Source organism: Shinella granuli (assembly GCF_004341885.1).
GTDB classification, from domain to species: domain Bacteria; phylum Pseudomonadota; class Alphaproteobacteria; order Rhizobiales; family Rhizobiaceae; genus Shinella; species Shinella granuli.
Genome location: NZ_SLVX01000002.1, coordinates 333,547 through 388,156, shown reverse-complemented (window position 1 = coordinate 388,156; position 54,610 = coordinate 333,547). Strand labels below are relative to the sequence as shown.

The 54,610-nt window shown below is 65.3% G+C and carries 60 protein-coding genes and 1 tRNA gene (1 of these 61 cut by a window edge); 25 read left to right on the top strand and 36 right to left on the bottom strand.

The genetic code is table 11. The features are described from left to right. Positions 1 to 56: 56 nt before the first annotated feature. Complete coding sequence (locus EV665_RS05105; protein ID WP_064329739.1) at positions 57 to 485, bottom strand: CoA-binding protein; 429 nt, start codon at positions 483 to 485, stop codon at positions 57 to 59. Positions 486 to 550: 65 nt separating this feature from the next. Continuing rightward, positions 551 to 988 (bottom strand): CoA-binding protein, encoded by a 438-nt coding sequence (locus EV665_RS05100; RefSeq protein ID WP_064329738.1) that lies wholly within the window; start codon positions 986 to 988, stop codon positions 551 to 553. A gap of 240 nt (positions 989 to 1,228) precedes the next feature. On the opposite strand from EV665_RS05100, the gene EV665_RS05095 reads away from it, so the two are divergent. Genes EV665_RS05095 through EV665_RS05085 form a run of 3 tightly spaced genes read left to right on the top strand, consistent with a single transcriptional unit; the run spans position 1,229 to position 2,659 of the window. After that, positions 1,229 to 2,065 (top strand): EamA family transporter, encoded by an 837-nt coding sequence (locus EV665_RS05095; protein WP_064329737.1) that lies wholly within the window; start codon positions 1,229 to 1,231, stop codon positions 2,063 to 2,065. Between the two features lie 58 nt (positions 2,066 to 2,123). Further along, positions 2,124 to 2,393, top strand: a complete 270-nt coding sequence (locus EV665_RS05090; RefSeq protein WP_133033306.1) for a type II toxin-antitoxin system Phd/YefM family antitoxin — start codon at positions 2,124 to 2,126, stop codon at positions 2,391 to 2,393. Beyond that, positions 2,390 to 2,659, top strand: coding sequence for a Txe/YoeB family addiction module toxin (locus tag EV665_RS05085; protein ID WP_133033305.1), 270 nt, complete (start codon positions 2,390 to 2,392; stop codon positions 2,657 to 2,659). Before EV665_RS05090 ends, EV665_RS05085 begins: the two co-directional genes overlap by 4 nt. Before the next feature lie 4 nt (positions 2,660 to 2,663). Here the strand turns inward: EV665_RS05085 and EV665_RS05080 are convergent, their stop codons facing one another. Beyond that, positions 2,664 to 3,479 (bottom strand): enoyl-CoA hydratase, encoded by an 816-nt coding sequence (locus tag EV665_RS05080; RefSeq protein ID WP_133033304.1) that lies wholly within the window; start codon positions 3,477 to 3,479, stop codon positions 2,664 to 2,666. A 138-nt stretch (positions 3,480 to 3,617) separates the two neighbouring features. On the opposite strand from EV665_RS05080, the gene EV665_RS05075 reads away from it, so the two are divergent. The 5 genes from EV665_RS05075 (at position 3,618) to argC (ending at position 7,372) form a co-directional block, all read left to right on the top strand. Further along, positions 3,618 to 4,049, top strand: coding sequence for a PaaI family thioesterase (locus tag EV665_RS05075; RefSeq protein WP_133033303.1), 432 nt, complete (start codon positions 3,618 to 3,620; stop codon positions 4,047 to 4,049). 229 nt (positions 4,050 to 4,278) lie between these two features. Further along, the gene (gene rplM / locus EV665_RS05070; protein ID WP_064329732.1) at positions 4,279 to 4,743 is read left to right on the top strand and encodes a 50S ribosomal protein L13; all 465 of its coding nucleotides are present in this window, start codon (positions 4,279 to 4,281) and stop codon (positions 4,741 to 4,743) included. Positions 4,744 to 4,745: 2 nt separating this feature from the next. After that, positions 4,746 to 5,222 (top strand): 30S ribosomal protein S9, encoded by a 477-nt coding sequence (gene rpsI, locus EV665_RS05065; protein WP_064329731.1) that lies wholly within the window; start codon positions 4,746 to 4,748, stop codon positions 5,220 to 5,222. Between the two features lie 130 nt (positions 5,223 to 5,352). After that, entirely contained in the window at positions 5,353 to 6,306 is a 954-nt protein-coding gene (gene speB / locus EV665_RS05060) for an agmatinase (RefSeq protein ID WP_064329730.1), read from the top strand. A 133-nt stretch (positions 6,307 to 6,439) separates the two neighbouring features. Continuing rightward, on the top strand, positions 6,440 to 7,372 hold the full coding sequence (gene argC, locus EV665_RS05055; protein WP_133033302.1) for an N-acetyl-gamma-glutamyl-phosphate reductase: 933 nt from the start codon (positions 6,440 to 6,442) through the stop codon (positions 7,370 to 7,372). 7 nt (positions 7,373 to 7,379) lie between these two features. Here argC and EV665_RS05050 read toward each other — a convergent pair whose 3' ends face one another. From EV665_RS05050 to EV665_RS05040, 3 genes are read right to left on the bottom strand one after another with little or no spacing between them, the layout of a single operon-like run. Then, on the bottom strand, positions 7,380 to 7,772 hold the full coding sequence (locus EV665_RS05050) for a type II toxin-antitoxin system VapC family toxin (RefSeq protein WP_133033301.1): 393 nt from the start codon (positions 7,770 to 7,772) through the stop codon (positions 7,380 to 7,382). Beyond that, a complete protein-coding gene (locus EV665_RS05045; RefSeq protein ID WP_133033300.1) occupies positions 7,772 to 8,026 on the bottom strand; it encodes a type II toxin-antitoxin system VapB family antitoxin in 255 nt (84 codons plus the stop codon). Before EV665_RS05045 ends, EV665_RS05050 begins: the two co-directional genes overlap by 1 nt. A gap of 53 nt (positions 8,027 to 8,079) precedes the next feature. Then, positions 8,080 to 9,159, bottom strand: a complete 1,080-nt coding sequence (locus EV665_RS05040) for a COX15/CtaA family protein (protein WP_133033299.1) — start codon at positions 9,157 to 9,159, stop codon at positions 8,080 to 8,082. A gap of 200 nt (positions 9,160 to 9,359) precedes the next feature. Here EV665_RS05040 and EV665_RS05035 point away from each other — a divergent pair, with 200 nt between their 5' ends. Continuing rightward, positions 9,360 to 9,578: a DUF2842 domain-containing protein gene (locus EV665_RS05035; protein WP_133033298.1), complete on the top strand. Its 219-nt coding sequence runs from the start codon at positions 9,360 to 9,362 to the stop codon at positions 9,576 to 9,578. Position 9,579: 1 nt separating this feature from the next. On the opposite strand, the gene EV665_RS05030 is transcribed toward EV665_RS05035, so the two are convergent. Continuing rightward, positions 9,580 to 10,023: an NUDIX hydrolase gene (locus tag EV665_RS05030; RefSeq protein ID WP_133033297.1), complete on the bottom strand. Its 444-nt coding sequence runs from the start codon at positions 10,021 to 10,023 to the stop codon at positions 9,580 to 9,582. A 169-nt stretch (positions 10,024 to 10,192) separates the two neighbouring features. Between EV665_RS05030 and EV665_RS05025 the strand changes: the two genes are divergently transcribed. Further along, positions 10,193 to 11,446, top strand: a complete 1,254-nt coding sequence (locus EV665_RS05025; protein WP_245507644.1) for a GNAT family N-acetyltransferase — start codon at positions 10,193 to 10,195, stop codon at positions 11,444 to 11,446. 2 nt (positions 11,447 to 11,448) lie between these two features. On the opposite strand, the gene EV665_RS05020 is transcribed toward EV665_RS05025, so the two are convergent. Next, complete coding sequence (locus tag EV665_RS05020) at positions 11,449 to 13,734, bottom strand: GumC family protein (protein WP_133033296.1); 2,286 nt, start codon at positions 13,732 to 13,734, stop codon at positions 11,449 to 11,451. A 214-nt stretch (positions 13,735 to 13,948) separates the two neighbouring features. Between EV665_RS05020 and EV665_RS05015 the strand changes: the two genes are divergently transcribed. From EV665_RS05015 to EV665_RS04995, 5 genes are all read left to right on the top strand, one after another. Beyond that, the gene (locus EV665_RS05015; protein WP_064329722.1) at positions 13,949 to 14,524 is read left to right on the top strand and encodes a polysaccharide biosynthesis/export family protein; all 576 of its coding nucleotides are present in this window, start codon (positions 13,949 to 13,951) and stop codon (positions 14,522 to 14,524) included. Between the two features lie 5 nt (positions 14,525 to 14,529). Next, complete coding sequence (locus EV665_RS05010) at positions 14,530 to 15,696, top strand: glycosyltransferase family 4 protein (protein WP_133033295.1); 1,167 nt, start codon at positions 14,530 to 14,532, stop codon at positions 15,694 to 15,696. Between the two features lie 78 nt (positions 15,697 to 15,774). After that, a complete protein-coding gene (locus EV665_RS05005; RefSeq protein WP_133033294.1) occupies positions 15,775 to 17,334 on the top strand; it encodes an undecaprenyl-phosphate glucose phosphotransferase in 1,560 nt (519 codons plus the stop codon). Beyond that, positions 17,331 to 18,566 (top strand): O-antigen ligase family protein, encoded by a 1,236-nt coding sequence (locus tag EV665_RS05000; protein WP_133033293.1) that lies wholly within the window; start codon positions 17,331 to 17,333, stop codon positions 18,564 to 18,566. Before EV665_RS05005 ends, EV665_RS05000 begins: the two co-directional genes overlap by 4 nt. A gap of 7 nt (positions 18,567 to 18,573) precedes the next feature. After that, the gene (locus EV665_RS04995) at positions 18,574 to 19,734 is read left to right on the top strand and encodes a glycosyltransferase family 4 protein (protein ID WP_133033292.1); all 1,161 of its coding nucleotides are present in this window, start codon (positions 18,574 to 18,576) and stop codon (positions 19,732 to 19,734) included. Positions 19,735 to 19,806: 72 nt separating this feature from the next. Here EV665_RS04995 and EV665_RS04990 read toward each other — a convergent pair whose 3' ends face one another. Further along, positions 19,807 to 20,058, bottom strand: a complete 252-nt coding sequence (locus EV665_RS04990; RefSeq protein WP_064329717.1) for a GlsB/YeaQ/YmgE family stress response membrane protein — start codon at positions 20,056 to 20,058, stop codon at positions 19,807 to 19,809. A gap of 114 nt (positions 20,059 to 20,172) precedes the next feature. Further along, positions 20,173 to 20,249 (bottom strand) — tRNA-Pro (locus EV665_RS04985). Between the two features lie 524 nt (positions 20,250 to 20,773). On the opposite strand from EV665_RS04985, the gene EV665_RS04980 reads away from it, so the two are divergent. Then, a complete protein-coding gene (locus tag EV665_RS04980) occupies positions 20,774 to 20,986 on the top strand; it encodes a hypothetical protein (RefSeq protein ID WP_133033291.1) in 213 nt (70 codons plus the stop codon). Between the two features lie 145 nt (positions 20,987 to 21,131). On the opposite strand, the gene EV665_RS04975 is transcribed toward EV665_RS04980, so the two are convergent. The 6 genes from EV665_RS04975 to EV665_RS04950 all read right to left on the bottom strand — a co-directional run bounded on the left by EV665_RS04975 (position 21,132) and on the right by EV665_RS04950 (position 25,631). Then, a complete protein-coding gene (locus EV665_RS04975) occupies positions 21,132 to 21,662 on the bottom strand; it encodes a MerR family transcriptional regulator (protein WP_064329715.1) in 531 nt (176 codons plus the stop codon). A 127-nt stretch (positions 21,663 to 21,789) separates the two neighbouring features. Beyond that, complete coding sequence (locus EV665_RS04970; protein WP_064329714.1) at positions 21,790 to 22,128, bottom strand: integration host factor subunit alpha; 339 nt, start codon at positions 22,126 to 22,128, stop codon at positions 21,790 to 21,792. Positions 22,129 to 22,351: 223 nt separating this feature from the next. Beyond that, positions 22,352 to 23,323, bottom strand: coding sequence for a beta-ketoacyl-ACP synthase III (locus EV665_RS04965; RefSeq protein WP_064329713.1), 972 nt, complete (start codon positions 23,321 to 23,323; stop codon positions 22,352 to 22,354). Position 23,324: 1 nt separating this feature from the next. Beyond that, positions 23,325 to 24,383, bottom strand: a complete 1,059-nt coding sequence (plsX, locus tag EV665_RS04960; RefSeq protein ID WP_133033290.1) for a phosphate acyltransferase PlsX — start codon at positions 24,381 to 24,383, stop codon at positions 23,325 to 23,327. Positions 24,384 to 24,500: 117 nt separating this feature from the next. Beyond that, on the bottom strand, positions 24,501 to 25,055 hold the full coding sequence (locus EV665_RS04955; protein ID WP_064329711.1) for a YceD family protein: 555 nt from the start codon (positions 25,053 to 25,055) through the stop codon (positions 24,501 to 24,503). Between the two features lie 21 nt (positions 25,056 to 25,076). Beyond that, positions 25,077 to 25,631, bottom strand: coding sequence for a ubiquinol-cytochrome C chaperone family protein (locus tag EV665_RS04950; protein WP_133033433.1), 555 nt, complete (start codon positions 25,629 to 25,631; stop codon positions 25,077 to 25,079). Positions 25,632 to 25,784: 153 nt separating this feature from the next. On the opposite strand from EV665_RS04950, the gene EV665_RS04945 reads away from it, so the two are divergent. Next, positions 25,785 to 26,264, top strand: coding sequence for an outer membrane protein assembly factor BamE (locus EV665_RS04945; protein ID WP_133033289.1), 480 nt, complete (start codon positions 25,785 to 25,787; stop codon positions 26,262 to 26,264). A gap of 84 nt (positions 26,265 to 26,348) precedes the next feature. Here EV665_RS04945 and EV665_RS04940 read toward each other — a convergent pair whose 3' ends face one another. From EV665_RS04940 to ribH, 4 genes are all read right to left on the bottom strand, one after another. After that, the gene (locus EV665_RS04940; RefSeq protein ID WP_133033288.1) at positions 26,349 to 28,484 is read right to left on the bottom strand and encodes a sodium-translocating pyrophosphatase; all 2,136 of its coding nucleotides are present in this window, start codon (positions 28,482 to 28,484) and stop codon (positions 26,349 to 26,351) included. Positions 28,485 to 28,676: 192 nt separating this feature from the next. Then, a complete protein-coding gene (locus EV665_RS04935; protein ID WP_133033287.1) occupies positions 28,677 to 29,903 on the bottom strand; it encodes an MFS transporter in 1,227 nt (408 codons plus the stop codon). Positions 29,904 to 29,917: 14 nt separating this feature from the next. After that, on the bottom strand, positions 29,918 to 30,400 hold the full coding sequence (gene nusB / locus EV665_RS04930; protein ID WP_064329708.1) for a transcription antitermination factor NusB: 483 nt from the start codon (positions 30,398 to 30,400) through the stop codon (positions 29,918 to 29,920). Next, positions 30,397 to 30,858, bottom strand: coding sequence for a 6,7-dimethyl-8-ribityllumazine synthase (gene ribH, locus EV665_RS04925; RefSeq protein WP_064329707.1), 462 nt, complete (start codon positions 30,856 to 30,858; stop codon positions 30,397 to 30,399). Before ribH ends, nusB begins: the two co-directional genes overlap by 4 nt. A 197-nt stretch (positions 30,859 to 31,055) precedes the next feature. Between ribH and EV665_RS04920 the strand changes: the two genes are divergently transcribed. Further along, complete coding sequence (locus tag EV665_RS04920; protein WP_133033286.1) at positions 31,056 to 31,559, top strand: cupin domain-containing protein; 504 nt, start codon at positions 31,056 to 31,058, stop codon at positions 31,557 to 31,559. Between the two features lie 6 nt (positions 31,560 to 31,565). On the opposite strand, the gene EV665_RS04915 is transcribed toward EV665_RS04920, so the two are convergent. From EV665_RS04915 to EV665_RS04870, 10 genes are all read right to left on the bottom strand, one after another. Further along, positions 31,566 to 32,702 carry a GGDEF domain-containing protein gene (locus EV665_RS04915; RefSeq protein ID WP_133033285.1) on the bottom strand — a complete coding sequence of 379 codons (1,137 nt, stop codon included), beginning with the start codon at positions 32,700 to 32,702 and terminating at the stop codon, positions 31,566 to 31,568. A gap of 133 nt (positions 32,703 to 32,835) precedes the next feature. Further along, positions 32,836 to 33,453, bottom strand: a complete 618-nt coding sequence (locus EV665_RS04910) for a riboflavin synthase (RefSeq protein WP_133033284.1) — start codon at positions 33,451 to 33,453, stop codon at positions 32,836 to 32,838. Beyond that, positions 33,453 to 34,742, bottom strand: coding sequence for a bifunctional diaminohydroxyphosphoribosylaminopyrimidine deaminase/5-amino-6-(5-phosphoribosylamino)uracil reductase RibD (gene ribD, locus EV665_RS04905; RefSeq protein WP_133033283.1), 1,290 nt, complete (start codon positions 34,740 to 34,742; stop codon positions 33,453 to 33,455). The genes EV665_RS04910 and ribD overlap by 1 nt, the downstream gene beginning before the upstream one ends. Continuing rightward, entirely contained in the window at positions 34,743 to 35,222 is a 480-nt protein-coding gene (gene nrdR, locus EV665_RS04900; protein ID WP_133033282.1) for a transcriptional regulator NrdR, read from the bottom strand. A gap of 9 nt (positions 35,223 to 35,231) precedes the next feature. Then, positions 35,232 to 36,530 carry a serine hydroxymethyltransferase gene (gene glyA / locus EV665_RS04895; protein WP_064329701.1) on the bottom strand — a complete coding sequence of 433 codons (1,299 nt, stop codon included), beginning with the start codon at positions 36,528 to 36,530 and terminating at the stop codon, positions 35,232 to 35,234. 139 nt (positions 36,531 to 36,669) lie between these two features. Continuing rightward, positions 36,670 to 36,978, bottom strand: a complete 309-nt coding sequence (locus tag EV665_RS04890; protein WP_380685881.1) for an addiction module antidote protein — start codon at positions 36,976 to 36,978, stop codon at positions 36,670 to 36,672. Positions 36,979 to 36,980: 2 nt separating this feature from the next. Beyond that, on the bottom strand, positions 36,981 to 37,277 hold the full coding sequence (locus EV665_RS04885; protein WP_133033280.1) for a type II toxin-antitoxin system RelE/ParE family toxin: 297 nt from the start codon (positions 37,275 to 37,277) through the stop codon (positions 36,981 to 36,983). Between the two features lie 111 nt (positions 37,278 to 37,388). Beyond that, on the bottom strand, positions 37,389 to 38,711 hold the full coding sequence (locus tag EV665_RS04880) for a L,D-transpeptidase family protein (RefSeq protein ID WP_133033279.1): 1,323 nt from the start codon (positions 38,709 to 38,711) through the stop codon (positions 37,389 to 37,391). A 285-nt stretch (positions 38,712 to 38,996) separates the two neighbouring features. Beyond that, positions 38,997 to 39,509 carry a transcriptional regulator LdtR gene (ldtR, locus tag EV665_RS04875; RefSeq protein WP_024270688.1) on the bottom strand — a complete coding sequence of 171 codons (513 nt, stop codon included), beginning with the start codon at positions 39,507 to 39,509 and terminating at the stop codon, positions 38,997 to 38,999. A gap of 130 nt (positions 39,510 to 39,639) precedes the next feature. After that, positions 39,640 to 40,077, bottom strand: coding sequence for a DUF6163 family protein (locus tag EV665_RS04870; protein WP_064332475.1), 438 nt, complete (start codon positions 40,075 to 40,077; stop codon positions 39,640 to 39,642). 155 nt (positions 40,078 to 40,232) lie between these two features. Here EV665_RS04870 and hemB point away from each other — a divergent pair, with 155 nt between their 5' ends. From hemB to EV665_RS04835, 6 genes are all read left to right on the top strand, one after another. Further along, on the top strand, positions 40,233 to 41,249 hold the full coding sequence (gene hemB / locus EV665_RS04865; RefSeq protein ID WP_133033278.1) for a porphobilinogen synthase: 1,017 nt from the start codon (positions 40,233 to 40,235) through the stop codon (positions 41,247 to 41,249). A gap of 235 nt (positions 41,250 to 41,484) precedes the next feature. Next, the gene (locus EV665_RS04855; RefSeq protein WP_064329698.1) at positions 41,485 to 41,949 is read left to right on the top strand and encodes an RDD family protein; all 465 of its coding nucleotides are present in this window, start codon (positions 41,485 to 41,487) and stop codon (positions 41,947 to 41,949) included. Positions 41,950 to 42,095: 146 nt separating this feature from the next. Beyond that, positions 42,096 to 42,860, top strand: a complete 765-nt coding sequence (locus EV665_RS04850; RefSeq protein ID WP_064329697.1) for an arginyltransferase — start codon at positions 42,096 to 42,098, stop codon at positions 42,858 to 42,860. A 79-nt stretch (positions 42,861 to 42,939) separates the two neighbouring features. Next, entirely contained in the window at positions 42,940 to 43,854 is a 915-nt protein-coding gene (locus EV665_RS04845) for a DMT family transporter (protein WP_133033277.1), read from the top strand. Between the two features lie 62 nt (positions 43,855 to 43,916). Next, entirely contained in the window at positions 43,917 to 44,138 is a 222-nt protein-coding gene (locus EV665_RS04840) for an AbrB/MazE/SpoVT family DNA-binding domain-containing protein (RefSeq protein ID WP_133033276.1), read from the top strand. Continuing rightward, a complete protein-coding gene (locus EV665_RS04835) occupies positions 44,135 to 44,524 on the top strand; it encodes a type II toxin-antitoxin system death-on-curing family toxin (RefSeq protein ID WP_133033275.1) in 390 nt (129 codons plus the stop codon). Before EV665_RS04840 ends, EV665_RS04835 begins: the two co-directional genes overlap by 4 nt. Here the strand turns inward: EV665_RS04835 and parC are convergent, their stop codons facing one another. Beyond that, positions 44,525 to 46,777 (bottom strand): DNA topoisomerase IV subunit A, encoded by a 2,253-nt coding sequence (parC, locus tag EV665_RS04830; RefSeq protein WP_064329693.1) that lies wholly within the window; start codon positions 46,775 to 46,777, stop codon positions 44,525 to 44,527. It abuts the gene before it with no gap. Between the two features lie 209 nt (positions 46,778 to 46,986). Between parC and EV665_RS04825 the strand changes: the two genes are divergently transcribed. Continuing rightward, complete coding sequence (locus tag EV665_RS04825; RefSeq protein WP_064329692.1) at positions 46,987 to 48,183, top strand: YdgA family protein; 1,197 nt, start codon at positions 46,987 to 46,989, stop codon at positions 48,181 to 48,183. A gap of 242 nt (positions 48,184 to 48,425) precedes the next feature. Here EV665_RS04825 and creD read toward each other — a convergent pair whose 3' ends face one another. The 5 genes from creD to EV665_RS04800 all read right to left on the bottom strand — a co-directional run. Next, a complete protein-coding gene (gene creD, locus EV665_RS04820; protein WP_133033274.1) occupies positions 48,426 to 49,856 on the bottom strand; it encodes a cell envelope integrity protein CreD in 1,431 nt (476 codons plus the stop codon). A 177-nt stretch (positions 49,857 to 50,033) separates the two neighbouring features. Continuing rightward, a complete protein-coding gene (locus tag EV665_RS04815; RefSeq protein WP_133033273.1) occupies positions 50,034 to 50,363 on the bottom strand; it encodes a DUF1236 domain-containing protein in 330 nt (109 codons plus the stop codon). Between the two features lie 95 nt (positions 50,364 to 50,458). Then, positions 50,459 to 52,246 carry an aspartate--tRNA ligase gene (gene aspS / locus EV665_RS04810; RefSeq protein WP_133033272.1) on the bottom strand — a complete coding sequence of 596 codons (1,788 nt, stop codon included), beginning with the start codon at positions 52,244 to 52,246 and terminating at the stop codon, positions 50,459 to 50,461. A 376-nt stretch (positions 52,247 to 52,622) separates the two neighbouring features. After that, entirely contained in the window at positions 52,623 to 53,219 is a 597-nt protein-coding gene (locus EV665_RS04805) for an NUDIX domain-containing protein (RefSeq protein WP_133033271.1), read from the bottom strand. Between the two features lie 21 nt (positions 53,220 to 53,240). After that, on the bottom strand, positions 53,241 to 54,610 hold the 3' portion of the coding sequence (locus tag EV665_RS04800) for a molybdopterin-containing oxidoreductase family protein (RefSeq protein ID WP_162852973.1). It continues 811 nt past the right edge of the window; 1,370 of the gene's 2,181 nt are visible here — the last part of the coding sequence; its start codon lies off the right edge, out of view — the gene reads right to left on this strand; it ends in the stop codon at positions 53,241 to 53,243.

Genomic DNA, 54,610 nt, shown 5'->3' with positions numbered 1-54,610 from the left:
AAAGATTTTCCGGAAAAGCGCGGGCGCGACAATCCGCGATGCGCCGATGGCGGACCTTACGCGACGAGGCGGGGATATTCGATCGCCGGGCAGCGATCCATGACCACCTTGATGCCGGCCGCCTCCGCCCTTGCCGCCGCCGCGTCATGGCGCACCGAGAGCTGGCCCCAGATGACCCTCGGCAGCGGATTCAGCGCTAGCACCTCCTCCACGACCGAGGGGAGCGCATCCGCCGCGCGGAAAACGTCGACCATGTCGATGGGTTCGACGATATCGGCAAGACGGGCGACGACCGGCTGGCCGAGGATTTCCTTGCCGGCCTGGCCGGGATTGACCGGGATGACGCGATAGCCCTTGCGCAGCAGGAACGCCATCACCCGATGGCTGGGGCGCTCCGGATTGGGCGAGGCGCCGACGAGCGCGATCAGCCTGGTCGAACGCAGGATGTCGGCGATGTAATAGTCCGGATAGGAATCGTGGTTCATGCGGCTACCCCGTTTTGCTGCCGGAGAATTGGGGTAACGCTGCGTGAAGTCAATATGCGCGGCGCTCAGGAGGCCTTGAGCATCAGCACCGGATATTCCGTCACCGGGCAGCGATCCATGACCACCTGGATGCCGGCGGCCTCCGCCCGCGCGGCGGCGGCATCGTCGCGCACCGTGAACTGGCCCCAGAGCACGGAGGGAAGCGGATCGAGCGCCAGCACCTCGTCGACGACGGCTGAGAACTGGCTTGCCGCGCGAAAGACGTCGACCATGTCGATCGGCTCCGCGATATCGGCAAGATGCGCATAGACCTTCTGGCCGAGGATGGTCTTTCCGGCATGGCCGGGATTGACGGGGATGACATGATAGCCCTTGCCGAGCAGGAAGCCCATGACGCCATGGCTCGGCCGCGCGTCGTTCGGCGAGGCGCCGAGCACGGCGATCGTGTGCACGGATTTGAGGATGTGGCGAATATAGCTGTCGGGATAGTGATCGTGGTTCATCGCTGCCTCCTCCGGCGTTCGCGACCGTCTCTCACATGTCTTCCTGCCCTCCAGGCTAACGCAGAACCTTAAAGAAGACGACCACACCGGGACCGGCATTCGCGCGCCGATTGTGCCATTGTGGATCAGCTTCGGCCATTTTGCCGCAAAACCCGCCAGAATCCCGATTGCAAATCGGTGAAATTGCGCAGATGAAGGGCCGAGCCCCTCCCCCAATGGCTTGCCCCTCGAGGTCCCAGATTGCCGTTAGACGTTCTCTTTCTCGTGCTGTTCGGCGCGGCTCTTCATGCCGTCTGGAATGCCCTCGTCAAATCCGGCACGGACAAGTCGCTCGATGCGGCCATGGTGTCGCTCGGCGGCGGCATGGTCGGCCTTGCCTTCCTGCCGTTCGTCCCCATGCCCGATCCGGCGGCCTGGCCCTTCGTGCTCACCTCCGCCGTCCTGCAATTCGCCTATTTCCAGCTCGTGGCCGCCGCCTACCGGGCCGGCGATATCGGCCTCGTCTATCCGCTGATGCGCGGCGCCGCCCCCCTTCTTGTCGCCACGACGAGCGGCGTCGTCCTCGGCGAACACCTGACGCCGGGGGCGATGGCGGGCGTTCTCGTCATCTCCGTCGGCGTGCTGACGCTCGCCTTCGAATCGCGCCATGGCAGCCGCCGGGCCATCGCCTATGCGCTGGCGAACGCCGCCGTCATCGCCACCTATACCTTCGTCGACGGCGCCGGGGCGCGCGTTTCCGGCAATGCCGTCTCCTACACGCTGTGGATGTCGCTGCTGCCGCCGGTCCTGCTCTTCGGCTGGGCGGTCGTGCGGCGCGGCAGCAGGCCGGTCTGGACGCATGTGCGCCGCAACTGGGTGCGTGGCCTCCTCGGCGGCGCCGGCTCCATCGCCTCCTACGGCCTCGCCCTCTGGGCCATGACCAAGGCGCCGGTCGCCACCGTCGCGGCGCTGCGCGAAACCGCCATCCTCTTCGCCCTCCTCATCTCGGTCTTCATCCTCAAGGAGAAGGCCAGCATCTGGCGCTACATCGCCGGTGCAGTGATCGCGGCGGGCGTGCTGGTGCTGAAGCTGGCTTGAGGATTGAAATCTCCGATCACAGTGTTTATGTACATATTATCGTACAGAGGACATCGACATGAAGGTCGTCAGCCTTTCCGAACTGCGCGCGAACATTGCCAAGCACTTCGACAGCGTCGAGGCCGATCGGGACGAACTGATCGTCACGCGGCAGAATCGCGAGCCGATGGTCGTCATGTCGCTCGCCGATTTCGAGAGCTGGAAAGAGACGATGTACCTTACCGCCGGCCCGGCCAACCGCGCGCATCTGCTGCGCTCCATGCAGTCGCTGGATGCGGGCAAGGGCGAAACAAGAACGCTCGATGAGCTGACCGTCACCGGCGAATGAAAATCTGCTTCTCTCCCGAAGCCTGGGCCGATTTCACCTATTGGATCGAAACGGACCGCAAGACCGCGGAGAAGATCGTCGGCCTGATCAAGGAATGCCGGCGGGAACCGTTTTCCGGCCTCGGCAAGCCCGAGGCGTTGCGCGGGGAGCTGAAGGGCTTCTGGTCACGCAGGATCACGCGCGAGCACCGACTGGTCTACCGCGTGACCGGCAGCGGCACGGCCCAGATTCTGGAAATCGCTGCCTGCCGCTACCACTACGGCTGAGACGCTATTTCCACTCCGGCATGCGCTTGCCGAGGAACGACCCGATCCCCTCCTTCGCATCGTCGACGAGCATGTTGTCGACCATCGTCGCGACGGCGATGTCATAGGCTTCGGCAAGCGGCAGGCCGGCCTGGGCGCGGAAGGCGGCCTTGCCGATGCGCAGGGCCTGCGGCGACTTGGAGGCGATGACGGCGGCATATTTGTCGACGACCTGGCGCAGATACTGCTGCGGCACGATGCGGTTGACGAGGCCGAAATCCTTGGCGGTGGAGGCGTCGATCGTCTCGCCCGTCAGCAGCATCTCCATCGCCTGCTTGGGATGGGCGGCGCGGGTGACGGCGACCATCGGCGTCGAGCAGAACAGGCCGATATTGACGCCCGGCGTGCAGAAGGCGGAGGTGTCGGTGCAGATGGCAAGGTCGCAGCTCGCGACGAGCTGGCAGCCGGCGGCCGTGGCGAGCCCGTCGATCTCGGCCACGACCGGCTGCGGCAGCGCGGCGATCTTCAGCATGATATCCGCCGCCATGCGCATGGTCTTCTCGAAGAAGGCGCGCCCGCCGTCCGCGTCGTCGCGACGGGCGGTCATCTCCTTGAGGTCATGGCCGGCGGAAAACACCTTTCCGGTCGAGGCGAGCACGACGACGCGGATGGCCTCGTCGCCTGCGGCCGCATCCAGCGCCTCGCCGAGCGCCTCCATGACGGCGATGGAGAGAACATTGGCCGGCGGGTTGTTGAGCGTGATTCTGAGGATCGGCGCATGCCGTTCGACGCGCACCAGCCCGGCCGGTTCCTCTTTCCTGAACGACACCACATCCGCCATGATCGCCTCCCTTGTGAGCTTTCCCAGCGTCCTACGCTTCACCGCACCCCGTTTCAAGTTGGGTGACATAGACTTTGAGAGGGCTTGCCGACAGGCGCAAATCGGTCTGTAAACGCCAGGCAGGCGGAGGAGGAAACCATGACCCTGACCCCCATCATGGACCGGGACGCCCTGAACCGGTTCCTCGAAACCGATTTTCCGCAGATCCATACGGATGGAAAGGTTTTCGACGTGACCGATGTGGGGCCTGGCACGGTCGTCATGCGGCTCGCCCCGAACGAGCGGCATCTGCGCCCCGGCGGCACGGTCTCCGGCCCCACCCTGTTCGCGCTGGCCGATGTCGCGGCCTATTGCGTGGTGCTGGCGCATATCGGCCCCGTAGCGCTCGCCGTCACCACCAATCTCAACATCAACTTCCTGCGGAGGCCCGAACCCGGCCCCCTCACCTGCACCTGCCGGCTGCTCAAGCTCGGCAAGCGGCTGGCGGTGATCGAGGCGTCGATTTTCGGCGCGGATGGCGAGGATCTGGTGGCGCATGCGACCGCGACCTATTCAATTCCGCCGCGATAATTTGTGGTATTAAAATACCTCTTCAATAACACATTGTTTTTGCTATATTATCTTTAACACCCTTCGGATCGCGTCGCTTGACGTCCCATCGGCTCTCGCTTATAAGCCGCTCCAGATCGCGGTCCCCACGGGCCGCGTTCGATTTTTGGCATCCGCAAGGGGCCAAACCAAGCAACAAGAAACGCCCGTCGCCCCAAAGCTTCGGGATCGCAAAAGAAAGACATCTCCCATGGCAACCTTCGTACAGAAGCCCGCCGAGGTAGAAAAGAAGTGGATCCTCATCGACGCCGAAGGCCTCGTTGTCGGTCGCCTCGCTACCCTCATCGCCAACCGCCTGCGCGGCAAGCACAAGGCAACCTTCACGCCCCACGTCGATGACGGCGACAACGTCATCGTCATCAACGCCGAGAAGGTCGTCTTCACCGGCAAGAAGTACTCCGACAAGAAGTACTACTGGCACACCGGTTACCCGGGCGGCATCAAGGAGCGCACGGCTCGCCAGATCATCGAAGGCCGCTTCCCGGAGCGCGTCCTCGAGAAGGCCGTCGAACGCATGGTTCCGCGTGGCCCGCTCGGCCGTCGCCAGATGAAGAACCTGCGCGTCTACGCCGGCGCCAACCACCCGCATGAAGCCCAGCAGCCCGTCGCCCTCGACGTCGCCAAGCTGAACAGCAAGAACACAAGGAGCGCCTGATAATGGCCGACCTCTCCTCGCTCAAGGACCTCGGCGTCGCTGCTGCAGCTCCGGCCGCTTCCGCCCCGGTTCACGTCAAGAAGGTTGACGCCCAGGGCCGTTCCTACGCCACCGGCAAGCGCAAGGACGCTGTCGCCCGCGTGTGGGTCAAGCCGGGCTCCGGCAAGATCACCGTCAACGGCAAGTCGTTCGAAGCCTATTTCGCACGCCCGGTCCTGCAGATGATCCTGCAGCAGCCGATCGTCGCGGCGGCCCGTGACGGCCAGTTCGACATCGACGCCACCGTCGCCGGCGGCGGCCTTTCCGGCCAGGCCGGTGCCGTTCGTCACGGCATCTCCAAGGCGCTGACCTACTTCGAGCCGGGCCTGCGCTCGATCCTCAAGAAGGGCGGCTTCCTGACCCGCGACTCGCGCGTCGTCGAACGCAAGAAGTACGGCAAGGCCAAGGCCCGCCGTTCGTTCCAGTTCTCCAAGCGTTGATCGCTCGGACGACATGCTCTTCAGGAAAGGCCGGGGTTCGCCCCGGCCTTTTCGTTTTCTGGGCCTCAAAAATCCCTTGCCTTGCGGCTCATGATTGGCGAACGTCCCGCCACATTCGGAGGGATCTTTCATGGCCAACAAGACGATCGACCACGCCATCACGGCGAAGACGCTGAAGAGCGCCGCCTCGGACCCGACCCATGCAGGCATCCTCTCCTTCATGCGCCGGCGCTACACGAAAATCCTGAAGGATGTCGACGCCGTCGTCTGGGGCATTCCCTTCGATGCCGCGACCTCCAACCGGCCCGGCACGCGCTTCGGGCCGCAGGCCATCCGACGCGCCTCGGCGATCATGGACAACGACCCGCAATATCCCTTCGAGCGCGACCTCTTCGCGGACATGGCCGTCATCGACTACGGCGACTGCCTGCTCGACTACGGCAACCACCAGAAGACGCCCGGCACCATCGAGCGCGAGGCGAAGAAGATCCTGAAATCCGGCGCCTACATGCTGACGCTCGGCGGCGACCATTTCATCACGCTGCCGCTCCTGCGCGCCCATGCGGAAAAATACGGCCCCCTCTCCCTCGTGCAGTTCGATGCCCACCAGGATACCTGGGCAGACGAGAAGGGCCGCATCGACCACGGCTCCTTCGTCGGCACGGCGGTGCGCGAGGGGCTGATCGATCCCGAGACCTCGATCCAGATCGGCATCCGCACCCATGCGCCGGAGGATTGCGGCATCCGCATCCTCTACGGCTATGACGTCGAGGAGATGAGCGCCGGCGAGATCGCCGATGCGATCGTCCACCATGTCGGGGACGGGGCGACATACCTCACCTTCGATATCGACTGCCTCGACCCGGCCTTCGCGCCCGGCACCGGCACGCCCGTCTCCGGCGGCCCGTCGAGCGCGAAAATCCTGTCGGTCCTGCGCAAGCTCGGTGCGCTCAACATCGTCGGGTCCGACGTGGTCGAGGTCGCGCCGGCCTATGACCATGCGGACATCACGGCCATCGCCGGTTCCAACATCGCCATGTACATGCTGGGGCTTCACGCCGCAAAACTGGCCGAACGACGCTGACGACGCCACATTGAATGCGACGGGCCGAGGGGTTATATCGGGCCGGAAATTCTCTTATCCGCACGTTCGGACGCAAACCCGCAAACGGGGTTTGCTGGAATTGCGGCAGGCTTCTCACAGGATTGGATTGCAGATGAAACCGAAGATCTTCATCGATGGCGAACACGGCACGACGGGCCTGCAGATCCGCACACGCATGGCCGGCCGCGATGATGTCGAGCTCCTCTCGATCCCCGAGGCCGAGCGCCGCAATGCCAGGCTGCGCGAGGACCTCCTGAACAGCGCCGACGTCGCCATCCTCTGCCTGCCCGACGATGCGGCGAAGGAAGCCGTCGCCATGGTCGCCGGCAACAATTCCGTCCGCATCATCGACACCTCGACGGCGCACCGCGTCAACCCGGACTGGGCCTATGGCTTTGCCGAGATGGATCGGGAACAGCCGAAGAAGATCGCTGGTGCCCGTTACGTCGCCAATCCCGGCTGCTATCCGACGGGCGCGATCGGGCTACTGCGCCCGCTCCGCCTTGCCGGCCTGCTGCCGGAGGACTATCCGGTCACGGTCAACGCCGTTTCGGGCTACACCGGCGGCGGCAAGCAGATGATCGCGCAGATGGAGGATGCAGGCCATCCGGAACACATCGATGCGCCGCACTTCCTCTACGGCCTCACGCTCAAGCACAAGCATGTGCCGGAGATGCAGGTGCACGGCCTGCTTTCCCGCGCGCCCCTCTTCTCGCCCTCCGTCGGAAAGTTCCCGCAGGGCATGATCGTGCAGGTGCCGCTCTACCTTGCCGACCTCAACGACCACGCCTCGCTCGGCTCGATCCACGAGGCGCTGGCCGCGCATTATGCCGGCCAGGACATCGTCGAGGTGGTGGACCTCAAGGAAAGCGCCAACCTCGCCCGGGTCAACGCCGTTGAGCTGGCCGATACGGACCGCATGAAGCTCTACGTCTTCGGCACCGCCGGCGCACCGCATGTCAACCTCGTCGCCCTGCTCGACAATCTCGGCAAGGGCGCATCGGGCGCTGCCGTGCAGAACATGGACCTGATGCTGAAGGGGTGAGTTCGCCTCAGGCAAGCGCGGAGCGTATATCCGTCAGGGCGAAATCGTTGCCCTTGAACAGCAAGGGCTCGTCGATAGCCTTTGCGAGCGCGTAGGAAAAGCAGTCGCCGATATTCAGACCTGCCGGATGCCTTCCCTTGCCATAGGCACGAAAGCCGGAAATAGCGAGATTGACCTGAGCGCCATCGACCGAGACGGTCTCGGCGCTCACCGCATCCAGCAGCGCCTCCAGCGCGGCGCGCCCTTCTTCGCCCTTTCTTCCTTCGATCACACAGGTGACTTCGACGCGTGTGACGGCGGAAATCAGGCATCGCCCGCCAGTTGCCAGCATCTCCTCGAAGATTGCCGCGTCATCTTCCTGAAACAGCACGGCCGCGAGCGCCGAGGTGTCGATGATCATCACCAGAGCCCGTCGCCATCATAGCCGACGATGTCGTCCGCGGAGCGGCCGTCCCTGTCGGGCAGCGCCGCGCAGGCGGCACCGATCGCGTGCAGGCGGCGTTTCAGATCGGACGGCTGGCCGCGGCGGCGGCGTTCCCGTTCGAGACGCTCGGCAAGCGCCTTGCGGATCGCCGTCGTCAGGCTCTCACCGGTCAAGGCGGCCACTTCGCGGGCGAGCCGATCCGTTTCGGCATCCTTCAGGCTGAGTGCCATGGCACACCTCTTCTATAAAATCCTCGGGATTATATAAGAGAGGACGCTTCAAGTCACGACCGTTCCATTTCCCCGTAGAACCCGCGCCAATGGGCGACCGCGAAGCCGAGCACGACCAGCGCCCCGCCCTGGTGCGCCAGTGCCCAGCCGAGCGGGACCTGCCAGAGGAGCGTGAGGATGCCGATCGTCGCCTGGAGACAGACGAGGCCGAACAGCACGAGGGCGCGGCGGGCATGCGTCGTTTCGGGGGCGGCGCGCAGCGAGGCGATCATGTGGACGGCGACGAGCGCGAAGAGCACGTAGGCGCCGATGCGGTGGACGAACTGCACCGTCTTCGGGTTCTCGAAGAGGTTGATCCACCAGGGCTGCTGCACGAAGAGGCCGCCGGGGACGACGGCGCCGTCCATCAGCGGCCAGGTGTTGTAGGTGAGGCCCGCGTCGAGGCCGGCGACGAGGGCGCCGAGATAGATCTGGAAGATCGCCATGCAGGCGATGATGCCGGCCATCCGGCGGGAACCGTCCGTCGGCGCGGCATCGTCGCTGTGCGGCGAAAGCGCCCGCATCAGCCATGTCGTCCAGGCGAAGATCAGACAGGCGATGGTGAGGTGCGTGGCGAGCCGGTACTGGCTGACGGAAACCCGCTCGGCAAGGCCGGATGTGACCATCCACCAGCCGATGAACCCCTGGAAACCGCCGAGCGCCAGAAGGCCGACGAGCGGCCAGCGCAGCTTCTTCTCGATCCGGCCGGTCAGCCAGAAGAAGGCGAGCGGCACGGCGAAGACGAAGCCGATGGAGCGGGCGATCAGCCGGTGGGCCCATTCCCACCAGAAAATCGTCTTGAACTCCTCGACGGTCATGTCCTTGTTGATCTGCTGATATTGCGGAATGCGCTTGTAAAGGTCGAACTCCTCCTGCCACTCCTTGTCGCCGATCGGCGGGATGACGCCGTGGATCGGCTTCCATTCGGTGATGGAAAGGCCGGAATCGGTGAGCCGCGTCGCGCCGCCCACCAGCACCAGCACGAACAGCGTGAACAGCACGAAGCCGAGCCACCGGCGCACCTGGCGGCGGTTGCGGTCGGTCCTGTCCGTGTCACTGTGGCTGCGGTATGCGGTCGCGGTCGTGGCGCTCATCGTCTCGGCTCCTTTTCCGGAGCGGCGGGCAGCCCGCCATTCCGGTTGCTTTCTCGCGTCCTTCCGGCAAAACCGCGCGCGCGGCTTCAGCCGCAAGGACTGTGGCGTTGATTTGCCTGACCGGCCCGTGCAAAACAAGGCCCGAACCTTTGCGGCACGCCGTCGCGCCATTTTGCCGCTACCGAAGTGAAAGACTGCCCATGCCCCCTCGCCTCAGAAAACTGATCGGCACGGTCCTGATCATCATCCTCGTGCTCGTCTATGCGCTGGTCGCGACCACCATCGCCGCCGCCACGCTCGGGCAATCGCCCTGGTACATCCATCTTCTCTACTTCACCGTGACCGGCCTTTTGTGGATCCTGCCGGCCATGCTGATCATCAAGTGGATGGAAAAGCCGGGCAAGCCGCGCGACGAATAGGCTATGTCTGAAGATGGGCGGCAAGGCCGGCGGGGTAGAGCTCCACGCCGGCCGGCAGCGCAAGCGGGTAGAACCAGCGCGCCGTCCAGACCGAGCGGTCATGCTCGGCGAGCGTGATCTCGGGCCGGCGGTAGAGGCTTTCGTCGAGCAGGTAGATGTTCACGGCGAAAATGAACTCGTGGCCCTGCGCGCCCTCATGCCAGAAGAGGTTCTCGAAGGTCGTCCACGGGCCGTCGATCGCGATCTCGCAGCCGAGTTCCTCGCGGAACTCGCGGGCGAGCGCCTCTTCCCGCGTTTCGCCGAACTCGATGGAGCCGCCGGGCGGGCGCACGCCCTTGACCGTGCCGTCGTCGCGCGTCACTTCCGCCGCCAGCAGCCGGCCGCCGTGCCAGGCAAGGCCCAGTACCTTCACGTGGATCTTCTGCGGCGGCCGCCAGGTCTGCATGGGTCCCTCCCGCCGGCAGGCCGCCCGCCCGCCGCGCTCGTTATCGACTTGCTAACCGCGCTGGCCGATTTCCCGGGGCATACGCGCCGGCGCCAGCGGATTTAAACCAATTGCGCAAGCCTAACGCCTATGGTGACGCTGCGGCAACCGAATGCACGAAGGCCAGACCATGGGAGCGATGCAACTCCATTTCCAGATCATGCCGTCCGAACGCGACCTTGCACGCGGCGATCCGGCACCTGCGGCCGAAAGGGACCATAAGCGCCCGCCGATGCCGCTGTCGATCCGCCTGCACGAGCGGATGGAACCGGTCGAGGCCTGCTGGCGGGCACTGGAAACGGACAATACGCTTTCGCTCCACCAGAGCTACGACTGGTGCCGCGCCTGGGTGGAAAGCCGTGCCTGCAGGCTGCTGATCATCGAGGGTTGCTCCGGCGGGCGCACGCATCTCCTGCTGCCGTTCGAAATCGTGCGCCGCGGGCCGATCCGCATCGCCCGCTTCCTCGCCGCCCCGTTCAGCAACATCAATACGGGCCTCTATTCGCGGGATTTCCGCGCCCTCGCCGCCCCGCCGCGTCTCAGGCAGGCGCTTGAAACGGTGCGCAGCCAGCTTGCCCGCCACTGCGATATCTTCCTTCTGGAAAACATGCCGCTCGACTGGCGCGGCGAGACCAGCCCCTTTTCCGATCTTTCCGCGGTGCTGAACCAGAATGCCGCCTTCCAGATCGAACTCTTCGCCGATTTCGAACGCACGCTGCAACAGGTCAACGCCCGCCGCCGCCGCAAGAAGTTCCGCGCCTCCGAACGCCGCCTGATGGCGCTTGGCGGCTACGAGCACATCATCGCCGAGGCCGGCGCGGAAAGCCGGGCATTGCTGGAAACCTTCTTCCAGCAGAAGGCCGCGCGTTTCGACGCCATGGGCCTGCCGGACGTTTTCCGCAACGAGGACACCCGGGATTTCTTCCGCCGGCTGGTGTCGGTGCCCGAGGCGGACGGCAGCTATCCGCTGCAACTCCATGCGGTGCGCCTCAAGGGTGAAAATGAGGGCCGCATCGCTGCCATTGCCGGCCTGTCACGCAAGGGCGACCATGTGATCTGCCAGTTCGGCTCGATCGAGGACACGATCGCCGCGGATGCCAGCCCCGGTGAATTCCTGTTCTACCTTGCGATCCGGAAACTGTGCGGCGAGGGCGTGCGCCTCTTCGATTTCGGCATCGGCGACCAGCCCTACAAGCGTTCCTGGTGCACGATGGAAACGCGGCAGCACGACCTGCTCTGGCCGACGACGATGGCCGGCGCGACGGTGGCCGCGCTGCACCGGGCCAAGACCGGCGCGAAACGCCTGATCAAGCAGAACCCGCAGATCTACGCCTTCCTGCAACGCCTGCGCTCCGGCAGGGCGGCGCCCGCGCCCACGGACTGACCTTACGCCGCGCGGCGGCCCGGATATTGCGGCGGTTCGCCCCCCTCGCCCGTCATCAGCATGACCTCGCTGTAGCCGGCCTCGCCGAAGGCGTCGATCATCTCGACGATCTCGTCCTCGTCGGCGCCCGGAAGGGAGAGGATGATATCCGTCTCCTGGTCGCGCGTCAGGCGCCGCACGGCCTCCACTTCGGCCGGGCCGCATTCGACGATCACCGCGTCATAGGCATCGGCAAGCGAGGAGATGACCATCGCCAGCCGATCGATGCCGCGCATGGCGCGCTTGATGTTGGCATTGCCGCGCGGAATGATATGCGCGCCGGACAGCCGGTCGCCGTGGATGATGTCGCCGAAGGCGGCATCGCCGACGAGAAGGTCGGTGATGCCGGGCATATGGGCAGACTGGGCCATCAGGCGCGTCGGGCAGGCCGAACCGGTGAGGTCGATGATGAGCGTCTTGCGATGCTCTTCCGCGATGCGGCGGGCCAGCATGACGGTGGCCGTGGACCCGCGATCGCCGGAGGGCGAGACGGAGACCGCGACCGAAATATTGTTCTCGATCATATAGCGGGCAACAGCGGCGATGGAGAATTCGTCCTCCTCCTCCTCAAGGTCGAATGTATCGAGCAGCGACGCACTCTCGCCCTGCCCGGCCACCTTTTCCTTTTCTTCCTCTTCCTCGTCCTCATCGGGCGTGATGTCGGCCAGCAGCGACTTCACCGGCGCGCGGACATCGCGGATCGGGGCCGGGTCGAAGCGTGCGACCGGGTCACGGCGAACGACGGGGGTCTTGTGGACGACCGGCGCCTCAGCCGTGACATCCGCCGCGACCTCGTCCTCGAAAACCTCTTCCTCGCGCCGCGCCGGCACCGATGCGACGGCGCCGACCGGCTTCAGCGCCCGACCGCTGAACAATTCGGCCAGCAGGATCGCGATCGCGCTCAGCATGAAGCCGGCGACGCCGCCGACGATGGTGATCGGCACGACCTTCGGGAAGGCCACCTCCGTCGGCTCGACGGCGGCCGAGATGATGCGGGCATCGGCGGGCGTCGAGCCGCTGCCGGTGCGCGAGGTCGCCTCGCGGTAGCGGGCAAGATAGGTTTCGAGCAGCTGGCGCTGGGCGGTCGCCTCGCGCTCCAGCGCCTTGAGGCCGACCTCGTCCTCGCCGGCGCGCGCGCTGTTCGCCTTCACCGTGTTGAGCTGCTGCAGGAGCTGGGTTTCACGCATCTGGGCGGTCTTGGCCTCGTTTTCGAGGCTCGACAGGATCTTCTGTGTCTCCGCCGTGATCTGCCCGCGGATGCCGGTGAGCTGCGAGCGCAGGCCCTTCAGGCGCGGATGGCCTTCGAGCAGCGAGGTGGAGAGATCGGAGATCTGGCCCTGGATCTGCGCCTCGCTTTCCTTCAGCCGCTGGATCATCTGCGAACCGACGACATCGGTCAGCGTGTCCGGCGCGCCGCCGGTCTTGAGCACGGTGCGCACGCTCTCGGCCCGCGCTTCCGCATTGGCGCGCTCGCCGCGCACGCGGGCGAGTTCCGTCGAGATGTCGGTGAGCTGGCGTGCGGCGAAGTTGGAGTTCTCGCCGGTCGGCAGCAGATCGGACTGCGAGCGATACTCGGCGACCTTCTGCTCGGCCTCGCGCACCTTCTCGCGCAGATTGGCGATTTCCGGCTCCAGCCAGCGCGTCGCCTCTGAATTGGTGTCGAGTTTCGCCCCGCTCTGCAGCGAGAGATAGACCTTCGCCATCTCGTTGGGGATCTCGGCGGCAAGGCGCGGGTCCTTCGAGGAGAACTCGATGCCGATGACGCGCGAGCGCTCCACCTGGTAGACGACGAGCTTGTCGACGAATTCCTTCAGCACGCGCTCTTCCGGTTCGAGGTCGAGCGGGCTCTTCTTCAGGCCGAAAAGGACGAGCATGTCGGAAATGGCCGAGGGTTTTGCCGCCGGATCGAACTCCTCCAGTTCATAGAGCTTCATGTTGCGCGCGACCTGCTTGATGAGGTCGGCGGACCTCAGGAGCTGGACCTGGCTGGCGATGCCGAGTTCGTCGAGGGCCGGCTGCTGCTCGCGACCCTGCGTGCGGTCGGTGCCCGTCGTGAAGGCCGGCTCGCGCGTTTCGATGAGCAGGCGGGCCTCGCCCTTGTAGCGCGGCGTGACGAGGCTGGCGCCGGCAAAGGCAACGCCCGCACAGGCGACGGTGGCAAGCAGCACGCGCATGCGGTTGCGCCAGATCGCGCCGAAAAGGCCGCCAAGATCGATATCGACATCCTGCTGGCTGTGTGCGCCCGACATATCTCAACTCCAAACACGACGATTTCCGCGCACGGTAAACAAACATGGTAACGCAAGGGTTAATCATCGGCGGTTGTCTTACCCCTTCCCGCGCACCACCCTTGCGAAAAAATCCGCATCATCCCGCCCATCCCCGCCGCGCCTTTACCAGCCATTAACCCTAACGGATCGATAACGGGCTCCACACTTCTGATTCCGGGATTGGGTAAAGCGAATGGCATTCGCAACGATCAACAAGGGCGCGCTGCTTGCGCTGGCACTTATCGTGCCGGCCGTTGCCGGCTGCAGCGGCTACCGCCCCGCCCCAAAGGCGTTCCACGAGGCAACCATCCAGCCTTATCGCCTGGATAGCGGCGACCGGTTGCGCATCACCGTCTTCGAACAGGCCGGCCTCAGCAACACCTATTCGATCGACCAGGCCGGCTACGTGGCCTTCCCGCTCATCGGCGCCGTGCCGGCGCGCGGCCAGACGATCCAGGAACTGGAACGCATCATCGCGACGAAGCTCAGGCAGGGATATCTGCGCGATCCGGACGTCTCCATCGAGGTCGACCGCTACCGCGCGATCTACGTGATGGGCGAAGTGGGCCAGGCCGGGCAATACAGCTATGTCGCCGGCATGACGATCCAGAACGCCATCGCGTTGGCCGGCGGTTTCTCGCCGCGCGCCAACCAGGGCGATGTCGACGTCACCCGCAAGATCAACGGCAAGATCCTCACGGGCCGTGTGTCCATCTCCGATCCGGTGCTGGCCGGCGACACGATCTATGTCCGCGAACGGCTGTTCTAAGCAAGATGGCGGACGATGGGCCTCTGCGCATCATTCACTGCTTCCGCTCCCCCATCGGCGGGATCTTCCGCCATGTGCGCGATCTTGCCGAGTTCCATGCGAAGGCGGGCCACGAGGTCGGCATCGTCTGCGACAGTCTCACCGGCAGCTCCTATGAGGACGGCCTCTTCGACGAAATCCGCCCCTATCTCTCGCTCGGCCTCGTGCGCCTGCCGATCAGCCGGTCGATCAGCCCGCGCGACGTCGGCGCATTCTGGAACAGCTATCACGAAATAAAAGGTTTGCAGCCGGATGTCCTGCACGGGCACGGCGCCAAGGGTGGCGCCATTGCCCGGCTCATCGGCTCAGCCCTGCGGGTCAACAGGTATCGCGTAGCCCGCCTCTATTCGCCGCATGGCGGCAGCCTGCACTACAATCGCCGCACCGCGACGGGCATGGCGATCCTCACCGCCGAGCGCCTGCTGGAAAGGCTCGGCGATGCGCTCGTCTTCGTCTGCGACTACGAGCGCGAGACCTATGCCGCCCGCGTCGGCCGGCCGCGCGTCAGGGCCGAGCGCATCTACAACGGCATCCACGACCGCGACTTCGCGCCCGTCTATTCCCGCGAGGATGCCGTCGATTTCCTTTATATCGGCATGCTGCGCGACCTGAAGGGGCCGGACGTCTTCGTCGAGGCCTTCGCCCGCACGGAACGCCGGATCGGCCGCCCGCTTTCCGCCCTGATGATCGGCGACGGGCCGGACAAGGCGAAATACGAGGACATGATGCTGCGCATGGGCCTCGGCCGGCGCATCGGCATGCTGCCGGCCATGAAGGCGCACGATGCCTTCGCGCTGACGCGCAACGTCATCGTGCCCTCGCGCGCCGAGGCCATGCCCTATATCGTGCTGGAGGCGCTCGCGGCGCGAAAACCGGTCATCGCCACCCGCGTCGGCGGCATTCCGGAAGTGCTCGGCCGAACGAGCATCGCGCTTACCGAACCGGGCGACCCGGACGGGCTCGCCGCCCTGATGGCCCAGGCGATCACCGATGCCGACTGGCCGCGCAAGGTGATGCCGGAACCGGTCGGCTTCAAGGCGTCCTTCTCCGCCTCCGTCATGTCCAGCGCCCTGCTCGACCTCTATCGCGACATTCTCGCCCGGCAGGCTGGCGGAAATCGGCACAGCGCCTGACGTTACGGCAGGCGCAACGTAAACGTTTCTTAGGGGCTTCGTGCTATTTCCGGGACGAAGCCCCTACAGGTGCGTGCCATGAACCATGTCGACAAACCCGTCTCCTTCGATCCGGAAGCGCTGCGGCGCAAGGTGTCCGAAATATCGGTCGCCGCGCCCGGCGAAAGCCAGGACGCCGGCCAGACCGTCGAGCTCAATCCGCTCGCCCGGAAGATCGCGGCGCAGTTCCGCGCCGACACCTATTCGCCGAGCATGATCATCGGCCTGCTGCGCCTGCTCGAATTCGGCGCGCTGCTGGCGCTCGGCTACGGCATTCATGCGCTCTATGTCAGCAGCATGGGCCTGTCCGTCTTCTACCTCTGCGTGCTCGTCGGCGGCGCGGCGATCGGCGTCCTGATGCTCCAGTTCGCCGATGCCTACCAGGTTCCGGCCTTGCGCTCGCCCTGGCGCATGACGCCGCGCATCCTCGCCGCCTGGGCGCTCGCCTTCGGCGCGATGGCGCTCATCGTCTTCTTCTTCAAGTCCGGCGAGCAGTATTCCCGCGTCTGGTTCGCCTCCTGGTTCGTGGCCGGCGCCCTCTATCTCGTCATCGAGCGGCAGGTGATCGCCTATTCGATCCGCCGCTGGGCGCGCAACGGCACCATGGAGCGCCGCGCCGTCATCGTCGGCGGCGGCGAGCCGGCCAAGGAGCTCATCCGCACGCTCGAACACCAGCCGGAGAACGACATCCGCATCTGCGGCATCTTCGACGACCGCGACGAGCGCCGCTCGCCCGCGATCATCGCCGGCTACCCGAAGCTCGGCAATGTCGCCGAACTGGTCGAATTCGCCCGCCTCGCCCGCATCGACATGCTGATCATCTCGCTGCCGCTCTCGGCCGAGGCGCGTATCCTCGCCCTCCTCAAGAAGCTCTGGGTGCTGCCGGTCGACATCCGCCTTGCCGCCCATTCCAAGGGCCTGCGCTTCCGCCCGCGCAGCTATTCGCAGGTCGGCAGCCTGCCGATGCTCGACATCTTCGACAAGCCGATCGCCGACTGGGACAATGTCGCCAAGCGCCTCTTCGACGTCTTCTTCAGCGTCGTCGCGCTGCTGCTGCTCTGGCCGGTGATGCTCGGCGCGGCCATCGCGGTCAAGCTCTCCTCGCCCGGGCCGATCATCTTCAAGCAGAAGCGGCACGGCTTCAACAACGAGATCATCGAGGTCTACAAGTTCCGCTCGATGTACACGCACCTTGCCGACCCGACGGCGAAGGCCGCCGTGACGAAGGGCGATCCGCGCGTCACCCGCGTTGGCCGGTTCCTGCGCAAATCCTCGATCGACGAGCTGCCGCAGTTCTTCAATGTCCTGAAAGGCGACCTTTCCCTCGTCGGTCCGCGCCCGCATGCCATCCAGGCACAGTCGAACGACCGCAAATATGTCGATGTCGTCGAGAGCTACTTCGCCCGCCACCGGGTAAAGCCCGGCGTCACCGGCTGGGCGCAGATCAACGGCTGGCGCGGCGAGATCGACCATGACGACAAGATCCGCTTCCGCACCGAATTCGACCTCTACTACATCGAGAACTGGTCGCTCTGGCTGGACCTGAAGATCCTCTTCCTGACGCCCTTGCGCCTGCTCAACACGGAAAATGCGTATTGAGCGACGCGGCCCTCCCCTACGCCCCGCCGTTCCGGCCGCAACTGGCGGCCCTCGGCGTCATCGGCTCGCTGCTGGTGGCCGTCGGGGTCTTCCTCTCCGGCTTCGTCATCAGCGAGCCGGCGCCCTATGAGCTCTTCATGGCCGGGCTCATCGGCCTGTGGGCCATCGTTGGCCTGCGCATCTCGCGGGGCATCGCGCCGCTGCTCGCGCTGCTCATCCTGTTCAACATCGGCGGCATGCTCTCGCTGACGGTACTCGACGACCTGTCGGTCGGGCCGATGTATATCGCCGTCTCACTGTTCCTGGCACTCTCCAGCGTGTTCTTCGCCGCCATCATCGAGGCGAAGCCGGCGCGGCTGGAGCTGATCTTCCGCGCCTGGGTCGCCGGCGCGCTCATCACCGCCTCGCTCGGCATCCTCGGCTATTTCCACGCCTTTCCCGGCGCGGAGGCCTTCACGCTCTACGACCGCGCCAAAGGCGCCTTCCAGGATCCGAACGTCTTCGGTCCCTTCCTCGTCGGCCCTTCGCTCTACCTGATGTACGGCCTGCTCGCCGGCCGCATCCTCGGCGCGCCGCTGAAGGTCATCGGCGTGCTGATCCTGGCGCTCGGCATCTTCCTCTCCTTCTCGCGCGCCGCCTGGGGGCTCTATCTCGTCTGCGTGGCGGCGCTCGTCTTCGTCATGCTGCTGAAGGAGCGCACGGGGGCGTTCCGGCTGAAGATCCTCATCCTCAGCCTCTCGGCCGTCGGCCTGATGGTCGTGGCGCTCGTCGTCGCGCTGCAATTCGACAAGGTGGCGAACCTCTTTTCCAGCCGCACCCAGCTCGTGCAGGAGTATGACGGCGGCCATCTCGGCCGTTTCGAGCGCCACCGCATCGGCTTCCTCATGGCCATGGAAAAGCCGCTCGGCATCGGCCCGATGGAATTCAGCAAGATGTTCCCCGAGGACGAGCACAATATCTGGCTGAAATCGCTGACCACCTACGGCTGGCTCGGCTTCGTCTCCTACCTCGCCCTGATCCTCTGGACGTTCTCCGCCGGCTTCAAGGCGCTCTTGCGCAACCGGCCCTGGCAACCCTTCCTGATGATCTCCTACATCACCATCGCCGGCCACACCGCGATCGGCTTCGTCATCGACACGGATCACTGGCGGCATTTCTACCTGCTGCTCGGGATCGTGTGGGGATGCCTTGCCCTCGAGAAGCGGCACAACAGGCAGATCGCCCCGGACTGACCGCACCATGAGCAGAAAACAGGACAGGGCCTTGCGCCAGATGCGCCTCCTGGAGGTGCTGGAGACCGGCGGCGGCGGCTCCGGCCGGCATTTCATCGACCTGTGCCGCGGCCTCACGGCCCGCGGGCATGCCGTGCACGCCATCTATTCGCCGCTGCGGGCGGAAGCGCGCTTCGTCGAGGAGCTGCAGGCGCTCGGCCTTGCCGGCCTGCACGCCGTCGCCATGACGCGCGCGCCCGGCCCGTCCGACATCGGCGCCTGGCGCGCGATCCGCGCCGTCATGCACAGCGCCGGCCCCTTCGACGTCGTCCATGCCCACAGCTCGAAGGCCGGCGCGCTGACGCGCCTGCGCCTGCCCGGCCGCCACATCCCGCGGGTCTACACGCCGCACGCCTTCTACACCATGGATCCCGGCCTCGGCACGCTCGGCCGCAGGGTCTACGGCTCGATCGAAAAGCTGCTCGCCCGCACCCTTACCGATCGCATCATCTGCGTCTCCGCCGATGAATATGCCCATGCCCGCGCACTCGGCATGCCGCGCAAAAAGCTTTCGATCGTCGTCAACGGCGTCGAAACGCCGCCCGCCAATTCCCGCACCGCCGTGCGGCAGGCCCTCGGCATTCCCATGGAGGCCCTGCTCTTCGGCTTCGTCGGCCGGCTCTGCCACCAGAAGGCGCCCGAGCGCCTGGTGGCGGCCTTCGCGCAGGTCGCCGAACGCGTGCCGCACGCCCATCTCCTGATGATCGGCAGCGGCGACATGGAAGCGGACGTGCGGCGGCAGGTCGAGGCGAGCGGCCAGAAGGCGCGCATCCACCTCACCACGGGCTTTACCGGCGTCGAGGCGATGGCGGCCATCGACGTGCTCACGATGCCGAGCCGCTACGAGGCCATGTCCTATGTCATGCTGGAAGGCGCCGCGGCCGGCAGGCCCCTGATCCTCACCGATGTCGGCGGCGTCTCCACGGTGCTGAAGGACGGCGAGAACGGCATTCTCCTGAAGAACGCCGACGACCCGAGGCCCCTGGCCGACGCCATGCTGCGCCTCAGCGATCCCGGCCACCTCGCCCGCCACACCGCCGCCGCCCTCACCCGCGCCCGCAGCCCCGAATACCGCCTCGACCGCATGGTCAGCGAAACGGAAGCGATCTATCGCGGGCTGATCGCCTGAAACGAAAGAACCGCCGTTCTTTCGGAACGACGGTCCTCGATCGATGAAACGATTTGTCTTCAGCGCGGCGTGTTAGCGCCTGATCGCCCGCGCCAGCGCGATGAGAACGCAGGCGCCGATGAAGCCCGCGATCAGATAGCCGATCCAGCCGCCGAGCGAGACGCCGATCAGGCCGAGCAGAAGGTTCGCCACCGCCGCGCCGACAATGCCGAGCACGATGTTCATCAGCACGCCCATATTGCTCTTCATGAACATCTCGGCGAGCCAGCCCGCAACACCGCCGATAATGATGGCCGCAATCCAGCCCACGCCTGCATCTTCCATTTCCGTCTCCTCAACTGCCGATATCACCGGCGAACGAGGCCGGCCGTCGAGAACGCAGGAAAACGCACAAGGTTCCCGGAGGAACCACGCAGAGTGTGGAAAATAAAAGGAAAATGGTCGGAATGGCGGGATTCGAACCCACGACCCCTTGACCCCCAGTCAAGTGCGCTACCGGGCTGCGCTACATTCCGGACCGCGCAAACCCCTATAGTCTCGGGCATTTGGATGCAAGCCCAAAAATAGGTGGCAGGGACGAAAGTGGAGAATTGTCCGCCACGCAAACGCCACGGCGGGACATTTCACGGAAAACCTTGCGGATTTCCGGCCTGCCCCGGGCGGAGCTTGTATGGACACGAACCCTCCGCGCGACCGCGCCCTCTCCTCATGAATGGATGCGCCGCCGGTCTGGGCACCGAAAAGTGCAATTTTTTTCACAACCGTACCGGAAACGCCGAATCAGACCTTCCCGGGCATTAGACGAAAGTCGTAGGATGTCCCTGCTCGCTTGTCATTTGCGAGCACTCCCCCGCGTCACTGAGAGCCAAGCGTGACGCTTGTTTGCCCCGCCACCGTGCGGGGCCTTTTCCTTCTGTCGGTCCGTTTCGAGCGCTTGACTCTGCAGCGCAACGGAACATAATAAGAACAAAGGCGAAGGCCTGCTTATCTCGATCCCGGAAATCCCCGATTTTCTGTGTCACCACAGGAGAATGCCGACGTGCGACCGCTTCCCGAGTACGAAGCACAGACTGAACCGAAGGAGGACGACGCCGTATGCGCCGCCCTTGCCTGGCATGACGGCGATGCGCGCGCAACGATCGCGACGCTGCTGGCCGATTGCGCGCATCTGCGGCGCCAGCTCGAACTGACCCGCTCGGCGATGGGGCGCGGCTTCGTGCGCGGCTGGGAGCCGATGCAGCAGCGGGATTGACGCGGCCCCCTTCGCTGCACGGATGCAGATGGAGCGGACCGAACCTGCGGCATGACGGCGCCGGCGGATGGGTGGATCGCTTGGGCCGGGTGAACCGGCCTGGCGGCCGACGACCAGGACGTACCCGGGGGCGACCGGGAAAAGCTCAGCGCACCTGGTCGAGCAGGCGCTTGCATTCCAGGAGGTCGTAGAGCGCCTCCTGCAGGAGCGCGCGGTCTTCCTTGCCGACGCTGGTCTTGCCGATCGAGATTTCCGGCGTTTCGTCACCGCCGCCGACGAAGGAGAAGAAGCGGCGGCTGGCCGGCGCCTTGGCGCGGCCGACGATCTGGTCCTCGTCGCTGCCGGCCTTGGGCGGGGGCGGCTCCTCGTGGCTCGCCGCAGCCAGCGCCTCGACGGTGGCGAGGTCCCCGCTGGCAATGGCGGCGACGAAGCGGTTGCCGTTGACCTTCAGGAGCTTCTGCACGCCCTTGATCGTATAGCCGTGGTCGTAGAGGAGATGACGGATGCCCTTCAGGAGGTCCACGTCCTCGGGCCGATAGTAGCGGCGCCCGCCGCCGCGCTTCATCGGCTTGATCTGCGTGAAACGCGTCTCCCAGAAGCGCAGCACATGCTGCGGCAGGTCGAGATCGTCGGCAACCTCGCTGATGGTGCGGAACGCGTCCGGACTCTTGTCCATTCTACCCTCGATGAAAGCGCGTGGCACGGCAAACGGAGACGTTGCCGAATCGTATTCATTTCAGCGGGTTGCCGGACGATATTCAAGTTTCAAATTGCCGATCCGCCGGCAATCGGCAGAAAAACGCTCAGGAAGCGGGTGACGCCGGCTTCTGTTTCGCCTTACGCGCGAGATGCGCCTTCAGCACCCGCTGCTTGAGCACGTTGGACGCCTTGAAGGTCATCACCCGGCGCGGCGAGATCGGTACTTCCTCGCCGGTTTTCGGGTTGCGACCGATGCGCTCGTTCTTGTCGCGCACCTGGAAGGTGGCGAAGGAGGAGAGTTTCACGCTCTCACCCCGCACGATGGCATTGCAGATCTCGTCGATCACGGTTTCGACAAGCTCTGCGGATTCGGTCCTCGAAAGGCCGACCTTCCGGAAAACCGATTCGGCCAAATCTGCGCGTGTCACCGTCTTGCCGCTCATCGTTCCTCACCGATATCCCATTGAAAGCCTATGGTTAAGTGGCGGAAGAGTATTGTCCTTGCCCCCGCGGGTCAAGCGGCGCTGCGCCCTGATGCGGGAGAGGCCGTTTCACCCGCCGCCGGCAGGTGTTCCGGCATGGAAAAGGCAGGGCCGGAGCCCGCCCGTTGCCCGTGTTCCTTTTGTCGGGAAACCGCCTTGCGCGCGGCAAGGCGGCTGGAAGCGCCTACCAGCGCAGCAGCACCGCACCCCAGGTGAAACCGCCGCCCATGGCCTCCAGCAGCACGAGGTCGCCGTCCTTGATTCGCCCGTCGCTCGCAGCGGCGGCCAGCGCCAGCGGGATCGAGGCGGCGGAGGTGTTGCCGTGCAGGTCGACGGTGACGACGACCTTTTCCAAGGGGATGCCGAGCTTCTTGGCCGAGCCGTCGATGATGCGCTTGTTCGCCTGGTGCGGCACCAGCCAGTCGACGTCCTCGGCGGTGAAGCCGGTGGCATCGAAGGCCGAGACGATCACGTCGGTGATCATGCCGACCGCGTGCTTGAAGACCTCGCGGCCCTCCATGCGCAGATGGCCGACCGTGCCCGTGGTGGACGGGCCGCCATCGACATAAAGCTTTTCGCGGTGCGCGCCGTCGGAGCGCAGTTGCGCCGTCAGGACGCCGCGATCCTGGTTGGTGCCCGCCCCTTCGGCGGCCTCCAGCACGATGGCGCCGGCGCCGTCGCCGAAGAGCACGCAGGTCGTGCGGTCGGTCCAGTCGAGGATGCGCGAGAAGGTTTCCGCGCCGATGACGAGCACGCGTTTCGCAAGGCCGCCGCGGATATAGGCGTCGGCGGTCGTCACCGCATAGACGAAGCCGGAACAGACGGCCTGCACGTCGAAGGCGAAGCCGTGATGCATGCCGAGGCGGTTCTGGATGTTGACGGCGGTCGCCGGAAACGTGTTGTCCGGCGTCGAGGTGGCGACGATGATGACGTCGATATCGGCGGCCGTCAGGCCCGCCTTGTCGAGAGCGGCGCGCGCGGCGCCCTCGCCGAGCGATGCGGTCGTCTCGCCCTCGCCGGCGATGTAGCGCTGGCGGATGCCGGTGCGCTGCACGATCCAGTCGTCGGACGTGTCGACCATGCTTTCCAGCTCGGCATTGGTGAGCACCCGTTTCGGAAGCGCCGTCCCGAAACCGCGGACCACTGAACGAATCATTCTATACCTCGTCGCTCATGCCCTGGGCGGCCCCTTCGACGGGGCGGCCGGCATGGTACTTCTGCAAATCTCTTTCGATCTTGTCCTTGAGGCCGTTGCGGGCCATGTCGTAGCCGACATCGACAGCCGCGGCGAAGCCCTCGGCGTCCGTGCCGCCATGGCTCTTGATGACGATGCCGTTGAGGCCGAGGAACACGCCGCCGTTCACCTTGCGCGGATCCATCTTCTCGCGCACCCGGTCGAAGGCGCTCTTGGCGAGGATATAGCCGAGCTTGGCCATCCAGGTGCGCGACATCGCCGCGCGCAAGTATTCGGCGATCTGCCGCGCCGTGCCTTCCGCCGCCTTCAGCGCAATGTTGCCGGCAAAACCTTCCGTGACCACCACATCCACCGTACCGCGACCGATATCGTCGCCTTCGACGAAGCCGTAATAGTCAATCGTGTCGAAATTGGCCTCGCGGATGAGCTGGCCGGCGGCCTTCACCTCCTCCTGGCCCTTGATCTCCTCCACGCCGACATTGAGCAGGCCCAGCGTCGGCTTGTCGATCCCGAACAGCGCGCGGGCCATGGCGCCGCCCATCAGCGCGAAGTCGAAGAGCTGGTTCGCATCCGCGCCGATCGTCGCGCCGATATCGAGCACGATGCTCTCGCCCTTGAGGGTCGGCCAGATGCCGGCGATCGCCGGGCGTTCGATATTGGCCATCATGCGCAGGCAGAACTTCGACATGGCCATCAGCGCGCCGGTATTGCCGGCGGAGACGGCGACGTCGGCCTCGTTCTTGGCGACGGCGTCGATCGCCTGCCACATGGAGGACTTGCCGCGGCCGCGGCGCAAGGCCTGGCTCGGCTTCTCGTCCATGGCGACGGCGACGTCGCAATGGTGGAAGGTGCTGGCGGCCTTCAGTTTCGGATGCTGCGCCAGGAGCGGCTCGCATTCGGCGGCATTGCCAAAAAGCACGAAACGGATGTCGGGATGGCGCTCGAGAGCCTTGGCTGCGCCCGGGATAGCGACCTTGGGGCCGAAATCGCCACCCATGACGTCGACGGAAATTCTGACCACGCGTGTCTTGCCTTAATTCTTGTTTTCCAGGGGCAGAGGGCTGCCGCGGCGGAATTCGGTCAAAATACCGCTTTTCGCCGGGGGCACAACTGAATTATCGGGCGTTTCAGGAGCCGTTCAGTCTTTTTTCCAGTCCTTCAGAACGGCAAAAGGCGACGGTTTTTTGTCATCCTTGCCGGTGCTCTCGATATGGCCGGAAAAGTCCACGCCGGACTTGCGCGGATACGGATCGATGGCGAGCGCGACATGTTCGGCCGCGACCACGCCGGCATCGACCGTATCGCCCGTGAAGATCTCCGGCGCATCCGGCCCGTCGGGATCGAGCAGCATCTCGCCGGTCTCGCTGGCAGCCGGAAGCCGCGCCAGCTTGGACCCTTCCGGCACGAAGACCACCTCGACCGGCTCGTCGATATGCGCCGCGACGGGATCGAGCGTGACGACGCAGGCCTGCACGATATCCGCCGTGACGCGGCCCTTGAGGCGCACGCCGTCGCGCTTCCAGCGCTGGAGCTGGAAGGTGGCGGAAAGCGCCCTCACCTCCAGCACGGACCAGAGTTTCGCAAGGCCCGCGCGCTCCTCGGCATCGGCGCTGATCGTCACCTCGACCGGATTGGCGGAAATGTGCCCCACCTTGACCGGGTAGGAGAACGGCGTTTCGTCGTCTGTCTTCATTCTTTTCCCTTTGGGCCGCCCTCAGGCAGCGTGTCCTTGCCGGTCCGGCTCCACCACGCCCAGCGCACCGATCCTGATCTCGTCTTCGCTGACGGCCATCATCGCCTTTTCAGCCGCGAAGAGATAGAGGGCCAGCCCCGTCATGGACGGCGCGCCCTCGCCCGCATCCGGATGGATGTTGCGCCGGAGCGCGGCGGCAAGCGCTTCATGGTCGCCGGAATCGAGCGCCGCGGCGTAGGATTCCAGCCGGCCGTAGAACATGCCGGCGAACTTCTTCATGCGCTTGGGCACGCCGACATCGCCGACGCCGAGCTCGCGAATCGAATGATCGACATCCTCGAAGAAGGCGTCGACGATCTCCTGGGCGATCTCCTGGCCGGACGTGCCGCTTGCGCGGGTGCGGCGGAAGTAAAGGATCAGCATTGCCGAGAGCATCTCGAAACGGCCCATTACCGTGTCGGGAACATCAAGCACTTCATAGAGATAGGGATGCCGTGCCGCCTTCGTCAGCGTCGCGTACTGCTTTTCGACGATGCGTCGGTTGCCGTTTTTTTTGCCGAACAGGCCGAAAATCATCATAAAGCCTAGTTTTGCCCGATTCAAACCATGGAGCCGTCGCAAGTCATGTTGCATGACGGTCGAAGCTGGTTTACCGAAGCAGGCATGAATTGCAATGGCTGCGCGGCCATCACAGTCCCGGGGATGCTGTTGAAGAGAGATGCTCTGAACATGAAGCTGTTGCGTAACGCCGCCATTGCCATCGCGCTTTCCTCGTCCGTTCTCGCAGGCTGCCAGGGTCCCGGCGAAGTGCTGCACCAGGGCTATGTCGTCGATCAGGAAACGCTGGCGCTGGCGCCGGTCGGCTCCTCGCGCGAACAGGTCCTGCTCTCGCTCGGCTCGCCGTCGGCGACCGCGACCTTCGACAACGAGGTCTTCTACTACGTCTCGCAGAAGCGCAGCCGCCCCGTCGCCTTCATGAAGCCGAAGGTCGTCGATCAGAGCGTGCTTGCCATCTATTTCGACAAGGACGGCGTGGTCGAGCGCCTCGCGCACTACACGCTGAAGGATGGCCGGGTCTTCGACATGATCTCCCGCGTCACGCCGACCGGCGGCATCGAGCTCACCTTCCTCGGCCAGCTTCTGCGCGGCACCGGCGGTGCGCCGGGCGCGGCGATCCAGAACATCTTCGGTGGCGGCGGCCCGAAATAAGGCGCCTCGGCCAGTCCCGGAATCAGGAAACCGCGGGGATCGCTCCCCGCGGTTTCTTTTTGGTCCCCGAACGGGCGGTGCCGGTCAGGCGAGAATGGCCAGCAGCAGGAGCGCCACGATATTGGTGATCTTGATCGCCGGGTTGACCGCCGGGCCTGCCGTGTCCTTGTAGGGATCGCCCACGGTGTCGCCGGTGACGGAGGCCTTGTGGGCTTCCGATCCCTTCAGGTGGCGGGTGCCGTCCTTGTCGACGAAGCCGTCCTCGAAGCTCTTCTTGGCATTGTCCCAGGCCCCGCCACCGGAGGTCATGGAAATCGCCACGAAGAGGCCGTTGACGATGACGCCGAGCAGCGAGGCGCCGAGCGCCGCGAAGGCCGAGGCCTTGGAGCCGGAGATGAGCAGCACGCCGAAATAGACGACGAGCGGCGCCAGCACCGGCAGCAGCGAGGGCACGACCATCTCGCGGATCGCCGCCTTGGTGAGAATGTCCACCGCGCGCCCGTAATCCGGCCGCTCGGTGCCCGCCATGATGCCCGGCTTCTCGCGGAACTGCCGGCGCACCTCCTCGACGATCGAGCCCGCCGCACGGCCGACGGCCGTCATGGCGATGCCGCCGAAGAGATAGGGGATGAGGCCGCCGAAGATCAGGCCGGCCACGACATAGGGGTTGGAGAGGTCGAAGGAGATCGTGCCGATGTCGGCGAAATAGGGATACCTGTCCCCGTTCGCCGCGAAATAGGCAAGGTCGTTCGAATAGGCGGCGAAGAGCACCAGCGCGCCGAGACCGGCAGAACCGATCGCATAGCCCTTGGTGACGGCCTTCGTCGTGTTGCCGACCGCATCGAGCGCGTCGGTCGACTTGCGCACTTCCGGCGGCAGGTGCGACATCTCGGCGATGCCGCCGGCATTGTCGGTGACCGGGCCGAAGGCATCGAGCGCCACGATCATGCCGGCAATGCCGAGCATGGCGGTGACGGCGATGCCGGTGCCGAACAGGCCGGCGAGCTGGTAGGTCGCGATGATGCCGCCGACGATGACGATGGCCGGCAGTGCGGTCGATTCCAGCGAGACCGCGAGGCCCTGGATGACGTTCGTGCCGTGGCCGGTGACGGAGGCCTGCGCGATGGAGTTCACCGGGCGCTTGTTGGTGCCCGTGTAGTACTCCGTGATCACCACGATGAGCGCCGTCACCACGAGGCCGAGAAGGCCGCAGATGAACAGGTTCGTGCCGGTGATCTCCATGCCCGCGACCGTGCCGATGGCGCCCCAGCCGATGGTGAGCGACGTGGCGGCGGCAAGGCCGACGATCGACAGCAGGCCCGTCACGATGAGGCCCCTGTAGAGCGCGCCCATGATGGAACCGTTCGTGCCGAGCTTGACGAAGAAGGCGCCGACGATCGAGGTGATGATGCAGGCGCCGCAGATCGCCAGCGGATAGACCATCACGCTGGACAGAACCGGCGTGCCGGCAAAGAAGATCGCCGCGAGGACCATGGTGGCGACGACGGTCACCGCATAGGTCTCGAAGAGGTCGGCGGCCATGCCGGCGCAGTCGCCGACATTGTCGCCCACATTGTCGGCGATGGTGGCCGGGTTGCGCGGGTCGTCTTCGGGAATGCCGGCTTCCACCTTGCCGACGAGGTCGCCGCCGACATCCGCACCCTTGGTGAAGATGCCGCCGCCGAGACGGGCGAAGATGGAGATCAGCGAGGCGCCGAAGCCGAGCGCGACGAGCGCGTCGATGACCTCACGCGAGGCCGGCTCCTGACCGAGCAGGCCGGTGAGGACCAAGTAATAGATCGACACGCCGAGCAGCGCGAGGCCGGCGACAAGCATGCCGGTGATCGCGCCCGACTTGAAGGCGATGTCGAGGCCGGAGGACAGGCTGATGGATGCGGCCTGCGCCGTGCGCACATTGGCGCGGACGGACACGTGCATGCCGATGAAACCGGCGGCACCCGAGAGCACGGCGCCGATCAGGAACCCGATGGCAGCCGTGGCGGAAATCAGCAGCCAGGTGCCGACGAAGACGACGACCCCGACGATGGCAATGGTCTTGTACTGCCGGGTGAGATAGGCCTGCGCCCCTTCCCGGATATAACCTGCAATTTCCTGCATGCGGGCATTCCCCTGGTCGGCGGCAAGCACCGACCGTGTCGCCCAGATGGCATAGACCACCGAGAGCAACCCGCATGCGATAACGCCCAACAATATGGTCATTTCGCTCTGTCCTCCTTGGAGGCGGCAGGGTCCTCTCCCTGCAGCCGATATGCGCCCGCTCCCGCTTGCCTCCTCACAAGACGGGAGCCGGCGCGCGGCCAGAGTGCGTTTGCGAATCGGTTGCGTCAAGCCGCCGCACTGCGGCAAGCGGTGCGCTGCGCTGGATTTTTCGACGTCGGTCGTCCGGCGGGCTCAGGCCGCCGCGCGGCGGCTGCGCAAAAGCAGGAGAAGAACGAGCACGAGGCTCACCCCTGTTATCGGCCAGAACAGCAGGTTGATCGTCTGCCAGCCATAGGCGTTGAACACCTTGCCGGAGGAGAAGGAGGCGAGCGCCACCGTGCCGAAGAGGATGATGTCGTGGAACCCCTGCACCTTGTCGGCCTCGTGCGGCTTGTAGCTGGAGGCGACGATGGCGGTGGCGCCGATGAAGCCGAAGTTCCAGCCGACGCCGAGCAGGATCAGCGCGCCCCAGAAATTCCACAGCGCGATGCCGGCATGGGCGACCGCCGCGCAGGCCATGAGGATGAGGAGGCCGGCGGCGACCACCCTTTCCGTGCCGAAGCGCTGGATCAGCATGCCCGTGAAGAAGCTCGGCGCGAACATGGCGAGCACATGCCACTGGATGCCGAGCGTCGCCAGCTCCGGCGAGAAGCCGCAGCCGATGACCATGGCGAGCGGCGCGCCGGTCATCATGAAGGTCATCAGGGCGTAGGAGGAGATGCCGCAGATCATGCCCGTCATGAACCGCTGGGTCAGCACGATCTCGGCGAGCGGCCGCGTCGCCTCGCCCTTCGCCACGGCCGCCGCCTTGTGGTCCGGCAGGCGCAGGAACAGGAAGAGGCCGATCGCGGCAAGGCAGAGCGGCGCGAGCGCCACGAAGGCGCCGGCAAACAGCACCGGCTCGAACAGGTCCTTGGTGAGGATGACCACCTGGGGGCCGAGCACGGCGGAGATGACGCCGCCGGCGAGAATCCAGGAAATGGCGCGCGGCTTGTAGAAGGACGGCGAGGCATCGGCCGCCGCAAAGCGGATCTTCTGGGCAAAGCCGCTGGAAATGCCGACAAGCACGAAGCCGAGGGCGAAGAGCCAGAAATCGCCGCGGAACAGCGCGATGGCGGCGATGAGCCCGCCGCCTGCGCCGACGAGCGACCCGACGATGAAGCCGTAGGTGCGGCCGAGCATGCGGGCCGCGATGGCGACGAGCACGGCGCCGAGCGCCACGCCGACATTGAAGCCGGTCAGCGGCGCGGTGGCGAGCGACTTGTCCGCGCCGAGCAGGTTGTAGCCGGCAAGCCCGCCGACGGAGAAGACGATCGGCCCGGCCGAGGCAAGCAAGGCCTGCGCGATCGTCAGGAGAAAGACATTGCGGCGCGCGGCCGAAAGTTCCCGTTCAAGACCTTCGACCGTACCCGTGCTCATGTCACCCTGCCAACCTACTTGCGTGTGTCCGGGCGAAGCTGCTTGGCGATGCGGTCGAGCACCGCATTCACCAGCTTCGGCTCCTCGTCCTCGAAGAACGCCTTGGCGATCTCAACATATTCCGTGACGATCACGGCGACCGGCACGTCCCTGCGCTCCTTCAATTCGAAGGTACCGGCGCGCAGGATGGCGCGCACGGTGGAATCGAGCCGGGACAGCGCCCAGTCGTCCTGCAGCGCCGCGCCGATCATCGGATCGAGCAGGCGCTGGTCGCGCACGACGCCCGAGACGATGGAGCGGAACCAGGAGGCGTCCGCCTTCAGGTAGGTGTCGCCGTCCAGCTCCTGGCCGAGACGATGCGCCTCGTATTCGGCGACGATCTCCAGGACGCCGGTGCCGCCGATATCCATCTGGTAGAGCGCCTGCACGGCGGCAAGGCGCGCCGCGCCGCGCTGGTTGGCCGGCTTCACCGGCTGCTTGTCCCTGTCCGTCGTCACTGTTCGCCGCCCAGTTTCTTCTTCAGATCGATCATGGTGAGTGCCGCGCGGGCCGCAAAGCCACCCTTGTCGCCTTCCGAACGGCGGGCACGCGCCCAGCCCTGCGCGTCGTTCTCGACCGTCAGGATGCCGTTGCCGATCGCCAGGCCCTCGCTGACGGACAGATCCATCAGGGCACGGCTCGATTCGTTGGCGACGATGTCGAAATGGTAGGTCTCGCCGCGGATGACCATGCCGAGCGCGACGAAGCCGTCATACCAGGTGCCGCCGTTTTCCATGCCGTCGAGGGCCATGGAGATGGCGGCGGGGATTTCGAGCGCGCCCATGACGGTCACGATGTCGTAGGTGGCGCCGGCCGCATCGAGCGCATGCTTGGCGCCGTCGAGCATCGCATCGGCCATGTCGTCGTAGAAGCGAGCCTCGACGATGAGGAGATGGGGATTATCGGTGTCGGCCATGATTCACCTGAAAATTGGAGGCAGGCCACGCATCAGCGGGCAGAGGCGGCGGTCAAACCACGACGGGCGCAGCTTGGCAAGCATTTTCCACCCCCTGCGGCGATTTCGGCGCCCCGCCAGGAACCGCATCGCGCGAACGGGATTGACACAAATAGAACAAAATGTGAACATTATACCAACAGCCGGAGGAGACACGAATGGATGCGCAGAAACCGCCGATCGTCAACCTTGCCGGGCTGGCACTGGAGCACTGGACGCAGGGCACGCTCTACGAATCCCGCGACGCGTCGTTCGGCGCCCGCCTCGGCCTGAAGGATCTCGGCATCGGCTATGGCGAAGTTCCCCCCGGCAAGTCGGGCTGTCCCTTCCACAGCCACCATGTCGAGGACGAGCTCTTCGTCATCCTGGAGGGGCACGGCACCTACCGCTATGGCAGCGAGCGGCATCTCGTCGGCCCCGGCGACGTGCTGGGCGCGCCGGCCGGCGGGCCGGAGACGGCGCACCAGATCCTCAACACCGGCACCGTGCCGCTGAAATATCTTTCCATTTCGTCCATGGCCGCGACGGAGATCTGCGAATACCCGGATTCGGGAAAATTCCTCGCCAAGACGCGCCTCGCCACCGGCGGGCGGAGCGAGTTCCGCACCATCGGCCGCGCGGGCGGGACCGTCGACTACTGGGAAGGCGAGCCCGGCGCCTGAAGCCGCTCAGGCGGCGAGCGACACGCGGTTGCGGCCGTTGCGCTTGGACATGTAGAGCGCCTTGTCGGCATTGCTGAGGAGGCAATCGAAGCTGGTGCCGTTTTCGCCGGCAAAGGCGATGCCGGCGCTGACGGTGCAGGAGATCGACCGGCTGCTTATCGGGATGAGCTTGGCGGCGAAATCCTCGCGGACGCGCTCGGCGATGCGCTGGGCGCGGTCCGGCGGGGTCCGCTCCAGGACAACGATGAACTCTTCGCCGCCGAGACGGGCGAGGCAGGCGGCCGTGCCGCAGGAATCCCGCAGGACATCGGCGAAGACCATGAGCACGGCGTCGCCCGCCGCATGGCCGTACCGGTCGTTGACCGCCTTGAAATTGTCGAGGTCGAAGGCGATCGCCGCCTGGTGTTCTCCGACGGGAAACGCCCCGTAGCGGTCGAAAAGCGCCCGGCGGTTGAGCAGGCCGGTCAGCGCATCGGTCATGGCCGCGTGCCGGTGATTGCCGGCGACGCGCCACTGGTTGAGCGCGAGCGACATGGCACCGATGCCGGTAATGCCCATGATCGCCGCGATCAGGTTGAGGTTTTCCGCCCAGTTGTCCGGCGCATGTCCCATCACCCACCGGCCGTCATGAAGGAGCACGCCGGCGCAGAGCAGGAAGGAGGCGGCGGTCAGCAGGTAGAGGACGACGATGCCGGTCAGCGGCAGCGGCGCCTCCGCACGGCCCCGCCAGTATTCCCAGGCCGTCGCGGCAAGGCAGCCGGCGATGAGCAGGTTCAGCGCGATGAAGGCGATGCCGTCATAACCGGCCGCCAGCGGCGGGAGCGCGATGGCAAGGCAGGCCACGAACACGACGGCGATGCGCCGGCGCGCGCGCTTGCCGGAACGGAAGCGGTAGGCCGCGCCGTAGATGAAGGCGAAGCCGAGGAACTGCAGCATGAAGGCAAGGCACCCGATCGCGACGCCCGCCTGATCGATATAGAGACTGTAGACCGCGACCGCCGGCACGATGCAGCCGATGCCGATGGACCAGGAGAGCAGGAAGCGCTCGACGCGGGCGGACATCCACGAGGCGAACAGCGTGGCCGACAGGCAGAAGCCCGCGAGCCCGATCGCCAGCAGAAGGGTTTGGTAGTCAGGCGCCATGCGGCAGCGGTCTCCAGCGGTCCGATGCGCGCACACTAGGGAGCAAGAGGTATCGATATCGTTACTTCAAAGAGGCCCCACGCATGTCGGATCGTGCCAATCCGCGACGCTCGCCGCGCGTGTCACGCCGCCGTCACGCCTTCGGGGCCGGGAACTCCGCAAGCCGCGCCGCATAGCGCGCCATGGTGTCGACCTCGAAATTGACGAAATCGCCCGCCTTGCGCTCGCCCCAGGTGGTGACTTCGAGCGTGTGGCGAATGAGGAGGACGTCGAAGACGGCGCCATCGACGGCGTTGACGGTCAGCGACGTGCCGTCGAGCGCGACCGAGCCCTTCGGCGCAACGAAACGTTCCAGGCCCTCGGGCGCGCGGATGCGGAAGCGCGTCGCGTCGCCCTCGGCCTCGACGGAGAGGATTTCCGCCTTGCCGTCGACATGGCCGGAGACGATATGGCCGCCGAGTTCGTCACCGATCTTCAGCGAGCGTTCGAGATTGATGCGGGTTCCGGCCGTCCAGCCGGCGATGGTCGTCAGCCGCAGGGCCTCTTCCCAGGCCTCGACCTCGAACCAGCGGTCATTCGAGCCCGCCTCGGGCAGCGCCGTGACGGTGAGGCAGGTGCCGGAATGGGCGATGGAGGCGCCCATGTCGATGGTGGCGGGGTCATAGGCCGTGCGCACGCGCAGGCGAACCCCCGCGTTCATGGGCTCGACCTTCTCGACCGTTCCGATATCCGTGACAATGCCGGTAAACATCAATCGTCTCTTTCGTAGTCTTGCAAAACATCCGTGCCGTGGCGCGCCATGCGGCGGAGCGAAAAGCCATCCGGCATGCGCCCGGACACACACGGGGATGCGACCCCGTCCTTGCCAATGGTGCCGGCACCCTCGAACAGCAGGATGCGATCGACGAGACCGGCATCGAGGAAGGATCGTGCCGCCCGCGCGCCGCCTTCGACGAGCAGCGAGGAAATGCCGCGGGTGGCGAGCGCCATCAGGAGATCGTCGAGCCGACGCGGATCGCAGGTCACGATCTCGACGCCGGCGGCTTCGAGGGCCTGGGCGCGGGCGCTTCGGGTATCGGAGGCCGAGCCGCCCATACCCCCCTCCGGCCTGCCGGCCATCTCCCCCTCAAGGGGGGAGATCGGATGGCAGCCTGATCCCCGCACTCCGGCATCCGCATCGCCTGCCGCGCCGGCATCCGATGTGGAAAGCGGCGTTTCCTCCTCGATCTCCCCCCTTGAGGGGGAGATGGCCGGCAGGCCAGAGGGGGGTAGCTCCGCCCCTTTCGTCGTCACCACGATGACCGGCACATCTTTTGCGGTCCGCGCCAGCTTCGAGGCCGGCGACAGTTCGAGCCGCGGGTCGAGCACGATGCGCACCGGCGAGCGGGTTTCCAGCCCCGGCAGGCGGCAGGTCAGTTCCGGATCGTCGGCGAGCGCCGTGCCAATGCCGATAAGGATCGCGTCCGTCTCGGCGCGCAGCACATGCACCTGCCCGCGCGAGACCGGCCCGGTGATCGCCACCTGGCCCGCGCCCGGCCGGCCGAGCATGCCATCGGCGGAAACGGCAAGCTTGAGAGTCACATAGGGCCGCTTCTTCGTCTGGCGGGTAAGATAGGCGGCAAGTGCTTCGCGGCCCTCCGCCTCCAGCACGCCCGTCTCGACGACGATGTCGGCATCGCGGAGCATCCCGAGCCCCCTGCCCGCCACGCGCTCGTCCGGATCCGTCACCGACACGACGACGCGCGCAACGCCGGCGGCGATCAGCGCATCGGCGCAGGGCGGCGTCTTGCCGTGATGCGAGCAGGGTTCGAGCGTCACATAGGCCGTCGCGCCGCGCGCGGCTTCGCCCGCTTCGGCCAGCGCCTGCGTCTCCGCATGCGGCCGCCCGCCGGGGGCGGTCACGGCGGCGCCGAGGACCAAACCGTCCTTGACGACCAGGCAGGCGACGGAGGGGTTGGTGGCGGTGAGGCCGAGATGGCGGCGGCAGAGGCGGATCGCCGCCGCCATGAAGCGTGCGTCGTCTGTCGCCGCGCCGGACATCTAGCTTTCGGCGCCCGGATCCCGGGCGATCTTGGCAGCGACTTCGGAAAGGATCTTCTCGAAATCGTCGACATGGGAGAAGTCGCGGTAGACCGAGGCGTAGCGCACGAAGCCGACGTCATCGAGCGCCTTCAGCGCTTCCAGCACCTGGAGGCCGATCTCTTCGGACGAGATTTCCGTCTCGCCGGAGCTTTCGAGGCGGCGGACGATCCCTGAGACCGCGCGTTCGATGCGGTCCCGGTCGACGGGCCGCTTGCGAAGCGCGATCTCGAAGGATTTCAAGAGCTTGTCGCGATCGAAGGGGGCCTTGCGGCCCGTCTTCTTGACGACCATCAGCTCGCGAAGCTGCACCCGCTCGAAGGTCGTGAAGCGACCGCCGCAATCCGGGCAGATGCGCCGGCGGCGAATGGCGGCCCCGTCCTCTGCCGGACGGGAATCCTTCACCTGCGTATCTTCCGAACCGCAATAGGGGCAGCGCATGCCGGCTCCTTACATGTAGGGGTACATCGGGAAGCGGTTCGTCAGCGCGACGACCTTCTCCCGCACGGCGGCTTCAACGGCGGCATTGCCCTCGTCGGAATTGGCGACCTTCAGGCCGTCGAGAACCTCGACGATCAGGCTGCCGATTTCCTTGAACTCTTCCTCCTTGAAGCCGCGGGTCGTGCCGGCCGGGGTGCCGAGGCGCACGCCCGAGGTGACGAAGGGCTTTTCGGGGTCGAACGGGATGCCGTTCTTGTTGCAGGTGACGTAGGCGCGGCCGAGCGCGGCTTCGGCGCGCTTGCCGGTGGCGTTCTTCTTGCGCAGGTCGACGAGCATCAGGTGGTTGTCGGTGCCGCCCGAGACGATGTCGAGGCCGCCGGCCTTCAGCGTCTCGGCGAGCGCCTTGGCGTTCTTGACGATCTGCGCGGCGTAGTCCTTGAACTCCGGCTGCAGCGCCTCGCCGAAGGCGACGGCCTTGGCGGCGATGATGTGCATCAGCGGGCCGCCCTGCAGGCCCGGGAAGACGGCCGAGTTGATCTTCTTGGCGATGTCCTCGTCGTTCGTCAGCACGATGCCGCCGCGCGGGCCGCGCAGCGACTTGTGCGTGGTGGTCGTCGCGACATGGCAATGCGGGAACGGCGACGGGTGCTGGCCACCGGCGACGAGGCCGGCAATGTGCGCCATGTCGACCATGAGGTAGGCACCGACTTCATCGGCGATCTCGCGGAAACGCTTCCAGTCCCAGATGCGGGAATAGGCGGTGCCGCCGGCGATGATGAGCTTCGGCTTGTTCTTGCGCGCCTTCTCGGCGACGTCGTCCATGTCGAGCAGGTGGTCTTCTTCCCGCACGCCGTAGGAGACGACGTTGAACCACTTGCCGGACATGTTGACCGGCGAACCGTGCGTCAGGTGGCCGCCCGAATTGAGGTCGAGGCCCATGAAGGTGTCGCCCGGCTGGAGCAGCGCCAGGAAGACGGCCTGGTTCATCTGCGAGCCGGAATTCGGCTGGACGTTGGCGAAATTGACGCCGAACAGCTTTTTCGCGCGCTCGATGGCGAGTTCCTCGGCGATATCGACGAACTGGCAACCGCCGTAATAGCGCTTGCCCGGATAGCCCTCAGCATACTTGTTCGTCATGATCGAGCCCTGGGCTTCGAGCACGGCGCGCGAAACGATGTTTTCCGAAGCGATCAGTTCGATCTCATGGCGCTGGCGACCGAGTTCCTTCTGGATCGAGCCGAAAATCTCCGGATCGGTATCGGCAAGGGAACGCGTGAAGAAAACGTCGGTAGCGGAAGAATTGCTCATCCTCGGGGCTCCTTAAGGGTGGTGGCACGGTGTTTAACGTCCTCGCATGGCAAGGGCAATATCCGCTCCACGGTTTGCGCCATTTCCCCGCGCCTTATACGATAAAAACGACACCGGCCCTTTTCGTGCGCCCGCGCTTTCAGGCGGCCTCGTCGCCTTTGCGCGACACCGGCGCAAGACCGATGCCGAGGGCATGCATGATCTTCATGACGGTCGCGAATTCCGGATTGCCCTCGCCGCTGAGCGCCTTGTAGAGCGCCGGCCGGCTCATGCCGACATCGCGGGCGAGTTGCGCCATGTTCCGCGCCCTGGCGACGATACCGAGACAATGAGCAATGTGCGCCGCGTCGCCCTCCTCGAAGGCCGCCGCGAGGAATTCGACGATCTCCTCCTCGCTATCGAGGTTCTGCGCCAGGTCGAACGGCTTGAATGTGATCTTCTCTTCCATCTTCATTCCTTCCATTCCCGCGCGATCCGCTTGGCGTCCTCTATGTCCCTGCCCTGACTTCCCTTGTGCCCGCCGCACAGAAGCACGATGATGATCGATCCGCTGCGCATGAAATAGACGCGATAGCCTGGGCCGTAATCGATGCGCAGCTCGCTGACACCGTCGCCGACGGATTTTGCGTCTCCGACATGTCCCTGCTCCAACCGGGCGAGTCGCTGGCGAATCCGGGCGCTGGCGCGACGATCCCTCAGATTGCCGAACCATTTCTCGAACCGGCTGCTCGCGATCAGCGTGAACATCGCGAATATGTACTCCACAGGAGACACACTCACAAGCGGCCAGCCGAGAAATGCAAAGGCCGCGCCTCCCTGCGGAAGGCGCGGCCCTGCCGATCCAAAAATGCTTCAGGCTTATTGCGGCAGCAGGTCGCTGTCGACGGCCTGGCCACCTTCCTGGTTGTAGTTGGTCTGGAGGGCGAGTTCGGTGGCGCCGTCCTTCTGGTAGATGTCGTCGCGGAACTGCACGACGCGGTCCTTGGCGGACCAGGCGGTGATGTAGGTGAAGAAGACAGGCACTTCCTCGGCCAGCTTGATCGGCGTGTTGACGCCGCTCTTGATCGTCGCTTCCATCTGCGAGCGCGACCAGCCGGGCGTATCCTTCAGCAGCCAGACCGAAAGGTCGCGCACGTTCTGAACGCGCACGCAGCCCGACGATTCGAAGCGCATCAGCTTGTTGAACAGGCCCTGCTGCGGCGTATCGTGCATGTAGACCTGGTGCTCGTTGTGGAAGTTGATCTTCGTCGAGGACATGGCGTTGATCTTGCCCGGGTCCTGACGGAACATCAGGTTCGGCGCCTTTTCGGCGTTCCAGTCGACGGTTTCCGGCGAGACTTCGCCGCCATTGCCGTCGAAGAGGCGGATCGAGTTGCGCGCCAGATAGGTCGGATCCTTGCGCATCAGCGGCATGATGTCCTTCTGGATGATCGAGCGCGGCGCGGTCCAGTAGGGGTTGAGGATCACCTCGTAGATCTTGGAATTCAGCACCGGCGACTGGCGGTCGATCTTGCCGACGATGGCGGTGTGGCGCGAGGCGACGCGGCCGTTCTCGACGGCCTCGATATAGGCGGCCGGGATATTGACCATGACATAGCGGCGGCCGAGATCGCCGGACATCGCCTGGAGGCGCACGAGGTTGGTCTGGAGCTGGCCGAGGCGGGTGACGGCCGGAACGTTCAGCGCCTTCAGCGTGTATTCGCCGACGGCACCGTCGGACGGCAGGCCGTGGCGGGCCTGGAAGCGCTTCACCGCGCCGTCCACATAGGAATCGAAGGCGCCGTTCGTGCCGGCGGAGCGCGGCAGGTCGCCGGAAATGATCAGGCGCTGGCGCAACTGCTGCACGGCCGGGTCGGCGACGCCCATTTCCAGCTTCTGCTGGGTATTGACCGTCGGCCAGCCGCCGCTCGAAACGATGTTCTGGTAGTCGCTGATCGCCTGCTGGAGGGAACCGGTCGTGCCCGAGCCGAAGATCGGATTGTTGGAGACGACGGCGGTGGCGGTGCGCGATGCCTCGGCGTCGAACTGGTCGTCCCAGTTGCCGCGGCGCGGAGCATTGAGGATGTCGTCGAGCGCCGTCTGGGCCAGCGTCGGGCCGGCCACGGCGGCGGCGCCGAAGGTTGCGGCAGAGCGCAGGAATGCGCGGCGCGAGAACACATCAAATCCGGTTTTGCGAGACATCTATCCTACCATCTCCTGAGCGCCGCTGACGGCGGCACGGTGCACGCGGCATGGCGACCCATGGGTCCATACCCGATGCAGCTATCACGAACAGGGTTAACAAACGCAAACCGGCCCTGCCGCCCGCGCATACCTTAGCCCAGCGTCCGGGTCTCACAGCAATATGGCCAATTCGTGTCTCGGGGGGCGTGGCCGGCCACAAGCGCCGGCACGCAAACGGAAAAGCCGGACGCGCAGGGGACGCGGCCGGCTTTTATGGAGGAGGTCGGAAAAGGCGCGCCGGCCTTACAGGCGGTAGAGGATCGAGTCGTTCCAGAAGCGATCGAGGCGCTGGAGCAGCTTGTTCATCTGGTTGAACTCGCCTTCGCCGATGCCGCCGACCTTCTGGATCGAGCCGATATGGCGCTCGTAGAGCTTTGCGACGGTTTCGGCGATCTCCTGGCCGCTTTCCGTCAGGCTGATGCGGACGGACCGGCGGTCGATGCGCGAACGCTGGTGGTTGATGAAGCCGAGGTCGACCAGCTTCTTGACGTTGTAGGAGACGTTCGAGCCGAGATAGTAGCCACGCGAGCGCAGTTCGCCGGCGGTCAGTTCGGAATTGCCGATGTTGAAGAGGAGCAGCGCCTGGACGGCGTTGACATCCGAGCGACCGGCGCGGTCGAACTCGTCCTTGATCACATCGAGCAGGCGACGGTGCAGGCGCTCGACGAGGTGGAGGGATTCCAGGTAGAGGTTGCGGATCGCGTCTTCCTGCGGATCGACGACGGGGGCCTGCTGCGGCTTCATCTTGGTGTTCATGGTTACTGCCTCACTGTTTTGTTTGGCGGTGTGGTTTGTTTTCCCGCCTTGAGTGAGAACCTAACGAATGCATCTAAAATTCTACTTAAACCGCAGCCTTAACAGCGCCTTACCGGAAGGCGACCCTGTCTCAGGGTGAATCAGTCCTTACCGTGCGGGCCTGCCGGCGGCGCTGGACGAAGAGCGCGATGCGGAAAAGAACGAAGACAAGCGCAATGGCGCCGTGGGCGAAGACCAGCAGCCGGTTGACGCCGAAGGTCGAAGGATAGACCTCGTGCATGGCGATCTCGGTGGCGGCCGCGATGAGCCAGATCACCGGCCCCCAGGAGACGAGAAGCCAGAGGCCGACGGCCGCGACGGGGAACAATACGGCAAGCGCCGTATAGGCCGCCTTCCAGGCCGGCGGCAGCAGGTCGAACCGCCCCTGCCCGCCGAAGGAGAAGCCCGTCAGCATCGCCCAGTACTGCAGCGCGAACCACAGCGAGCCTACCGCCACCAGCCGCAAGAACAGCACGAACAGCGTTTCGGTCAGGCTGGGCCTCGGGCCCTTGGCAGAATCAGCAACCATGGCGCGGACAGTAAGGGCAAGGCCGGCCGGCATAAAGCCCGTAACCGCGATCATGCACGGCCATATGCCGCATGCCCCCGTATCGCTGGCGATTTGATTGGCGCATGCAGCATGATAAGGAGGCGAAAAACGGATCCACGCAAGAAAATGGCATCATGACCGGCAGCAGGAACATCGTCGACGAGATCACCGGCCACCGCCGCATGCGGCGCAACCGGAAGGCCGACTGGACGCGCCGGCTCGTGCAGGAAAACCGCCTGACGGTCGACGATCTCATCTGGCCGGTCTTCGTGGTGCCGGGCGAGAACGTCGTCGATCCCGTCGCCGCCATGCCCGGCGTCAACCGCATGAGCGTCGACAGATTGGTGGAAGCGGCGAAGGAAGCCGCCGACCTCGGCATTCCCGCCATCGCCACCTTCCCGAATATCGAGATGCACCTGCGCGACGAGACCGGCTCGCACAGCCTTGCGGCCGACAATCTCATCAACGAGGCGACGCGCGCCATCAAGAAGGCCGTGCCTGGCATCGGCGTCATCACCGATGTCGCGCTCGATCCCTTCACCAGCCACGGCCATGACGGCGTGCTGCGCGGCGACGTCATCGTCAATGACGAGACGGTCGAGCTGGTGGCGCGGGCCGCCGTCGTCCAGGCCGATGCCGGCTCCGACATCATCGCGCCCTCCGAAATGATGGACGGCCGCATCGGCGTCATCCGCCAGGCGCTCGACGCCGCAGGCCACCAGAATGTCGGCATCATGTCCTATGCGACGAAGTTCGCCTCCGCCTTCTACGGCCCCTATCGCGACGCGATCGGCACCGGCGGGCTGCTGAAGGGCGACAAGAAGACCTATTACATCGATCCGGCCAACGGCACGGAGGCGATCCGCGATGCGGCGCTCGACGTGGAGGAAGGCGCCGACATGCTAATGGTCAAGCCGGGCCTGCCCTATCTCGATATCTGTTGGCGCATGAAGGAAGCCTTCGGGCTGCCGGTCTTCGCCTACCAGGTTTCCGGCGAATACAGCCAGATCAAGGCCGCCGCGATGAACGGCTGGATCGACGGCGAGCGCGTGATGCTGGAGACCCTGCTGGCGTTCAAGCGCGCCGGGTGCGATGGCATCCTGACCTATTTCGCCATGGACGTGGCGCGGCATCTTGACCGCAAGGGCTGAACCCGGCAGCAAAGCCGTATCTGCCCCTCACCCTAACCCTCTCCCCGCAAGCGGGGAGAGGGGACGTGCCCCACGAACGGGCATTGGTTGAGGAAACCGGCACGGCATATCCCCTTCGCCCCGCTTGCGGGGCGAAGGTGGCCGGCAGGCCGGATGAGGGGCATATGCCCTTTACCGTTGTTTTCCCCCAAAGCGTCCCCATATGACAGGCATGTTCCATTCGGGAGACAGGCAGATGAGCGCTGATTTCAACGAAACGCGGGTTCCGACGACGGATTGGCAGGCCTATCGCGGCGTGCTGTCACGCCGGATCTTTGCGTTTCTTATCGACTATGCGATCGTCGCCCTGCTCTGGATCCCGGCCGCCGTCGTGGTGTTCTTCCTCGGCATCCTGACGCTCGGCCTCGGCTTCTTCCTCTATCCGGCGCTCTTCGCCATCGTCGCCATGCTCTATTTCGGCCTGACGATGGGCGGCCCGAGCCAGGCGAGCGCCGGCATGAACGTGATGGGCCTCGCGCTTGCCCGCGTGGATGGCAGGCCGGTCGATTTCCTGACGGCGATCGTGCATCTCGTGCTGTTCTGGATCGGCAATGCGCTGCTGACGCCATTCATCGTGCTCGTCGGCCTCTTCACCGATCGCGGCCGCCTGCTGCACGACCTGCTGCTCGGCACGGTGATGGTGCGCCGCGATCGCTATTGAGAAAGACGAGGGACGCCCTGCCTTGCATGATCCGTTGCGCCGGCCGATTCCGGCCTGAAGGGTCATGCGCCAGTTGACCTTTTTTTGAACTAGGCCATGGTATTGGCATAGAAGTGTCACACAGCGACGGAGTCGCCCCACGGCCGATGAATACGCAGGCAGCATCCTCTCCGCAATTCTATCTCACCGCGCCGGCGGCCTGTCCCTATCTACCGCAGGAGATGGAGAGGAAGGTGTTTACCCATCTGGTGGGCGAGCGCGCGCCGGAGCTGAACGACCTCCTGACGCAGGGCGGCTTCCGCCGCTCGCAGAACATCGCCTATAGACCCGCCTGCGAGACCTGCCGCGCCTGCATTTCCGTCCGCATCCTCGTCAACGAGTTCGAACCGCGCCGTTCCATGCGCAAGGTGCTGGCCGCCAATGCCGATCTCATCTCGCACGAATACCCGGCCGAGCCCTCCAGCGAACAATATTCCCTCTTCCGCCACTATCTCGACGCCCGCCACCAGAAAGGCGGCATGTCCGACATGTCGGTGCTCGACTATGCGATGATGGTGGAGGACACCCATGTGCACACCAAGATCATCGAATACCGCCTGCGCGAGGAAGGCTCGGGCCTCAAGGAGCGTCCGCAGGGCGAACTGCTGGCGGTGGCGCTGACCGACCGCATGGGCGATGGCCTCTCCATGGTCTATTCCTTCTACAATCCCGACGTGACGGATCGCTCCCTCGGCACCTTCATGATCCTCGACCACATCCGCCGCGCGAAAATGCTCGGCCTGCCGCATGTCTATCTCGGCTACTGGGTCAAGGGATCGCGCAAAATGGACTACAAGACAAAGTTCTTGCCGCAGGAGCACCTGATGCCGCGCGGCTGGGAACGCTATAACGACGAGGCCAACGCCACCTGAAACGGTTTTGGCAAAGTCCGATTCGCCCGAACCGCCCCAGCATATTGCATTCATTTCCAGCTTCTGATCCGGTCCCGCCGTGCCTTCCACAAGCGATCCCGCCCTTCACCGCAAGGGCCTTCTCATCACCGCCATCGGCGGCCTTGCCCTCTCCTTCGACATTCCGCTGATCCGCTCTGCCGGCGGCGACGTCTGGTCGATGGTCGCCGTGCGGAACATATCGGTGTTCGTGATGGCGGTCGTCCTCTGGGCCTGCCTGAATTTCGTCCTGCACCGCAGGACGGTGCTCGTTCCCGGCCGCATCGGCCTGCTGATCGGCCTGTGCTACGGCATCAACGGGCTGACATTCATGCTGGCGGTGTTCAACACGACGACGGCCAATGTCGTCTTCATCCTCGCCTTCACCTCGATGTTCGCCGCGATCCTCTCCTGGATCTTCCTCGGCGAGCGCCCTGGCAACGCCACGCTCCTCACCATGGCCGCCATGGTCGCGGGCGTGCTCCTGATCGTGCATGACGGGCTGTCGAGCGGAAACCTCTTCGGCGACGCCATGGCCGCCTGTTCGGCACTGCTCCTGGCGACCTCCCTGACACTGAGCCGCAGGAGCGGCGCCGACATGGGTTTCGTACCGCTCGTCGCCGCCGTGCTGTCGGGCGTCATGGCGCTGTTCTTCCTGCCGCCCGGCGGCCTTTCGATCGCCGAACCCGTCTACATCCTCCTCAACGGCCTCGTGCTCCTGCCCCTCGCCTTCTGGTGCCTTGCCACCGGGCCCCGATATCTTTCCGCTCCGGAAGTCGGCATGTTCTACCTCGTGGAAACGGTGCTCGCCCCCATCTGGGTCTGGATCGTCTTTGCCGAAACGCCCACCACCCAGACCCTGATCGGCGGCTCGATCCTCATCCTCGCGCTGCTTGCGCACTCGCTGTGGCAGATGCGCTCGAAAGCCCGAGTCGTCAGGAAAAGCGAGGCGGCAGAGTTTCCGTGTGCGGGATGACCAGTGTCTTGCCGTGGTGCGTTCCAAATGTTATAACTTCGTTATAACAAAGGATCATGCTCATGAATGTCACCATCCGCAAGATCGGCAATTCGGAAGGAATCATCATCCCGAAGGAAATCCTCGACCGTATGGGCGTCAAGGCGGGAGACGAGATCATCATGACAAGCGAGGGCAGCAAGCTCATTCTCAGCGCGGCCGACGGCGATTTTGAACGGCAACTCGGTCATGCCGAGAAATTCATGGATCGCTACAAGATAGCCCTCAAGAAGCTTGCGGAATGACGATCGTCTTTCTCGACCGTCCGCTCGTCGAGCGGCTGCATGCGGTTCAGATCCAGCGGTTCGGCGGCGCAGCGGGACTGCGAGATGACAACGCCTTTGAATCGGCGTTGGCTCGTCCTCTCAACAAGGCATATTACGGCTGCGAGGATATATTCGAGCTCGCCGCCGCCTATCTCTATGGGCTGGCGAAAAACCACGCATTTGTCGATGGCAACAAGCGCATCGCCATTGTCGCCACCGCGGTCTTCCTGATGGAAAACGGCTTCGAAATCGTGACGGACGACGCGACGCTCTACACCTTCGTCCTCGCCGTCGCCGCCGGCGAGATCGACGAGGAGGGCGCGACGCGCTTCCTTCGCGACGTCAGCGTCCCCTACTCCGGCTGATCAGCCGCTGAACTTGCCGCTGCGCGGAAAACCCTTCGGCACGGTGCGGCCGGCGCTGGCGCGGTCGCCCATCCATTCGGTGAGTTCGTCCTTGCTGCGCACGAAGTTGCGGCCGGCGCTGTCGTCCCAGGTGAGGCCGTCGGCGATGGCGAAGCAGCGCAGGTCCGAGACGCCGCCATCCTTGTAGCGCTGCAGGCGCACGCCCTTGCCGCGCGACATTTCCGGCAATTGCGCCAGCGGGAAGACCAGCATCTTGCGGTTCTCGCCGACGACGGCGACGTGGTCGCCGCGCACCGGCACCACCAGCTTGGCCTCGTCCGGCATGCCGACATTCATCACCTGCTTGCCCTTGCGGGTGTTGGCGACCATCTCGGTTTCCGCGACCACGAATCCGTTGCCGGCCTGCGAGGCGACGATGACCTTGCGCGCGGCATCGTGCACGAAGGCGGTCAGCACGTCCTGGTCGTTCTCCATGTCGACCATGATGCGCAGCGGCTCGCCATGGCCGCGGCCGCCCGGCAGCTTGTCGGCGCCGAGCGTGAAGACCTTGCCGCCCGTCGTCATGATCAGCACCTTGTCGGTCGTCTGCGCCGGGAAGGCCACCTTCAGCGCGTCGCCCTCCTTGAACTGGAGGCCGGACGTATCGGCGATATGGCCCTTCAGCGCGCGGATCCAGCCCTTTTCCGAGATGACGACCGTGACCGGCTCCTTCTCGATCATCGCCTGCTGGATGGCCTCGACATCGGCCTCGGGCGCGCTGGCGAACTGGGTGCGGCGGCGGCCGATCTCGGTGGCCTTCGCGAATTTCTTGCGGACCTCGCCGATTTCCCAGGCGACGGTCTGCCACTGCTTTTCATCGGACGCCAGCAGCGCCTCGATCTCCGCCTTTTCCTTCGACAGGTTGTCGAATTCGGTGCGGATCTCGAATTCCTCCAGCTTGCGCAGCGAGCGCAGGCGCATGTTGAGGATCGCCTCGGCCTGCACGTCGGTGAGCGAGAAGGCCTCCATCAGGGAAGTCTTCGGCTCGTCCTCCTCGCGGATGATGCGGATCACCTCGTCGAGGTTGAGATAGGCGATGAGGTAGCCGCCCAGGATTTCCAGGCGACGGTCGATGGCCGCGAGCCGGTGCCGCGAGCGGCGCTGCAGCACTTCGCGCCGGTGCGCGAGCCACTCGACCAGCACGTCCTTGAGGCCCATGACGCGCGGCACGCGGCCCATCGAGAGCACGTTCATGTTGAGCGGAATGCGGCTTTCCAGCTCGGAGAGCTTGAAGAGCGACTCCATCAGGATCGTCGGATCGACGGTGCGGCTCTTCGGCACCAGCACGATGCGCACGTCTTCCGCCGATTCGTCGCGGATGTCTTCGAGCAGCGGCAGCTTGCGGGCGATGAGCAGTTCGGCGATCTTCTCGATCAGCCGCGACTTCTGCACCTGATAGGGGATTTCGGTGACGACGATCTGGTAGCCGCCGCGGCCGAGGTCTTCCGTCTGCCACTTGGAACGCACGCGAAAACCGCCGCGGCCCGTCTTGTAGGCCTCGATGATGCTCTCGCGGCTGTCGATGATGATGCCGCCGGTCGGAAGATCGGGCCCCAGCACGAATTCGGTGAGCTTTTCGACATCGGCGTCCGGATGGCGGATGAGGTGCAGCGCGGCGTCGCACAGTTCATGCACGTTGTGCGAGGGAATGGACGTCGCCATGCCGACGGCGATGCCGGAGGACCCGTTCGCAAGCAGGTTCGGGAAGGCGCCGGGCAGGACGACCGGCTCCTCGTCCTCCTCGTTGTAGGTCGGGCGGAAGTCGACGGCGTCCTGGTCGATGCCTTCGAGCAGGAGCGTCGCGACCTCGGTCATGCGCGCTTCGGTGTATCGGTAGGCGGCGGCGTTGTCGCCGTCGATATTGCCGAAGTTCCCCTGCCCGTCGACGATCGGATAGCGCTGCGAGAAATCCTGCGCGAGGCGCACCAGCGCGTCGTAGACCGATTGGTCGCCGTGCGGATGGAACTTACCGATGACGTCGCCGACGATGCGCGCGCATTTCTTGAAGGAGGAGTTGGACCGGAGGCCCATTTCGCTCATCGCATGGATGATGCGGCGGTGCACCGGCTTCAGGCCGTCGCGTACATCCGGCAGCGCGCGCTGCGTGATGGTCGACAGCGCATAGGCAAGGTAGCGCTCTTCCAGCGCCGCCTTCAGGTCGACCGGCTGAATGTTGTCGTCTCCGCCATCCGGCGGCAAAGTGTTCTGTCCCATGGGACTTGACTAGCCCTCCTGCCGATTCGCGGCAAGGAAACCGGGCGATCGGCCTGTGGATAGCGCTTTGTAAAGGCTGTTTCCGAAATCCGGCCGGCGCCTGAGATTTCCATGGAAAGTTCCGGCGGCCCGAATATAGTCGCCGCGCCGCACGTATATGAGCGGTAACGGCAAGGCAGCCGTCCAAAAATCCAGAAAGAGAGCCTACAATGATGCGCACCTCCCATTTCCGCACCCTTCTCGCCGGCGCCGCGCTCGCCTCCCTGGCAAGCCCCGCTTTCGCGCTCGACGGCGCGGATCTGCTCGCCAAGCTGAACGCCACCTATGCCACGAGCGGCGTGACGATCAGCTCGTCGAACGTCGCCACCGACGGCTCCACCGTTACGCTGGAAAATGCCGAACTGAAGGCCACCGGCGCCGAGGCCCCGGTCAAGCTCGGCACCATCACCATGGACGGCGTCGAGGAAGACGGCGACGGCGGCTACACCGTCGAGACGGTCTCGTTCCAGGACATCAACGTCACCGAAGCGGATGCCACGGTCTCGGCCAAGGACATCGCGATCAACGGCGTCATCATTCCCGGCACGGTCGTTCCCGGCACGCTGGAATCGCTGCTGATGTACGAATCGGCCACCGCCGGCCCGGTCTCCGTCACCTCCAAGGGCAAGGAAGTCTTCTCCATGTCCGGCATGGAGGCGAACATCACGCGCATGGACGGCGATGCCGGCCTCGAATTCGACGCCACGCTCTCCGACCTCAAGGCCGACCTCACCTCGGTCGAAGACCCGAAGGCCAAGGACACGCTCGCCAAGCTCAACCTGCAGACGCTGGAAGGCAAGGTTTCCATGTCCGGTAGCTGGGAGCTCGCCAGCGGCAAGCTCGCCGTCGACGAATACGCCTTCGACTTCAAGGATGTCGGCCGCCTCAACCTGGCGCTGGAATTCTCCGGCTACACGCTCGACTTCCTGAAGGGCATGCAGGAGGCCATCAAGGCTGCCGAGGCCAACCCGAACAAGGAAGAGGCCAACGCCGCCATGGGCATGTCCATGATGGGCCTCGTGCAGCAGTTGACCTTCAACAGCGCCTCCATCTCCTTCGAAGACGCCTCGATCACCAGGAAGCTGCTCGACTATGCCGGCAGCGAACAGGGCGTTTCCGGCGACCAGATGGCCCAGTCGCTGAAGGGCCTGGTGCCGATCATGATCGCCCAGCTCAACATGCCCGATCTGCAGAACCAGATCGCCGAAGCCGTCAACACCTATCTCGACGACCCCAAGAGCATCACGATCAGCGCCGAGCCGAAGGACCCGGTGCCCTTCCCGATGATCATGGGCGCCGCCATGGGCGCACCGCAGACCATCCCGCAGGTGCTCGGCGTCACCATCACGGCCAACGACGAGATGTAAGACCTTCGGCTTTTGCCGGATTTAGGGGAGCCCGGAGCATCGCTCCGGGCTTTTTTGCTTGTAAGCTTTTTTGCTGACAAACCTCTCGCCACCCACTGTCGTCATCCTCGCCCCCCGAGCCGAGGATCCAAGCCGCACCTCTCATCCGTCATGGTCGGGCTTGACCCGACCATGACGGATGAGAGGTGAGGTAGGTCTTGTCGGAGGTTGAGCCCGAGGCACTTGCCCCGGGGCTCTTCATTTCATCGCGCCGGGATCGCCTGCGGCAAGGACCATTCGACGCGGCGGGTCGCATACATGGTCGCGGCGATGGTGACGAAGGAGATCAGCGCGCCGGCGAGCAGCGCATATTCGTCCTCGCGCAGCACCAGGTACATGATGCCATAGGCCGAGAGCAGCACCGCGCCGAGCGACAGGCCGTTCCTGCGGCTGCCCGTCGCGCTGCCGAGATAGGCGGCGATCAACAGGGTCGTGGCGAGCGAGGCAACGGCATAGGCGATGGTGAAGCCGGTATGTTCGGCGAGCGCCAGGAGCAGCACGTAGAAGACGATGAGCGCGAGGCCCGTCAGCACGTACTGGATCCAGTGCACCATGCGCCCGCCCTTCAGCTCCACGACGAAGACAGCGAGGAAGACGAGCGAGATGAAGCCGATCGAATATTTCAGCGTGCGCGAGACCACCTGGTAGAACTGCACGGGCTCCACGAGGTTGATGCTCATCATGCTGCCCGACAGCGGCAGGGTCGGGCCGGTGGCGACGCGGTCGATGCCGCGGGCGAGATAGGGGATGGTCCACCTCGCGGAGAAATCCGACGCGGTCACGGTCTTCTCCTCCGGCAGGAAGAGGCCTTCGAAACCCGGATGCGGCCAGTTCGCCCTGGCGGAAAAGCTCGTCGTCTGGCCGGCGGGCGCGACGGCGAAGCTGCGCGAGCCGTTCAGCGACAGGGCGATCTCGAAGGAGAAGCCGTTTTCGATGAGCGGGCGCTCGATGACCCGGTGCACGCCGGCGCTCGTTTGCGGCGAGGCGTAGCCGTCCGTGCCGGTGCTCGCCATCGCGGAAATCTGCCGCATGCCGGGATCGAAGGGCCGAACGACGCCGTTGTCGATCTTCACGCCGGCATCGGAGCGGATGCCGGTGATGTCGTTGATGTTGAGCACCAGAAACGCCCGGTCGAGCTGCGGCGTGCCGTCGAGCAGCGCGAGGTCCTGCAGGATGTTGCCGGCAAAGCGGCCCTTCAGCGTCAGCGCGCCGTTATAGACCGGCAGCGTATAGATGGAGAGCTTGCGCTCCTCCGCCGTCAGGTCGGCCGTCACGTCGAGCGTCTCCGGCATGACCAGCACCCATTCCGTCACCCGCTCGACGATCGTGCGCGCATCCATCACGCGGCTGCGCTCGACCTCGAAGGGCACCGCGAGATAGGGGCCGTTGATCGCCTGGTCGCCGCCCCAGCCATGGGCGATGCGCCGGGAGACGTCGGCCGCGCGCTGTGCGCGCTCCTCCGTCAGTCCCCAGACGAGCAGCAGCGGCACCAGGAGCGCCACGGAAATGATGCCGATCATGATGAACTTGACGCCGGGCGAGCGCAGGAACGTGGCGAGATTGCCGCGCGGCTCGATGGGCGGCACCTGCCTGGATGATGTCGGGACGGGATCGTCCGCTTCCGTCGCTGTCATGAAAGTCCCTCCAGTCGTGAATCGCCTCTTTCGGGCGCGGCTTCACGCTAGGGGTGCATTTCGACTGATTGCGCGCGGAATTGGGATCGACTGGCGGCGAATTCGCGGCATTGTGGCGTCCGCTGCGACGGGACACGCAAAACCCGGCGCGAAGCGCCGGGTTCTGTTTCGAACGGCTTATTCGAGAACCTGTATGACGGTGCGCGTCTGGGGGTTCACGATGACGCGGCGCTCGTTGACGACCGTATAGGCATAGTCGGCATTGCCGTCGATCGTGTGGATCTCCACCGCATCCGGGATCACCCGGCCCACGACGACGTCGCCCTCATAGGCGACCGAGGGGACGTCCTGTTCCAGGACGTAGGTGCGAACTTCGCCCGGCACGACGACGGTCGATTCGGTGGTGACCGGATCGGTCTCCTCGATGATCACCGTGCTCTGGGCATAAGCCGAGGCGGAGAGCGTCAGGAGCGTCGCCGCCGTGGCAAGGAGTAGCTTGTTGCGCATGTTCGTTCTCCTGTGCTTGACGCAGAAAGAACGGCGATCACGCGCAACTGTTCCGCACGGCGGAAAGGACCGGCGCCCTTCCCGCCTCGCCTGGATCAATCCTTCTTCGACGGAACGACGCGCAGTGCGAGTTCGCGAAGCTGCGCCGGGGTTGCCGGCGACGGGGCGTTCATCAAGAGATCCTGCGCCTGCTGGTTCATCGGGAACAGCGAGATCTCGCGGAGGTTCTTCGCGCCGACGAGCAGCATGACCACGCGGTCGATGCCGAAGGCGCAGCCGCCGTGCGGCGGGGCGCCGTACTGGAAGGCGCGGTAGAGGCCGCCGAAGCGCTCTTCCACGTCCGCCTGGCTGAGGCCGACCTTCTCGAAGGCCTTGACCATCAGCTCCGGCGACTGGTTACGGATGGAGCCCGAGGCGATCTCGAAGCCGTTGCAGACCGCGTCGTACTGGTAGGCCTTCAGCTCCAGCGGGTCCTTGCTGTCGAAGGCTTCGAGGCCGCCCTGCGGCATGGAGAAGGGGTTGTGCGCGAAGTCGACCTTCTTCTCGTCCTCGTTCCACTCGTAGAAGGGGAAGTCGACGATCCAGCACATTTCGAAGCGGTCGCGATCGACAAGGTTCAGCTCCTCGCCGGCGCGGGTGCGGGCTTCGCCGGCGAACTTGTGGAACTTTGCCGGATCGCCGGCGACGAAGAAGCAGGCGTCGCCGTCGTCGAGGCCGAGCTGCGTGCGGATGGCGTCCGTGCGCTCCTCGCCGATGTTCTTGGCGAGCGGGCCGGCGCCTTCGAGCTTCTCGCCCTCCTTGCGCCAGAAGATATAGCCGAGGCCTGGCTGGCCCTGCGACTGCGCCCAGGCGTTCATGCGGTCGCAGAAGGCGCGGCTGCCGCCGGTCTTCGCCGGGATCGCCCAGACCTCCACCTTCGGGTTCGACGCGATCATGTTCGCGAAGACCTTGAAGCCGGAGCCGGCGAAATGCTCGGTGACGGCCTGCATGACGATCGGGTTGCGCAGGTCCGGCTTGTCCGAGCCGTACTTGCGGATGGCCTCGTCATAGGGGATGCGCGGCCAGTTCTTCGTTACCGGCTTGCCTTCGGCGAATTCCTCGAAGACCGCCGTCATCATCGGCTCCATGGTCTCCCAGACATCTTCCTGGGTGACGAAGCTCATCTCGACGTCGAGCTGGTAGAATTCGCCCGGCAGGCGGTCGGCGCGCGGGTCTTCGTCGCGGAAGCACGGCGCGATCTGGAAATAGCGGTCGAAGCCGGCGACCATCAGGAGCTGCTTGTACTGCTGCGGGGCTTGCGGCAGGGCGAAGAATTTTCCTTCATGGATGCGCGACGGCACGAGGAAGTCGCGCGCGCCTTCCGGCGAGGAGGCGGTGAGGATCGGCGTCGTGTATTCGGCAAAACCCGCCTCGCCCATGCCCTTGCGCATGGCGGAGATGATCTGCGTGCGCTTGATGATGTTCTTGTGCAGCGTCTCGCGGCGCAGGTCGATGAAGCGGTACTTCAGGCGCACGTCTTCCGGATAGTCCGGCTCGCCGAAGACCGGCAGCGGCAGTTCCTTGGCGGCGGAAAGAACCTCGATCTCCTGCGCGTAAAGCTCGATCTCGCCGGTCGGCATGCCCTTGTTGACCGTGTCCTCGGTGCGCGCCTTGACGAGGCCGTCGATGCGGATCACCCATTCGCCGCGCACGGTCTCGGCCTTCTTGAAGGCTGGCGAATCGGGGTCGGCAACGACCTGGGTGATGCCGTAATGGTCGCGCAGGTCGATGAAGAGCACGCCGCCATGATCTCGGACGCGGTGGACCCAGCCGGAAAGACGGACGGTCTGGCCGACATCGGACTTGCGGAGGGCGGCGCAGGTGTGGCTGCGGTAACGGTGCATCGTGGTATCCTGAAATGCTGATAGGCCGCGCGGGAAGAACCCGGCGCAGCGACCAAGAAAAATCGCGCGGAAAAGCGCATGGCCGGGGCTGTTTGTCAAGGCTTGCGGGTCTTTTGCCGGGGCCGTGCTGCTTGACCATGAAAGATGCAAAGGCGATTGCCAGGAATATACGGCCCCTCATCCGGCCTGCCGGCCACCTTCTCCCCGCAAGCGGGGCGAAGGAGATATGCCGCACTGTCTTCCTCAACCAATCCCCGTCCGTGGGGCAAGTCCCCTCTCCCCGCTTGCGGGGAGAGGGTTAGGGTGAGGGGCCGCATACGTTCGGCATTCCCGCCCTGAAGCGAGCCCCCCGGGATCGAGAATCACTCCCGCCCGATCAGCCGAACTCCGCCCGATGCAGCATCAGCCATTGCAGCATGACGATCGTCTTGGCATCCTGAATGCCGCCGGTGGCGATGAGGCCGTAGGCTTCGTCGATCGGCAGTTCGACGATCTCGATATCCTCGCCCTCCCCGTCGACGCCGCCGCCCTTGCCGTCGCGGGCCGTGGCGTCGATGTGGGCGACGAAGCAGCCGACGCGCTCGGTCAGCGTGCCGGGGCTGGAATAGATGTCGAAGAGATGGCGCACGCCCTGCACCGCATAGCCTGTCTCCTCCATCGCCTCCCGGGCGACGGCCGCCTCGGGCGCGTCATCGTCGAGCAGGCCCGCCGGCACTTCCGAGAGGAAACCATCCGGATGGCCGCCGAAGAAGGCGCCGGGGCGGAACTGGCGCACCAGGATGACCGACTGGCGGGCGGGATCGACGAGCAGCACGCAGGCCGCCGGGCCATGGTCGTGCACCTCGCGGTCGAGCCGCTCGACCCGGCCGTCCGCCCGCGTCTGCTCGACCACGACGGTGCGAAGGTGGATGAACCGCTTCCAGACCGTCTGCTGATCGACGATGCGGACGGCGGAGGACGTGTCGAGCGTCATGAAAAATCCTTGCGTGACGATTCAGGCCTTGCGCAGCCAGACGCGATTGTCGTGAAAGGCGGCACCGCCATAGGGCGCGACCGGATCAGCGCCGGTCAGGACATTGATGCCCTCCCCGTCGAGATGGGCGGAATTCGGCCAGATGCCCTCGGCGATCAGGACGCCGGGCTTCACGCCGTCGGTGACCTTGGCATGCAGGCGGATCTCGCCGCGGGGATTGCCGAGCTGCACGATATCGCCGTCCGCGACGCCGTTCGCCGCCGCGTCCTCGGGATGGATCATCACCTCCGGCCGGCCCTCGCGCTCACGGGACCCCTTCGTCTCCGTGAAGGTGGAGTTGAGGAAGGTGCGGGCGGGCGACGTGGCGAGGCGGAAGGGATGATCCGCATCCGGCGTCTCGATGATCGCCACATGATCCGGAAAGGCCGGCAGAGCCTCGTGCGGGCCGAAGGCGCCGAGCACCTTGGGCGGCCGGTTGGGCGCCGGCGTGTTCGTCCAGTTCGGCCGGAAGCGGAATTTGCCATCCGGAAAGCCGAACCCCTTCACGAAATGCGCGGTGTCGAAATCCGGCTGGCAGTCGATCCACTTCTCCTCGCTCAGCCTGTCGAAATCCATCTCGTAATAGGGCAGCATGCGGGTGATGTGCTCGCGCTCGGACAGCCCGAAGCCCGGCATGTCGCCGACGCCGAGGCGCTTGGCCAGTTCCTCGATGACGAAGAGATTGGTGCGCACGGTGGCCGGCGGCTCCACGAGCTTGGGGCCGAGCAGGATGTGCTGGTGGCCGCCGCCGCGGTAGATGTCATCATGCTCGACGAACATGGTGGCGGGCAGCACGATATCGGCGAGCCTTGCCGTATCGGTCATGAAATGCTCGTGCACCGCGACGAAGAGGTCGTCGCGCAGGAAGCCCTGCTTCACCAGGCGCTGCTCCGGCGCCACGTTCGCCGGGTTGGTGTTCTGGATGAGCATGGCGGTGACGGGGCCGCGCCCGCGCAGCGCGACGGCATCGCCCGTGAGGATGCGGCCGATCTGCGACTGGTCGAGCATGCGGATGTCGCTGTCCGCCATCCTTGCGCCCGTCAGCTCTGCCTTGCGCAGGTGGAAGATGTCGGAATTGCTGTGGAAGGCGCCGCCGCCCTCGTACTGCCAGGAGCCGAGCACGGTGGCTACCGAAAGCGCCGCATGCATGGAGACCGCGCCGTTGCGGCTGCGGGTGAAGCCGTAGCCGAGGCGGAAGAAGCTCTTCTTCGTGCGTCCGACCAGGGCGGCGAAGGCCTCGATCTCCGCGACGCCGAGGCCGGTGATGCCGGCCGCCCATTCCGGGTTGCGCGTTGCAAGATGCGCTTCGAGGCCCGCCGGATCGTCGGCAAATCTTTCCATGTAGGCGCGGT

Excerpts from the sequence above, each read along its gene's own strand:
- argC (WP_133033302.1), top strand. The coding sequence starts at position 6,440 with ATGAAACCGAAGATCTTCATCGATGGCGAACACGGCACGACGGGCCTG.
- EV665_RS04840 (WP_133033276.1), top strand. The coding sequence starts at position 43,917 with ATGAATGTCACCATCCGCAAGATCGGCAATTCGGAAGGAATCATCATC.
- EV665_RS04910 (WP_133033284.1), bottom strand. The coding sequence starts at position 33,453 with ATGTTTACCGGCATTGTCACGGATATCGGAACGGTCGAGAAGGTCGAG.
- EV665_RS05085 (WP_133033305.1), top strand. The coding sequence starts at position 2,390 with ATGAAAATCTGCTTCTCTCCCGAAGCCTGGGCCGATTTCACCTATTGG.
- rpsI (WP_064329731.1), top strand. The coding sequence starts at position 4,746 with ATGGCCGACCTCTCCTCGCTCAAGGACCTCGGCGTCGCTGCTGCAGCT.
- EV665_RS05105 (WP_064329739.1), bottom strand. The coding sequence starts at position 485 with ATGAACCACGATTCCTATCCGGACTATTACATCGCCGACATCCTGCGT.
- EV665_RS04970 (WP_064329714.1), bottom strand. The coding sequence starts at position 22,128 with ATGAGCGGCAAGACGGTGACACGCGCAGATTTGGCCGAATCGGTTTTC.
- EV665_RS05080 (WP_133033304.1), bottom strand. The coding sequence starts at position 3,479 with ATGGCGGATGTGGTGTCGTTCAGGAAAGAGGAACCGGCCGGGCTGGTG.
- EV665_RS04805 (WP_133033271.1), bottom strand. The coding sequence starts at position 53,219 with ATGACGCTCGACACGTCCTCCGCCGTCCGCATCGTCGATCAGCAGACG.
- EV665_RS04965 (WP_064329713.1), bottom strand. The coding sequence starts at position 23,323 with ATGATTCGTTCAGTGGTCCGCGGTTTCGGGACGGCGCTTCCGAAACGG.
- EV665_RS04835 (WP_133033275.1), top strand. The coding sequence starts at position 44,135 with ATGACGATCGTCTTTCTCGACCGTCCGCTCGTCGAGCGGCTGCATGCG.
- EV665_RS05030 (WP_133033297.1), bottom strand. The coding sequence starts at position 10,023 with ATGCAGACCTGGCGGCCGCCGCAGAAGATCCACGTGAAGGTACTGGGC.
- EV665_RS05045 (WP_133033300.1), bottom strand. The coding sequence starts at position 8,026 with ATGGCACTCAGCCTGAAGGATGCCGAAACGGATCGGCTCGCCCGCGAA.
- EV665_RS05100 (WP_064329738.1), bottom strand. The coding sequence starts at position 988 with ATGAACCACGATCACTATCCCGACAGCTATATTCGCCACATCCTCAAA.
- EV665_RS04920 (WP_133033286.1), top strand. The coding sequence starts at position 31,056 with ATGGATGCGCAGAAACCGCCGATCGTCAACCTTGCCGGGCTGGCACTG.
- EV665_RS05015 (WP_064329722.1), top strand. The coding sequence starts at position 13,949 with ATGGCATTCGCAACGATCAACAAGGGCGCGCTGCTTGCGCTGGCACTT.
- EV665_RS04890 (WP_380685881.1), bottom strand. The coding sequence starts at position 36,978 with ATGGAAGAGAAGATCACATTCAAGCCGTTCGACCTGGCGCAGAACCTC.
- EV665_RS05035 (WP_133033298.1), top strand. The coding sequence starts at position 9,360 with ATGCCCCCTCGCCTCAGAAAACTGATCGGCACGGTCCTGATCATCATC.
- EV665_RS04870 (WP_064332475.1), bottom strand. The coding sequence starts at position 40,077 with ATGGTTGCTGATTCTGCCAAGGGCCCGAGGCCCAGCCTGACCGAAACG.
- EV665_RS05050 (WP_133033301.1), bottom strand. The coding sequence starts at position 7,772 with ATGATCATCGACACCTCGGCGCTCGCGGCCGTGCTGTTTCAGGAAGAT.
- EV665_RS04940 (WP_133033288.1), bottom strand. The coding sequence starts at position 28,484 with ATGACCATATTGTTGGGCGTTATCGCATGCGGGTTGCTCTCGGTGGTC.
- ribD (WP_133033283.1), bottom strand. The coding sequence starts at position 34,742 with ATGTCCGGCGCGGCGACAGACGACGCACGCTTCATGGCGGCGGCGATC.
- EV665_RS04990 (WP_064329717.1), bottom strand. The coding sequence starts at position 20,058 with ATGGAAGATGCAGGCGTGGGCTGGATTGCGGCCATCATTATCGGCGGT.
- hemB (WP_133033278.1), top strand. The coding sequence starts at position 40,233 with ATGACCGGCAGCAGGAACATCGTCGACGAGATCACCGGCCACCGCCGC.
- EV665_RS04995 (WP_133033292.1), top strand. The coding sequence starts at position 18,574 with ATGAGCAGAAAACAGGACAGGGCCTTGCGCCAGATGCGCCTCCTGGAG.
- EV665_RS04975 (WP_064329715.1), bottom strand. The coding sequence starts at position 21,662 with ATGGACAAGAGTCCGGACGCGTTCCGCACCATCAGCGAGGTTGCCGAC.
- ldtR (WP_024270688.1), bottom strand. The coding sequence starts at position 39,509 with ATGAACACCAAGATGAAGCCGCAGCAGGCCCCCGTCGTCGATCCGCAG.
- EV665_RS04815 (WP_133033273.1), bottom strand. The coding sequence starts at position 50,363 with ATGCGCAACAAGCTACTCCTTGCCACGGCGGCGACGCTCCTGACGCTC.
- EV665_RS05040 (WP_133033299.1), bottom strand. The coding sequence starts at position 9,159 with ATGAGCGCCACGACCGCGACCGCATACCGCAGCCACAGTGACACGGAC.
- aspS (WP_133033272.1), bottom strand. The coding sequence starts at position 52,246 with ATGCACCGTTACCGCAGCCACACCTGCGCCGCCCTCCGCAAGTCCGAT.
- EV665_RS05075 (WP_133033303.1), top strand. The coding sequence starts at position 3,618 with ATGACCCTGACCCCCATCATGGACCGGGACGCCCTGAACCGGTTCCTC.
- EV665_RS05090 (WP_133033306.1), top strand. The coding sequence starts at position 2,124 with ATGAAGGTCGTCAGCCTTTCCGAACTGCGCGCGAACATTGCCAAGCAC.
- EV665_RS04885 (WP_133033280.1), bottom strand. The coding sequence starts at position 37,277 with ATGTTCACGCTGATCGCGAGCAGCCGGTTCGAGAAATGGTTCGGCAAT.
- glyA (WP_064329701.1), bottom strand. The coding sequence starts at position 36,530 with ATGAGCAATTCTTCCGCTACCGACGTTTTCTTCACGCGTTCCCTTGCC.
- EV665_RS05005 (WP_133033294.1), top strand. The coding sequence starts at position 15,775 with ATGAACCATGTCGACAAACCCGTCTCCTTCGATCCGGAAGCGCTGCGG.
- EV665_RS05020 (WP_133033296.1), bottom strand. The coding sequence starts at position 13,734 with ATGTCGGGCGCACACAGCCAGCAGGATGTCGATATCGATCTTGGCGGC.
- EV665_RS04955 (WP_064329711.1), bottom strand. The coding sequence starts at position 25,055 with ATGAAGACAGACGACGAAACGCCGTTCTCCTACCCGGTCAAGGTGGGG.
- EV665_RS04855 (WP_064329698.1), top strand. The coding sequence starts at position 41,485 with ATGAGCGCTGATTTCAACGAAACGCGGGTTCCGACGACGGATTGGCAG.
- EV665_RS04945 (WP_133033289.1), top strand. The coding sequence starts at position 25,785 with ATGAAGCTGTTGCGTAACGCCGCCATTGCCATCGCGCTTTCCTCGTCC.
- nrdR (WP_133033282.1), bottom strand. The coding sequence starts at position 35,222 with ATGCGCTGCCCCTATTGCGGTTCGGAAGATACGCAGGTGAAGGATTCC.
- parC (WP_064329693.1), bottom strand. The coding sequence starts at position 46,777 with ATGGGACAGAACACTTTGCCGCCGGATGGCGGAGACGACAACATTCAG.
- EV665_RS04880 (WP_133033279.1), bottom strand. The coding sequence starts at position 38,711 with ATGTCTCGCAAAACCGGATTTGATGTGTTCTCGCGCCGCGCATTCCTG.
- ribH (WP_064329707.1), bottom strand. The coding sequence starts at position 30,858 with ATGGCCGACACCGATAATCCCCATCTCCTCATCGTCGAGGCTCGCTTC.
- creD (WP_133033274.1), bottom strand. The coding sequence starts at position 49,856 with ATGACAGCGACGGAAGCGGACGATCCCGTCCCGACATCATCCAGGCAG.
- speB (WP_064329730.1), top strand. The coding sequence starts at position 5,353 with ATGGCCAACAAGACGATCGACCACGCCATCACGGCGAAGACGCTGAAG.
- rplM (WP_064329732.1), top strand. The coding sequence starts at position 4,279 with ATGGCAACCTTCGTACAGAAGCCCGCCGAGGTAGAAAAGAAGTGGATC.
- EV665_RS05025 (WP_245507644.1), top strand. The coding sequence starts at position 10,193 with ATGGGAGCGATGCAACTCCATTTCCAGATCATGCCGTCCGAACGCGAC.
- EV665_RS05010 (WP_133033295.1), top strand. The coding sequence starts at position 14,530 with ATGGCGGACGATGGGCCTCTGCGCATCATTCACTGCTTCCGCTCCCCC.
- EV665_RS04915 (WP_133033285.1), bottom strand. The coding sequence starts at position 32,702 with ATGGCGCCTGACTACCAAACCCTTCTGCTGGCGATCGGGCTCGCGGGC.
- EV665_RS04850 (WP_064329697.1), top strand. The coding sequence starts at position 42,096 with ATGAATACGCAGGCAGCATCCTCTCCGCAATTCTATCTCACCGCGCCG.
- EV665_RS04950 (WP_133033433.1), bottom strand. The coding sequence starts at position 25,631 with ATGATTTTCGGCCTGTTCGGCAAAAAAAACGGCAACCGACGCATCGTC.
- EV665_RS04825 (WP_064329692.1), top strand. The coding sequence starts at position 46,987 with ATGATGCGCACCTCCCATTTCCGCACCCTTCTCGCCGGCGCCGCGCTC.
- EV665_RS04935 (WP_133033287.1), bottom strand. The coding sequence starts at position 29,903 with ATGAGCACGGGTACGGTCGAAGGTCTTGAACGGGAACTTTCGGCCGCG.